The 57,671-nt window shown below is 29.6% G+C and carries 57 protein-coding genes and 1 tRNA gene (2 of these 58 cut by a window edge); 29 read left to right on the forward strand and 29 right to left on the reverse strand.

Annotation, left to right across the window (positions count from 1 at the left end; all coding sequences use genetic code 11):
• From ispE to secF, 5 genes are all read left to right on the forward strand, one after another.
• A protein-coding gene (ispE, locus tag EU96_RS06675) for a 4-(cytidine 5'-diphospho)-2-C-methyl-D-erythritol kinase (RefSeq protein WP_032526142.1) crosses the window boundary here: on the forward strand, positions 1 to 96 show its final stretch. Its footprint begins 840 nt before the window's first position; the window shows 96 of its 936 coding nt (coding positions 841–936); the start codon falls outside the window, past its left edge; it ends in the stop codon at positions 94 to 96.
• A gap of 22 nt (positions 97 to 118) precedes the next feature.
• Positions 119 to 421, forward strand: coding sequence for a DUF3082 domain-containing protein (locus EU96_RS06670; RefSeq protein WP_032526143.1), 303 nt, complete (start codon positions 119 to 121; stop codon positions 419 to 421).
• Positions 422 to 600: 179 nt separating this feature from the next.
• Positions 601 to 1,584 (forward strand): pyruvate dehydrogenase complex E1 component subunit beta, encoded by a 984-nt coding sequence (locus EU96_RS06665; protein WP_032526144.1) that lies wholly within the window; start codon positions 601 to 603, stop codon positions 1,582 to 1,584.
• Positions 1,585 to 1,587: 3 nt separating this feature from the next.
• The gene (secD, locus tag EU96_RS06660; protein ID WP_032526145.1) at positions 1,588 to 3,057 is read left to right on the forward strand and encodes a protein translocase subunit SecD; all 1,470 of its coding nucleotides are present in this window, start codon (positions 1,588 to 1,590) and stop codon (positions 3,055 to 3,057) included.
• Between the two features lie 19 nt (positions 3,058 to 3,076).
• Positions 3,077 to 3,991, forward strand: coding sequence for a protein translocase subunit SecF (secF, locus tag EU96_RS06655; protein ID WP_032526146.1), 915 nt, complete (start codon positions 3,077 to 3,079; stop codon positions 3,989 to 3,991).
• 204 nt (positions 3,992 to 4,195) lie between these two features.
• On the opposite strand, the gene EU96_RS06645 is transcribed toward secF, so the two are convergent.
• The 3 genes from EU96_RS06645 to mnmH are packed head-to-tail and all read right to left on the reverse strand — an operon-like array spanning position 4,196 to position 6,710.
• Positions 4,196 to 5,239, reverse strand: a complete 1,044-nt coding sequence (locus EU96_RS06645) for an AI-2E family transporter (RefSeq protein ID WP_032526148.1) — start codon at positions 5,237 to 5,239, stop codon at positions 4,196 to 4,198.
• Between the two features lie 13 nt (positions 5,240 to 5,252).
• Complete coding sequence (gene psb28, locus EU96_RS06640) at positions 5,253 to 5,606, reverse strand: photosystem II reaction center protein Psb28 (RefSeq protein ID WP_032526149.1); 354 nt, start codon at positions 5,604 to 5,606, stop codon at positions 5,253 to 5,255.
• Between the two features lie 60 nt (positions 5,607 to 5,666).
• Positions 5,667 to 6,710, reverse strand: coding sequence for a tRNA 2-selenouridine(34) synthase MnmH (mnmH, locus tag EU96_RS06635; protein ID WP_032526150.1), 1,044 nt, complete (start codon positions 6,708 to 6,710; stop codon positions 5,667 to 5,669).
• A gap of 34 nt (positions 6,711 to 6,744) precedes the next feature.
• Between mnmH and EU96_RS06630 the strand changes: the two genes are divergently transcribed.
• Entirely contained in the window at positions 6,745 to 7,464 is a 720-nt protein-coding gene (locus EU96_RS06630) for a GUN4 domain-containing protein (RefSeq protein WP_032526151.1), read from the forward strand.
• A 49-nt stretch (positions 7,465 to 7,513) separates the two neighbouring features.
• Positions 7,514 to 7,948: an ATP-binding protein gene (locus tag EU96_RS06625; protein ID WP_032526152.1), complete on the forward strand. Its 435-nt coding sequence runs from the start codon at positions 7,514 to 7,516 to the stop codon at positions 7,946 to 7,948.
• Here the strand turns inward: EU96_RS06625 and EU96_RS06620 are convergent.
• From EU96_RS06620 to glnA, 3 genes are all read right to left on the reverse strand, one after another.
• A complete protein-coding gene (locus EU96_RS06620) occupies positions 7,927 to 8,190 on the reverse strand; it encodes a DUF6439 family protein (RefSeq protein WP_032526153.1) in 264 nt (87 codons plus the stop codon). The genes EU96_RS06625 and EU96_RS06620 overlap by 22 nt on opposite strands.
• Before the next feature lie 12 nt (positions 8,191 to 8,202).
• On the reverse strand, positions 8,203 to 9,258 hold the full coding sequence (locus EU96_RS06615; protein WP_032526155.1) for a class I SAM-dependent methyltransferase: 1,056 nt from the start codon (positions 9,256 to 9,258) through the stop codon (positions 8,203 to 8,205).
• 102 nt (positions 9,259 to 9,360) lie between these two features.
• Positions 9,361 to 10,782, reverse strand: coding sequence for a type I glutamate--ammonia ligase (glnA, locus tag EU96_RS06610; protein ID WP_032526156.1), 1,422 nt, complete (start codon positions 10,780 to 10,782; stop codon positions 9,361 to 9,363).
• A gap of 215 nt (positions 10,783 to 10,997) precedes the next feature.
• Between glnA and EU96_RS06605 the strand changes: the two genes are divergently transcribed.
• Positions 10,998 to 12,182, forward strand: a complete 1,185-nt coding sequence (locus EU96_RS06605) for a pyridoxal-phosphate-dependent aminotransferase family protein (protein WP_032526157.1) — start codon at positions 10,998 to 11,000, stop codon at positions 12,180 to 12,182.
• Here the strand turns inward: EU96_RS06605 and EU96_RS06600 are convergent.
• Positions 12,157 to 12,672 carry a nucleoside deaminase gene (locus EU96_RS06600; protein WP_032526158.1) on the reverse strand — a complete coding sequence of 172 codons (516 nt, stop codon included), beginning with the start codon at positions 12,670 to 12,672 and terminating at the stop codon, positions 12,157 to 12,159. The genes EU96_RS06605 and EU96_RS06600 overlap by 26 nt on opposite strands.
• 43 nt (positions 12,673 to 12,715) lie before the next feature.
• Between EU96_RS06600 and EU96_RS06595 the strand changes: the two genes are divergently transcribed.
• Both EU96_RS06595 and EU96_RS10200 read left to right on the forward strand, forming a co-directional pair.
• Positions 12,716 to 14,101: a pyridoxal phosphate-dependent decarboxylase family protein gene (locus EU96_RS06595; protein WP_032526159.1), complete on the forward strand. Its 1,386-nt coding sequence runs from the start codon at positions 12,716 to 12,718 to the stop codon at positions 14,099 to 14,101.
• Positions 14,102 to 14,103: 2 nt separating this feature from the next.
• Positions 14,104 to 14,241 (forward strand): hypothetical protein, encoded by a 138-nt coding sequence (locus EU96_RS10200; protein WP_193741307.1) that lies wholly within the window; start codon positions 14,104 to 14,106, stop codon positions 14,239 to 14,241.
• Here the strand turns inward: EU96_RS10200 and EU96_RS06590 are convergent.
• Genes EU96_RS06590 through pyk form a run of 5 tightly spaced genes read right to left on the reverse strand, consistent with a single transcriptional unit; the run spans position 14,234 to position 19,802 of the window.
• Positions 14,234 to 15,742, reverse strand: coding sequence for a GTP-binding protein (locus EU96_RS06590; protein ID WP_032526160.1), 1,509 nt, complete (start codon positions 15,740 to 15,742; stop codon positions 14,234 to 14,236). The genes EU96_RS10200 and EU96_RS06590 overlap by 8 nt on opposite strands.
• Before the next feature lies 1 nt (position 15,743).
• Complete coding sequence (gene lspA / locus EU96_RS06585; protein ID WP_032526161.1) at positions 15,744 to 16,199, reverse strand: signal peptidase II; 456 nt, start codon at positions 16,197 to 16,199, stop codon at positions 15,744 to 15,746.
• Positions 16,199 to 16,768 (reverse strand): biotin transporter BioY, encoded by a 570-nt coding sequence (locus EU96_RS06580; RefSeq protein ID WP_032526162.1) that lies wholly within the window; start codon positions 16,766 to 16,768, stop codon positions 16,199 to 16,201. The genes lspA and EU96_RS06580 overlap by 1 nt, the downstream gene beginning before the upstream one ends.
• A gap of 15 nt (positions 16,769 to 16,783) precedes the next feature.
• Positions 16,784 to 18,016: an ABC transporter permease gene (locus tag EU96_RS06575; protein WP_032526163.1), complete on the reverse strand. Its 1,233-nt coding sequence runs from the start codon at positions 18,014 to 18,016 to the stop codon at positions 16,784 to 16,786.
• On the reverse strand, positions 18,009 to 19,802 hold the full coding sequence (pyk, locus tag EU96_RS06570; RefSeq protein ID WP_032526164.1) for a pyruvate kinase: 1,794 nt from the start codon (positions 19,800 to 19,802) through the stop codon (positions 18,009 to 18,011). Before pyk ends, EU96_RS06575 begins: the two co-directional genes overlap by 8 nt.
• Before the next feature lie 61 nt (positions 19,803 to 19,863).
• Here pyk and EU96_RS06565 point away from each other — a divergent pair, with 61 nt between their 5' ends.
• Positions 19,864 to 20,193 (forward strand): nucleoside triphosphate pyrophosphohydrolase family protein, encoded by a 330-nt coding sequence (locus EU96_RS06565; RefSeq protein WP_032526166.1) that lies wholly within the window; start codon positions 19,864 to 19,866, stop codon positions 20,191 to 20,193.
• Between the two features lie 2 nt (positions 20,194 to 20,195).
• Here EU96_RS06565 and EU96_RS06560 read toward each other — a convergent pair whose 3' ends face one another.
• The 3 genes from EU96_RS06560 to ilvA form a co-directional block, all read right to left on the reverse strand.
• Positions 20,196 to 20,474, reverse strand: coding sequence for a YggT family protein (locus EU96_RS06560; protein ID WP_032526167.1), 279 nt, complete (start codon positions 20,472 to 20,474; stop codon positions 20,196 to 20,198).
• A 38-nt stretch (positions 20,475 to 20,512) separates the two neighbouring features.
• Positions 20,513 to 21,010, reverse strand: a complete 498-nt coding sequence (gene scpB, locus EU96_RS0109040) for an SMC-Scp complex subunit ScpB (protein WP_032526168.1) — start codon at positions 21,008 to 21,010, stop codon at positions 20,513 to 20,515.
• 75 nt (positions 21,011 to 21,085) lie between these two features.
• Positions 21,086 to 22,627, reverse strand: a complete 1,542-nt coding sequence (ilvA, locus tag EU96_RS06555; protein WP_032526170.1) for a threonine ammonia-lyase, biosynthetic — start codon at positions 22,625 to 22,627, stop codon at positions 21,086 to 21,088.
• Between the two features lie 117 nt (positions 22,628 to 22,744).
• Here ilvA and dxs point away from each other — a divergent pair, with 117 nt between their 5' ends.
• A complete protein-coding gene (gene dxs, locus EU96_RS06550) occupies positions 22,745 to 24,634 on the forward strand; it encodes a 1-deoxy-D-xylulose-5-phosphate synthase (protein ID WP_032526171.1) in 1,890 nt (629 codons plus the stop codon).
• Between the two features lie 19 nt (positions 24,635 to 24,653).
• Here dxs and psaK read toward each other — a convergent pair whose 3' ends face one another.
• The 9 genes from psaK to EU96_RS06510 all read right to left on the reverse strand — a co-directional run bounded on the left by psaK (position 24,654) and on the right by EU96_RS06510 (position 30,853).
• On the reverse strand, positions 24,654 to 24,914 hold the full coding sequence (psaK, locus tag EU96_RS06545) for a photosystem I reaction center subunit PsaK (protein ID WP_032526172.1): 261 nt from the start codon (positions 24,912 to 24,914) through the stop codon (positions 24,654 to 24,656).
• 66 nt (positions 24,915 to 24,980) lie between these two features.
• A complete protein-coding gene (locus EU96_RS0109045; RefSeq protein ID WP_032526173.1) occupies positions 24,981 to 25,316 on the reverse strand; it encodes a DUF3593 domain-containing protein in 336 nt (111 codons plus the stop codon).
• The gene (locus EU96_RS06540) at positions 25,309 to 25,611 is read right to left on the reverse strand and encodes a DUF2499 domain-containing protein (RefSeq protein ID WP_032526175.1); all 303 of its coding nucleotides are present in this window, start codon (positions 25,609 to 25,611) and stop codon (positions 25,309 to 25,311) included. The genes EU96_RS0109045 and EU96_RS06540 overlap by 8 nt, the downstream gene beginning before the upstream one ends.
• A 4-nt stretch (positions 25,612 to 25,615) precedes the next feature.
• A complete protein-coding gene (locus EU96_RS06535) occupies positions 25,616 to 26,149 on the reverse strand; it encodes a peroxiredoxin (RefSeq protein WP_032526176.1) in 534 nt (177 codons plus the stop codon).
• A 5-nt stretch (positions 26,150 to 26,154) separates the two neighbouring features.
• Complete coding sequence (gene rpmB, locus EU96_RS06530; protein ID WP_032526177.1) at positions 26,155 to 26,391, reverse strand: 50S ribosomal protein L28; 237 nt, start codon at positions 26,389 to 26,391, stop codon at positions 26,155 to 26,157.
• Between the two features lie 39 nt (positions 26,392 to 26,430).
• Positions 26,431 to 28,335 carry a molecular chaperone HtpG gene (htpG, locus tag EU96_RS06525; protein WP_032526178.1) on the reverse strand — a complete coding sequence of 635 codons (1,905 nt, stop codon included), beginning with the start codon at positions 28,333 to 28,335 and terminating at the stop codon, positions 26,431 to 26,433.
• Positions 28,336 to 28,454: 119 nt separating this feature from the next.
• A complete protein-coding gene (locus EU96_RS06520; protein ID WP_032526180.1) occupies positions 28,455 to 29,606 on the reverse strand; it encodes an ATP phosphoribosyltransferase regulatory subunit in 1,152 nt (383 codons plus the stop codon).
• An 18-nt stretch (positions 29,607 to 29,624) separates the two neighbouring features.
• Positions 29,625 to 30,473, reverse strand: coding sequence for an inositol monophosphatase family protein (locus EU96_RS06515; protein WP_032526182.1), 849 nt, complete (start codon positions 30,471 to 30,473; stop codon positions 29,625 to 29,627).
• A 5-nt stretch (positions 30,474 to 30,478) separates the two neighbouring features.
• Entirely contained in the window at positions 30,479 to 30,853 is a 375-nt protein-coding gene (locus EU96_RS06510; protein ID WP_032526184.1) for a 2Fe-2S iron-sulfur cluster-binding protein, read from the reverse strand.
• 49 nt (positions 30,854 to 30,902) lie between these two features.
• On the opposite strand from EU96_RS06510, the gene EU96_RS06505 reads away from it, so the two are divergent.
• The 5 genes from EU96_RS06505 to EU96_RS06485 all read left to right on the forward strand — a co-directional run bounded on the left by EU96_RS06505 (position 30,903) and on the right by EU96_RS06485 (position 35,004).
• Positions 30,903 to 30,989 (forward strand) — tRNA-Ser (locus EU96_RS06505).
• 214 nt (positions 30,990 to 31,203) lie between these two features.
• On the forward strand, positions 31,204 to 33,201 hold the full coding sequence (dnaK, locus tag EU96_RS06500; RefSeq protein WP_032526186.1) for a molecular chaperone DnaK: 1,998 nt from the start codon (positions 31,204 to 31,206) through the stop codon (positions 33,199 to 33,201).
• The gene (locus EU96_RS06495) at positions 33,152 to 34,111 is read left to right on the forward strand and encodes a DnaJ C-terminal domain-containing protein (RefSeq protein ID WP_032526187.1); all 960 of its coding nucleotides are present in this window, start codon (positions 33,152 to 33,154) and stop codon (positions 34,109 to 34,111) included. The genes dnaK and EU96_RS06495 overlap by 50 nt, the downstream gene beginning before the upstream one ends.
• Positions 34,112 to 34,145: 34 nt before the next feature.
• Positions 34,146 to 34,529: a DUF3110 domain-containing protein gene (locus EU96_RS06490; protein WP_032526188.1), complete on the forward strand. Its 384-nt coding sequence runs from the start codon at positions 34,146 to 34,148 to the stop codon at positions 34,527 to 34,529.
• Between the two features lie 37 nt (positions 34,530 to 34,566).
• Positions 34,567 to 35,004, forward strand: coding sequence for a peptidylprolyl isomerase (locus tag EU96_RS06485; RefSeq protein WP_032526189.1), 438 nt, complete (start codon positions 34,567 to 34,569; stop codon positions 35,002 to 35,004).
• 5 nt (positions 35,005 to 35,009) lie between these two features.
• Here EU96_RS06485 and ribBA read toward each other — a convergent pair whose 3' ends face one another.
• Entirely contained in the window at positions 35,010 to 36,734 is a 1,725-nt protein-coding gene (gene ribBA, locus EU96_RS06480) for a bifunctional 3,4-dihydroxy-2-butanone-4-phosphate synthase/GTP cyclohydrolase II (RefSeq protein WP_032526190.1), read from the reverse strand.
• An 88-nt stretch (positions 36,735 to 36,822) separates the two neighbouring features.
• Between ribBA and argC the strand changes: the two genes are divergently transcribed.
• Complete coding sequence (argC, locus tag EU96_RS06475; protein ID WP_032526191.1) at positions 36,823 to 37,878, forward strand: N-acetyl-gamma-glutamyl-phosphate reductase; 1,056 nt, start codon at positions 36,823 to 36,825, stop codon at positions 37,876 to 37,878.
• On the opposite strand, the gene purN is transcribed toward argC, so the two are convergent.
• The gene (gene purN / locus EU96_RS06470) at positions 37,862 to 38,518 is read right to left on the reverse strand and encodes a phosphoribosylglycinamide formyltransferase (RefSeq protein ID WP_032526192.1); all 657 of its coding nucleotides are present in this window, start codon (positions 38,516 to 38,518) and stop codon (positions 37,862 to 37,864) included. The genes argC and purN overlap by 17 nt on opposite strands.
• 176 nt (positions 38,519 to 38,694) lie before the next feature.
• On the opposite strand from purN, the gene EU96_RS06465 reads away from it, so the two are divergent.
• Positions 38,695 to 40,278, forward strand: a complete 1,584-nt coding sequence (locus tag EU96_RS06465) for a glucose-6-phosphate isomerase (protein ID WP_032526193.1) — start codon at positions 38,695 to 38,697, stop codon at positions 40,276 to 40,278.
• Here EU96_RS06465 and leuS read toward each other — a convergent pair.
• Positions 40,275 to 42,845: a leucine--tRNA ligase gene (gene leuS, locus EU96_RS06460; RefSeq protein ID WP_032526195.1), complete on the reverse strand. Its 2,571-nt coding sequence runs from the start codon at positions 42,843 to 42,845 to the stop codon at positions 40,275 to 40,277. The genes EU96_RS06465 and leuS overlap by 4 nt on opposite strands.
• A gap of 107 nt (positions 42,846 to 42,952) precedes the next feature.
• On the opposite strand from leuS, the gene dapF reads away from it, so the two are divergent.
• Genes dapF through EU96_RS06440 form a run of 4 tightly spaced genes read left to right on the forward strand, consistent with a single transcriptional unit; the run spans position 42,953 to position 46,842 of the window.
• Positions 42,953 to 43,813, forward strand: a complete 861-nt coding sequence (gene dapF / locus EU96_RS06455) for a diaminopimelate epimerase (protein WP_032526196.1) — start codon at positions 42,953 to 42,955, stop codon at positions 43,811 to 43,813.
• The gene (locus tag EU96_RS06450; protein WP_032526197.1) at positions 43,813 to 44,985 is read left to right on the forward strand and encodes a cysteine desulfurase family protein; all 1,173 of its coding nucleotides are present in this window, start codon (positions 43,813 to 43,815) and stop codon (positions 44,983 to 44,985) included. The genes dapF and EU96_RS06450 overlap by 1 nt, the downstream gene beginning before the upstream one ends.
• Positions 44,985 to 45,611 carry a DUF1995 family protein gene (locus EU96_RS06445; protein ID WP_032526198.1) on the forward strand — a complete coding sequence of 209 codons (627 nt, stop codon included), beginning with the start codon at positions 44,985 to 44,987 and terminating at the stop codon, positions 45,609 to 45,611. Before EU96_RS06450 ends, EU96_RS06445 begins: the two co-directional genes overlap by 1 nt.
• Before the next feature lie 7 nt (positions 45,612 to 45,618).
• The gene (locus EU96_RS06440) at positions 45,619 to 46,842 is read left to right on the forward strand and encodes a D-alanyl-D-alanine carboxypeptidase (RefSeq protein ID WP_032526238.1); all 1,224 of its coding nucleotides are present in this window, start codon (positions 45,619 to 45,621) and stop codon (positions 46,840 to 46,842) included.
• Positions 46,843 to 46,847: 5 nt separating this feature from the next.
• On the opposite strand, the gene coaD is transcribed toward EU96_RS06440, so the two are convergent.
• Positions 46,848 to 47,321, reverse strand: coding sequence for a pantetheine-phosphate adenylyltransferase (coaD, locus tag EU96_RS06435; RefSeq protein WP_032526199.1), 474 nt, complete (start codon positions 47,319 to 47,321; stop codon positions 46,848 to 46,850).
• A 59-nt stretch (positions 47,322 to 47,380) separates the two neighbouring features.
• Here coaD and EU96_RS06430 point away from each other — a divergent pair, with 59 nt between their 5' ends.
• The 4 genes from EU96_RS06430 (at position 47,381) to EU96_RS06415 (ending at position 51,132) form a co-directional block, all read left to right on the forward strand.
• Positions 47,381 to 47,869, forward strand: coding sequence for a flavin reductase family protein (locus tag EU96_RS06430; protein WP_032526200.1), 489 nt, complete (start codon positions 47,381 to 47,383; stop codon positions 47,867 to 47,869).
• Between the two features lie 9 nt (positions 47,870 to 47,878).
• Positions 47,879 to 49,837 (forward strand): excinuclease ABC subunit UvrC, encoded by a 1,959-nt coding sequence (uvrC, locus tag EU96_RS06425; RefSeq protein ID WP_032526201.1) that lies wholly within the window; start codon positions 47,879 to 47,881, stop codon positions 49,835 to 49,837.
• A gap of 88 nt (positions 49,838 to 49,925) precedes the next feature.
• On the forward strand, positions 49,926 to 50,492 hold the full coding sequence (hemJ, locus tag EU96_RS06420; protein ID WP_032526203.1) for a protoporphyrinogen oxidase HemJ: 567 nt from the start codon (positions 49,926 to 49,928) through the stop codon (positions 50,490 to 50,492).
• The gene (locus tag EU96_RS06415; protein WP_032526204.1) at positions 50,485 to 51,132 is read left to right on the forward strand and encodes a PHP domain-containing protein; all 648 of its coding nucleotides are present in this window, start codon (positions 50,485 to 50,487) and stop codon (positions 51,130 to 51,132) included. The genes hemJ and EU96_RS06415 overlap by 8 nt, the downstream gene beginning before the upstream one ends.
• A gap of 1 nt (position 51,133) precedes the next feature.
• Here EU96_RS06415 and cobN read toward each other — a convergent pair whose 3' ends face one another.
• On the reverse strand, positions 51,134 to 54,871 hold the full coding sequence (gene cobN / locus EU96_RS06410) for a cobaltochelatase subunit CobN (RefSeq protein ID WP_032526205.1): 3,738 nt from the start codon (positions 54,869 to 54,871) through the stop codon (positions 51,134 to 51,136).
• Between the two features lie 72 nt (positions 54,872 to 54,943).
• Here cobN and EU96_RS06405 point away from each other — a divergent pair, with 72 nt between their 5' ends.
• On the forward strand, positions 54,944 to 55,855 hold the full coding sequence (locus EU96_RS06405) for a branched-chain amino acid transaminase (protein WP_032526206.1): 912 nt from the start codon (positions 54,944 to 54,946) through the stop codon (positions 55,853 to 55,855).
• 18 nt (positions 55,856 to 55,873) lie between these two features.
• Positions 55,874 to 57,671: the 5' portion of a methionine synthase gene (gene metH, locus EU96_RS06400; protein ID WP_032526207.1), read on the forward strand. Its footprint extends 1,769 nt past the window's final position; only the first 1,798 of its 3,567 coding nucleotides appear in the window; its start codon is at positions 55,874 to 55,876; its stop codon lies beyond the right edge, outside the window.

Raw genomic sequence — 57,671 nt, forward strand, 5'->3', positions numbered from 1 at the left:
AAAAAAGAATTATCGGCAAATTATAAATTATTTAAAGATAAAGGTTATGATGCATGGGTTTGCACTTTCCTTGAAATGGGAATAGCATTCATGTAAATTTTTTTTACGAAATATTATTTTGGCTGAAAACAATAATGAGAATATTGAAAATAATATTCCAGAAAAAGGACCATTAAATTTTATTGTTGGATCTTTAACCAGTTTCTTATTATTTATATTTTTTTATTTTTTAAGTAATAAAATTGCAATTTATTTTTCAATACATAAACCATCTAATTCTTCTGAAATAGTCCAAAATATTTCTTCTAGTATTAATACCTTAATAATTGGATTATCTTTTTTGCTAACTTTTTCATTTGCTTTTATAGGTATAGGACTTTTTATTGTATTTATACGCAGTTTTTTTCTGAAGAAAAGTTGAATTGCGAATATTATTAAGAAAATACTTTCTTTGAATGTCTTTACATGATCTAGGACTTTTAATACTTTTGCTTTCACCAGGAATGATTTTATCAATTTTACTACTTATAACTTTTGCTGAAGGAGGATAAATTAATCAAAGTGGTAGGATTACATATGTGATTAATTAGGTAATTAATTGTGGCTGGAACATTATTATTTAATGCTTTGAAAGAGGCAATTGATGAAGAAATGGCAAATGATGTAAATGTTTGCGTTATGGGTGAAGATGTTGGTCAATATGGAGGATCTTATAAGGTAACTAAGGATTTATATGATAAATATGGCGAGTTAAGAGTCTTAGATACTCCAATTGCAGAAAATAGTTTTACAGGTATGGCTGTTGGAGCAGCAATGACTGGGTTAAGACCAATAGTAGAAGGAATGAATATGGGTTTTTTGCTTTTAGCGTTTAATCAGATATCAAATAATATGGGTATGCTTAGATATACCAGTGGAGGAAATTATAAGATACCAGCAGTAGTTCGCGGACCTGGAGGAGTTGGTCGTCAACTTGGTGCTGAACACAGTCAAAGACTTGAAGCATATTTTCATGCAGTTCCTGGTATAAAAATTGTTGCATGCAGTACACCCACAAATGCTAAAGGTTTAATGAAAGCGGCTATAAGAGATGATAATCCGGTTCTATTTTTCGAACATGTTCTTCTTTACAACTTGTCTGAAGAATTACCTGATGGTGACTATACTTGTGCTTTAGATCAGGCTGACGTGGTAAAAGAAGGTAAAGATATTACTTTATTGACTTATTCAAGAATGAGACATCACTGCCTTAAAGCTGTTGAAGAATTAGATAATAAAGGAATAGATGTTGAGTTAATTGATTTAATAAGTCTAAAACCATTTGATATGGAAACCATCTCAAAATCAATAAGAAAAACAAATAAAGTAATTATTGTTGAAGAATGTATGAAGACTGGAGGTATTGGTGCAGAATTAATTGCCTTGATAACAGAAGAGTGCTTCGATGAACTTGATGCCCGGCCAATTAGATTATCTAGTCAGGATATTCCAACCCCGTATAATGGAAATCTTGAGAATTTGACAATAATCCAACCACATCAAATAGTTGAAAAAGTTGAAGATTTAATTAGTGGGAGTATATAGACAATGAAAAGAAGGCAAGGCTGGCTTTTTTTTATTTTATTTCTACTTACGTTATCTGTTTATCTATTAATAAATTATCCCTTACAGTTGGGATTGGATTTACAAGGTGGTTCTCAACTTACACTACAAATTATTAAAGAGGAAGGGAAGGTAACAAAGGATGAACTTGAAGCAGTTAATTCGGTTATAGATAGACGCGTTAACAACTTAGGTGTTTCAGAGTCTAACTTGCAAACCCTAGGTGGAGATCAATTGATTTTAGAATTACCTGGAGAACAAAATCCATTAGTTGCTTCAAGAGTTTTAGGTAAGACTGCTTTATTAGAGTTTAGGACTCAAAAAGAAGGAACTTCTACAGATTTAAAAACCTTGCAACTTCAGAGATTAAATATTAAAGAATTAATTGAACAATATTCCTCTTTAGAAAAAAGTCAATATGATGATAATTTTTTAAAGATTATTCAAGATGATCTTAAAGAGATTGAACAAGAATTAAATTACTCCTCTACTAGTAGTGATTTATATGGGAAGTTAATTGAAATTAAAAAGTATGTTGATAAAGAAATTACTAATTTATTTATTAAAACAGATTTATCTGGTAAGGATCTTATTAACGCAGGAAGGAGACAGGAACAAACAAATAGTAATTGGGAAGTTTTATTAACTTTTAGTAATTCAGGAGGTGAAAAGTTTGCAGAAATTACGAAGTCAATTGCGGGCACTAATCAACTATTGGCTATAATTCTTGATGGTGAATCAATAAGTGAAGCCAGTGTTGGTAATCAGTTTGCTAATACTGGGATTACAGGTGGATCAGCAACAATAAGCGGTAATTTTAGTGCTGAAAATGCTAGAGAATTAGAAGTTCAACTTAAAGGAGGTTCTTTGCCATTGCCAATTGAAATAGTAGAAACTAACACTATAGGGGCTCTGTTGGGATCGAAAAATATTTTAAAAAGTCTTTATGCAGCTATTAGTGGATTAATTTTTGTTGGTATATTTATGATTTTTAATTATAGAATTCTAGGTTTTGTTTCGGTTCTTTCTTTAGTACTTTATGGTTTCTTTAATTTAGCCTTATATTCTTTAATTCCTGTAACTTTGACTTTACCTGGAATATCTGGTCTTATACTTAGCATTGGTATGGCTGTTGATGCAAATATTCTAATTTTTGAGAGAATTAGAGAAGAATTATATGATGGTAATACTCTTATAAGATCTATTGATAGTGGTTTTCAAAGAGCTAATTCATCCATAGTTGATGGCCATATTACAACTCTTCTAAGTTGTTTTGTATTGTTTTTATTAGGAACAAATTTTGTTAAAGGTTTTGCTGCAACATTAGGTATTGGAGTCTTAATAAGCTTGTTTACCTCATTAAATTGTTCTAAAACTATTTTGCGATTTTTTACAACATATCAATCTTTTAGACAAAAAAATCTCTATCTACCCAGGAATAATTTTTCAAATTAAATTTTTTTCTTATTTTCCAATGAAATACAATCTTGAACTAATAAAAAATAAAAGAAAGATAATTGGTTTTTCAACATTTCTTATTTTGTTGAGTCTTTTAGGAATTTTATATTCTACTTTTAATACTTCTTATAAGAAACCTATAAATTTAGGGATGGATTTTGTTGGTGGAAATGAACTAAGAATAGAGAGAGTTTGTGAAGAGGAATGTTCTGATTTCTCCCCTGATTCACTTTTAGAAAATTTAAGAGAGATCTCTAAAAATAAAAACGTTTTAAATAATATTAAATTACAATTCCAAAATAATAATAAATTAATTTCAATAAGAACTCCTTATTTGAGTATCGAAGAATCAAATAATCTTATTACTAATCTTGATAATATTATTGGACCTCTAAATTATGAGAGTAAGGATTCAAGATTAATAGGTCCAAAGCTTGGAAAAAGATTACTTACTAATTGTGTTACTTCATTGTTAGTTTCATTATTTGCAATATCTTTATATATAACTATTAGATTTGATAAAAAATATGCACTATTTGCATTATTAGCTTTATTCCATGATTTATTAATTGTTTTCGGTATATTCTCCTGGTTGGGAATTATATTATCTGTTGAGGTAAATAGTTTATTTGCTGTGTCCTTGTTAACTATTGCTGGTTATTCTGTAAATGATACCGTTGTTATTTTTGATAGAATTCGTGAGAACTTAAAAATAAAGAAAGAAGGCTATAACGAAACTATTCAATTATCAGTTAACGAATCATTTAGGAGAACAACGTTTACCAGTATTACAACCCTTATCCCTTTATTAAGCATAATTTTGTTTGGATCTTACTCGCTATTTTGGTTTTCTTTGGCCTTATCATTAGGAATTATAGTTGGAAGTTATTCAAGTATTTTATTGGCTCCATCTTTGTTGCTTAAAGATTGAGCTCAAGCTTCTAATTTTATGAAATTGAATTACTATTTGATAATTTTATTTTCTTTAGTTTTAATAGATCTTTCTACTGAGCTAAGAATATTATTTGATCATTTTACTTTTAATTCATTATATTTTGCTATAGGAAAACATCCCTTAGCTTTCTTTATACTTTTTTCCTACCCATATTTATATAAAAAATTAATTAAGTAGTTTTTAAATATCTTTAAATGATTCTTTAATTAAAACCTGTATTACTACAGCTAATGGAAGAGATAGTATTAAGCCTAATGGACCAAAAATGAAGGTAAATCCAAATTGAGATATTAATGTTAAACCAGGAAGTAAGTTTGCTTTTTTCTTCATTATAGATGGCATTATTATATAGCTTTCAATATTTTGAATGATTACATATGCTCCTAAAACGGCCAGTGGTTTCCAAAAATTATCTAGTAGTGCAACTGAAATTGGAAATATACCGCTAATAACTGGACCTATATTTGGAATTATATTAAGAACCATTGCTATTAAAGCATTCGAGACAACATATTTGACATCTAATATAGACAAAACGATTAATGATAATAGACCTACTGATAATGAGCTTATGACCATAGAAAAGGTCCAATTTGATAATGCAATATTGCATTTTTCAAGAATATTTCTAAATTTGTTGCGATAATTTTTTGGAATTAATAGAAGTATATTTTCTTTATATTGTTTTGGTTCAATAGAAATCATCAAACTCACTGCTAATACGAATATTAATTTCAAAAGACCTGAACCCAGATTCCCAGCTATATTTATTAAATTCTTAAAACTTTCTTGAATAGCTTTTGCAATAGTTGAGGCATCTGGAATGGTAACTACATTATTTATAAGACTGAATATGTCTATAACATTTTCTGATTGTTCGCCATAAAATAGGCTATTAAATTTGTTCAGATTTGTATTAAGTAAAATATTTATTTTGGATAAACCATTTGGAATATCAACTAGTATTTCATTGAATTCTTTTACAAATGGAGGTAAAACTAGAATAAAAATAGTAAACACTGTCACCGATATAACTGTTAGTACAAAAAATAAAGATAGGGGTCTGGGAATGTTCAACCCTTTTTGTATTTGATTACATAAATTACATACAATATTTGAAATTACTAAAGAGCAAATTATTAGAAGTAAGAAGTCTCTTAAAATCCAAATTATTAAAGTAGTGATTAAAATTACTGCTAACTTGAAATATAATGGATTACTCAATTTAGATAATATTCTAATTCTTCTCAGAATATCCTAATCCATTTGATTTGGCATAACTATTTGCAAATCTCATAAATCTATCGAAGTCTGAAGTTTTCTTCCAAATATAAACAGCTTCTAAGAATATGGGTTCTCCATCGACAAACTTAACCTTAACTTCTCTCGTTAATATTTCACCTTCAGCATCAATCATACGCATACCCGTTATTTCTCCGTCTGTAATTGAAGATAATGCCTGAGGTTTCTCGAACAGAAATAATGCTTGGCCAGTTGTACCATCTTTACTCCTAGTAAGCCTTATTTCAGGAACTACAGGTTCATCAGTTCCTTTATAAAATTGTATTTTTGCAGTTTTATTTGCTGTCATAATGTTTCATTGATAATATTTTATTTTAAGAAATATTTTTTACTTTTGTTTGCAAATATTTTATAAAACATTATTTATTAACTCTAAGATCTTTTCATCATAATTTTTATCAGTTAAATCTAATAACGTTATGTTTTCTTTCCCAACCTTTTCATATTCATAACACCTATCGTAATAATCTAAAACTGATCTACATACTAAATCCCATTTCTCCTCATCAATTGATTCAAGAGCTATTTTTGTTCTTTGAGGACCTAATCTTTTTTTAATCCTTTGTACAGAGTTCTTAAGTTCCTCTTTTGTAAATACACTATAAGTATCTATTAACTCATTTAATCTGTTTGATTCGCTCCTTAAAATCTCAATCCTCCTTGATTTTTTCATCTGATTAAAGAATTCATGAGGTATTTTACATTTACCAATATTCGCACTTTCTGCTTCTACAAAAATATTATTATTAGTTTTAAAGGAATATAATTTTTCTGCTATTTCATTTTCAAATTGTTCGTTTGATGGTTGTTCTTTCATTCCTAAACCACCAAATGTGCTACCTCTGTGACAAGCAAATCCTTCAAGATCTATAGTTTGATATTTATATTTCTCTAGTAATGATAATAACCTTGTTTTCCCAGAACCTGTTTTCCCACCAATAATTACAATATTCCACTTTTTTGAGAAACAATCTAATATCCATCTCCTGTATGTTTTGTATCCTCGCTTAAGTATTATTGGATTTAATTTATATTTTTCTAGTAACCATGCAATACTTTGTGAGCGCATTCCTCCTCTAGAGCAATATATTCTTATAAATAATTCATTTTTATTGTTATCAGGAAAATTTTTATAAGAGTCAATACTCATAAATAAATTATCAAGAAAAAATTCTATTTTTTTTTCAAAAAATTTTAATCCCTCTATTACTGCTTTTTTTCTACCCTCTTTTTTATAAATTGTTCCAATAATTATTCTCTCATCATTATCAAATAATGGTATGTTAATAGAATTAGGCATATGTCCTTTATAGTATTCACTCGGGCTCCTAACATCTATAAGTGGTCCTTTAAAACTTCTAAATTTCTCTAGTTCTTTTCTTTTGAAATACATGGATAGTTTTTATTTCTAGGTTAATTTATTGAAAATGACTAACAACGAAAAAGATAACTATAATAATGCTACATTAGATTTGATAAAAAAATTTGTAGATTCTAATCAAAGAAAAAGATTAAATTTATTAACTCAATTAGAATCAGAAGTAGAAAATATTTTTAATATTGGACCTAGATTGTTTGAGATGTTTGATAGAGATGGAGACGACTGGGCTGCAGGCTGGTTATTGCAAGTTTTAAAAAAATATAAGCCAAATTTTTTTGAAAACAATAAATTCAATAATTGGTTTAATACTTATTCAGACGTTGATATTAATTATGATAAATTGCAATTGATATTAGTTGAGCAAGAATTTGAAGAGGCTGATAGATTAACAAGTTCATACCTGCGAAAATTAGCTGGAAAATTAGCTGAAAAACGTGGATATGTTTTTTATAGTGAGGTTAAGAATATTTCAGGTAAAGATTTACAAACAATAGATAGATTATGGACTATTTATTCTACTGGTAGATTTGGATTCTCAATTCAAGCAAAGATATTAAAATCAGTAGGGAAAAAATATGAATTAATGTGGCCGAAAATCGGTTGGAAGAAAAAAGGCCTATGGACTAGATATCCTTCATCTTTTTGTTGGTCATTGGATGCTCCTGATGGACATATGCCTTTAATAAATCAATTAAGAGGAGTAAGACTTATGGACTCAATCCTGCGGCATCCTGCTATAGCAGAGAGACATGACAATATTCTTTGATATTGAGGTATTTAATAAGTTAAAATTAAAATAGTATAAAAATATTATTATGTCCTTATCTCAGGGCAAAAATATTTTAAAAAAACTTTTTAATTGGCCAGGTATTAACTGGTCAAATTACGAATTTGAATCCTCATTACAATTAAATGAATTTGTTGATCAATTATTAGAACCAATTAATAATTCACAATCAACATATCTCATCAAACTTGGATTACATGAAGCTCTTGTTAACGCAGTAAAACATGGAAACAAATTAGATCCAACAAAAAGTATTAGAGTAAGAAGAATTATTACTCCTAATTGGTGTGTTTGGCAAATCCAAGACCAAGGTAATGGTTTAGAAATAAAAAAAAGAAACTATAAACTACCAAAAAAATTAAATAGTGTAAATGGACGTGGGCTGTATATTATTAATGAATGTTTTGATGATATTAGATGGAGTAGTAAAGGTAATAGGCTTCAGTTGGCTTTAAAAAGGTGATTTTTACTCGGACAAGGTTGATCGACGTTGATTTCTTTTAACCATTTAATACTTTCTTCCATATACGCAATAGTTTCTTTCTCATTACAAGAAATAATTAATTGGCATAACCCGGCTGAAATAAGTTCTGCAGATCTTTTGTATTTATTTCCTTTATCTTTATGCCATTTTGAATGATCAATTTTTAACTTGCCATTAAGATTTTGAACAAGCTTAATAGTATCTTTATCCCAATATGTCATAGAAGTTTTAATTTACTTTACAGCAGACCATACTTTGGTCATAAAAAAAGAATTTGACTTCACATTTTTAAAGCCTATTTCCTCAATTTTAGAGTTTATATCCTCATTTATGTAATCACAATAAAAAGGCTCATGAAAAGTTTTATAGAAGTTTTCCATTATGGATATAAAGTCAGGAGAATCACTTATTTGAATGGAATCAGCCAATACTAATATACCTCCTGGTTCAAGAACTCTGAAAAATTCATTCAATACTTTTGCTCTAATTGTTCTTGGTAGTTCATGAAATAAATAAACACAAGAAATGCATTGAAGACTATTATTTTCAAATGGTAATTCTTCAGCGTTACCTTTTATTAATTCTATTAAATCACCATATAAATCTGAAATATATCTGCTTGCTTCCTTTAAGTATGAATCAGATAAATCGATTCCTATAATTTTTTCTTTTGGGAAAGCTACCCTTAATTGTTTTAAAGTCCTACCTGATCCAGTAGCAACATCTAGAATTTTTATAGAACTTTTTTTTCTATCACTAAACTTTTCAAGTCCTTCTTTTATTGGTTTAATTATTCTTCTCCTCATAGAGTCAGCACTTCCATTAAATAGTATCTCTACTTGTAAATCGTAAATACTTGCTGAAAAATCTGATAAATAACCATCTGTTTGATGATGAAAGTTTCTCAAGTAATATTGAGGATAATTATTTTTTTCAACGGAATTTGGAAGATCATCAAAGTTTTGTTTTCGGCGTCTATCCCATGTATAAGGCATATCTAACCAAATTTTAGGATATTGAATTAAATATCTAAGCCAAGGTTCATCAAACAATAATTTTTTTGGATATATATTTTTTTCAGCGTCATTCCAATCTTCTTCTCTTAAGTTATCCATTGAATTTTGGATTTGAATTAAAAGATCCTTATCTATAAGAAAATCTTTAAGTTTCGAATCGGGAAGAATAAAATTCATTATCCTTGAACTTATTTGTTTATGTGCAAATCCCGCTATGCTTTTACTCTGCTGGAGCGTTTTATATGCAATTTTTGAAATAGATTCTCTAGCCATTTTTAAATTTATATATATATATTCCAACAAAAAAAAAATCAATTTGAGAATATTTTGTGATATTTCTCAAATTGATTTATAAGAATAAAAAGATTTTTTTATTTAAGCGTCATAGTACATAAAGAATTCATGTGGATGAGGCCTCTGTCTTAATTGTTGTACCTCTTCGTATTTTATATCGATAAAGTTATCAATAAAATCTTCAGTAAATACTCCACCAGCTAGAAGATAATCCTTGTCAGCTTTTAGTGCGTTAAGTGAATCATTTAGAGATGAAGGTACGGTATCAATTTTTGCCAGTTCATCGGCTGGGAGTTCGAATAAATCAACATCAACTCCATCACCAGGATCAATTTGATTTTTGATTCCATCAATACCAGCTAGCATCATTACAGAGAAAGCTAGATATGGGTTGGCTAGTGCATCACCTGATCTAAATTCTAATCTCTTAGCTTTTGGGCTTGGCCCAGTTAATGGTATTCTGACTGCAGCAGATCTATTACCCTCAGAATAAACTAGATTTACTGGAGCTTCGAATCCTGGAACCAATCTTTTATAACTATTTGTAGTTGGATTAGTAAATGCTAAGAATGATGGAGCATGTTTAAGTATGCCTCCGATGTACCATCTAGCTGTTTGAGATAAATTTGCATAGGCACCTTCACCAAAGAATAGTGGCTGTCCACTCTTCCATAAACTTTGGTGAACATGCATTCCAGTTCCATTATCGTTAAATACAGGTTTAGGCATAAATGTTGCAGTTTTCCCATACTTTTTAGCTACGTTTCTAACCACGTATTTATACGTCATAACGTTATCGGCAGCATTTATTAAAGAATCAAATTTCATTCCAAGCTCATGTTGGCCGGCACCAGCAACTTCATGGTGATGTTTTTCTGTAGGGATACCTAATTCACCCATAAGAAGAAGCATCTCAGATCTGATATCTTGCGCAGTATCATTTGGAGCTACTGGAAAATATCCTTCTTTATACTGTATTTTGTATCCTAAGTTTCCACCTTCTTCTATTCTCCCTGTATTCCATGGAGCTTCAATCGTATCTACACTATAAAAACAACCTCCTTCTTTAGAGTCATATCTAACATCATCAAATAAGAAGAATTCTGGCTCTGGTCCAAAAAATGCAGTATCTGCTATACCAGTAGAGTCTAAATATTTTAAAGCCTTTTGAGCTAAAGCTCTTGGACATCTATCATAAGGCTCCCCGCTTCTTGGCTCTTGAATAGAGCAAATCATACTTAGAGTTTTATGTTTATAAAAAGGATCGATCCAAGCTGTAGTTGCATCAGGAACCATTGACATATCAGATGCATTAATTGCTTTCCAACCTCTTATTGATGAACCATCAAATGCTAGACCTTCAGTAAAAGAATCCTCTTCTATCATGTCTGATGTAAGAGTTAAATGTTGCCATTTACCATGAATATCTGTGAATTTTAAATCAATGAGTTCAATTCCTTCGTCTTTAATTTGACTTAAAACATCTTGTGGAGACTTAGACAAAACTTTTGTAATACCTATATATGAAATTAATAACTTGATGATTCTTATTATGTATCAACCGTAACTTTTTATAAGACTAGATGACTTCTTTCAGTGTTTCAAGTCATAAGTTTAATAATTGTTTACTTAAATATTTAAATTGAATGAATTTCTTTAAATAAATCTCGCTTATGTGGCGAAATTAGTCTAATTTAAAAGTAATTGGATGTAATGCTTTGACAGAAGCAAAACTTATTTCTGCTTTAAATGAAGAGAATTTAACTCATTTCTCAAAGACTTATGTTCCCTCTAGACTTTTATTAGGTCCTGGTCCTTCAAACGCACATCCAGAAGTTTTAAACGCTCTTTCCCTAAATCCAATTGGTCATTTAGATGAAGCATATATTTCATTAATGTCTGATGTTCAACAACTTCTAAGATATACCTGGCAATGCAATAATCGTCTTACTCTCCCAATGAGTGGTACTGGAAGTGCCGCTATGGAAGCTTCAATAGCGAATTTTATAGAGGAAGGAGAAAAAATTCTTATCGCTAAGAAAGGATATTTTGGAGACAGACTTGTTGATATGGCTTCTAGATATAAAGCAGATGTATCTGTTATGGAAAAACCTTGGGGTGAATCTTTTTCTTATGAAGAAATCAAGTATGAAATAGAGACTAAAAAACCAGCTATATTTGCTATTGTTCACGCTGAAACATCTAGTGGGGTTTTACAACCTCTTGATGGAATTGGTGATGTATGTAGAAAAAATAACTGTTTGTTTTTAGTTGACGCAGTTACTTCCCTTGGCGCTTTAGAACTATTGATAGATGAATGGAAAATAGATTTAGCCTATAGTTGTAGCCAGAAAGGTTTAAGTTGCCCGCCTGGATTAAGTCCTTTTACAATGAATAAGAGAGCTGAAGAAAAACTAAGTTCAAGAAAAACAAAAGTTCCTAACTGGTATTTAGATTTATCCCTTTTAAATAAATATTGGGGTTCAGATCGCGTTTACCATCATACCGCCCCTGTAAATATGAACTTTGCTATTCGAGAGGGTTTACGATTAATTGCAAATGAAGGTTTAGAGAATGTTTGGAATAGGCATAATACCAATGCAAGGAAACTGTGGAATGGTTTAGAAAGTCTAGGCATGGAATTACATGTATCAAAGGATTATCGATTGCCAACTCTTACAACAGTTAAGATTCCACCAGCAGTTGACGGAGATGGTTTTAGAAATCATCTTTTAAGAAACTTTGGAATAGAAATAGGAAATGGACTTGGAGAATTGTCTGGTAAGGTATGGCGTATAGGATTAATGGGCTATAACTCAAGTGAAGAGAATGTCGACAGATTATTAAACCTCTTTGATACTGAGTTAAAGAAATATTCTATTTTTGAGTCCTCAACTTTTTAAACCATAATTGTAAAATTTGACTGCATTCTTCTTCTAATATACCCCCTACAATTTCCATCTTGTGATGAGAGCTTTCATGCTTTGATAAGTCAATTGACCCTCCCAATCCACCTCTTTTCTTATCGTAGGCACCAAAAACAACTTTACCCATCCTCGCTTGAATAAGCGCCGATGCACACATGGTACATGGTTCTAAATTTGTGATAGTAATACATTCATTAAATCTCCAATCATTTTTTATTAGAGATGCCTGCCTCAGTGCCATTATCTCAGCATGACCTAATGGGTCTTTATTTACACTTCTCCTGTTGACCCCTCTTCCAATACATCTTCCTCTATCATCTAAAATTATTGATGAGATTGGTAGCTCAACTTTTCCAATTTCTTCTGATCTTCTTAATATGGAATTCATCCATTTAATGTAATTTAAATTATTTGTTATTTTATGTGGATCATTATTTCTATTTCCATTTTCAAAAATATTCCTCATTTAACAATATTGAGAATAGACTTATTAATAGATATCTTATCTGATGACTGAAGATTTAATTAATAAAAAAGATATATACTTTCCTTCGTATTTAGGGACTAACAATAACTCTATTACTCTCCTCAATAGAGCAACTCAAATTCTTTGTGACTGGTTCTCTAATGCCGAAAAATCTGGTCCATTAACCTTTGATGAGAATTTCAAGTGCTTAATGCCTGATGAGTATGGTGATTCTACAGAAGATTTGTTTTCTGAGATTCAATCCCTTCTGAATAATTCATTTAATCCCGTTCATCCGGGCTCTCTAGCTCATCTTGATCCCCCACCTTTGATTTTTTCTATTTTAGGAGATTTAATTGCTGCTGGTTTAAATAATAATCTTCTTGCTTACGAGTTGTCTCCAAGTGTTACTTTACTTGAGGAATCAATATGCAAATGGTTTGCAAAGAAAATAGGGTTTAATGATTCTTCAGGAGGCATAGCAGCCAGCGGAGGCACTTTAAGTAATTTGAATGCACTTATAGCAGCTAGATATAATGCTGGATTAGGTTCAGATCCTGATTCTGTATTACTTGTAAGTGAAGATGCTCATTCTTCCTTCATTAAATGCACAAGAATTATGGGACTTGCTGATACAAATCTAGTAAAGATTAAAACTGATAATAAAGGTTGTATGGATATAGATAATCTAAAAAAATCTTTAGATCAATGTTTAAGAAATAATAAAAAAATTTTTGCTATTGTTGCCACATTAGGAACAACTGTAAGAGGAGCAATTGATCCTATTAAGAATATAAGTGATATATGCAAAGAAAGAAATATTTGGCTACATATCGATGGCTCTATAGGTGGGATTTTTGGAGTAACATCTATTCCAATAGAAGGATTAAATAATATTCATCAGGCTAATTCCATAACAATAAATCCCCAAAAAATAATTGGTATTACAAAGACTTCTTCTCTGTTATTGGTATCAAATATGCGTACTTTGGAAAATACATTTTCAACTGGACTTCCATACATATCATCTAAGGAAAATATTGTAAACAGAGGAGAATTAGGTATTCAAGGTTCTAGACCTGCAGAAGTTATAAAACTTTGGCTTGGATTAAGATCTTTAGGTTTGAAAGGAATGGAAGACATCTTAACCTCATCAATTAATAGAAAAGACTTTTTTATAAAAAATATTAATAAAAATAAGTTTGAAATATATTCAGGGCCTCTACATATTATTTCATTCTTACCAAAGGGACTTACTACAAAAGACACAGATTTCTGGACGCAATCTAAAGTTAATGAACTAATGAAAAATAATTTTATGCTTTCTAGACCAAAATTTAAAGGTAAATATTATTTAAAAGTTGTCATGGGTAATTACAATACTAATGAATCTCATATTGAAGAACTTTTGAAAATTTTACACGCTTAACAATGAATATCGGTAGACCAAAAATTATTGCAATAGTAACAGGGTTTATATCTATAGCTATTTGTATTGCTTACTTACTTTTAATAACTATCTTTGATTTCAGAAATTATCTAAATGATCAATTGTCAAATTTTACATAGGAAATGGAGGCAAACTTTTATTCGATTTAGAATATTTTGTTATCTCAATTTTTGAAATAGCTTCTTTTATGAAGTTATTTAAAATGTCCTCTCTCTTACTTATTCTGTAGATTTTATCTACAACTTCTTGAATTCCTCCATCTCCCCAATCTTGCCCATTTTTAAAATATTCAATCAAACTTAGTCCTACTATTCTTATTAACCAGCCTGCTGTAATTGATTGTATCGATTTTGATATTATTATTTTAGTCAAACTTGTAGCTAAAGCAGGAGAAAGAATGGCGAGCCCACCTTTTAGTATTCCTTGTTTAGCCAATGCGCTTAGCAATGATTTCGATAAATCTTTTGCATCTTTTTTAGTAAGCTTTATTTCATATATTTTTGATAATTCCATTATCATTTGAAGATTAACCGAGGTAGTAGTAAGAAAATCAACCGCTGGAAGTGGATTAACTAGGATTACTCCTCCTGTTACCCACATATATTTATTAATCACTTTATTTGACATTAAGTATCTTTGTTCTTGTACGAAATTTTTACTTTTAATACCTAACTTATTTGAGCGAAAAAGGATATTATCTGCCAATAACTCTTCACCATTATTATCGAGCGTTTCAATTATTTCTTTAAATAAACTTCCTACCTCTGGAACTAAATTTATGGCATCTGATTTTACATAAGGAGATTGTTGAGGTACTGCAATTGTTTTAACAACTGAAATTTTGTTTTTTCTAGCAGAAGTTATAGAAATTATATTTTCTTTGATAAGGTTATTTTCATCTCTAGACCTTAAATCACATTTATTTAGAACTATTATTATTTTTTTTCCTATTTTCAATAATTCATTAATTAAATAGTTTTCGTATTTATTTATGTCCTGATCTAACACAAAGAGAACTAAGTCAGAATTTGATGCTTGTATAATTGTTGCTTTTTCTCTTTCTTCGCCTAACTTAGATGGTTCGAATAATCCTGGAGTATCAATTATATTAATGTTTCTTTTTAATATTGGGATACGAATTTTATAGCTATTAATTTGCTTTGTTGTACCTATTTTCGCTGATGTTTGTCCTACAATATTTTTCAATAAAGATCTTGCTATTGATGTTTTTCCTGAGGAACCTGCTCCAAAAAGAGTAACTTTATAATCTCCTGTTTTTAATTGTGACTCTAGTTTATTTTTTTGGTAATTTAACAATTCAACTTTTAGTTTATCGTTTATTTTTTTATTTATTTTATCGATCCCTTCCAAACTTATCTTGGCAGCACCATATGTATTCTTGAATGAAAGTGTATTCTTTTTATTTATGTATATAACTTTATAAACTATTTTCTTAAATAACTTTTTATCAATCTTATAAAAGATATACATAGTTATTATTAAAGATAAAAGCGTATAAATATTTACTATTCTTATTAAAATCGAAAATAAAATATATAGAATAAATATTAAAATAAAAAATTTAAAATACTTTAAATATTTTAATTTCAAGTAATTCATATTATTTTTTTTTTAAAATTCTAAAGATTATTATGATAAAACCAATATTAATGGAAATATCAGCAATATTAAATACTGGAAAATTTATAAAATTTAAATTAATAAAATCAATTACATAACCTTTTGCAATTCTATCTATTCCATTACCAATTGTTCCTCCAAGAAAAAAACTATATGAAAAAAGATCTATTAAATTTGAGGAGTTCTTCCTTAATATTAAATTAATAAGTATTATTGAAAAAATAATACTTATTATAGATAAAAAAATTCTACTTCCACTAAATATGTTAAATGCTGCACCGTAATTCTTTACGAAGTCCAATCTAAATAATAGAAAATCACTATTTACAAATATTTTGTAGTTAAAAAACATTAAATATTTTGTAAATTGATCAATTAGAATTACAAAAATACTCAAAAATAAAAAATATAATTTTGTTTGTATTTTATTAATCATTATTTATTATTTTTTAAATATTTTATAGGTCTAATTAGTAATATTAGTGGAATAAGCATTATTAAATGATATCCAATTTTACCTAAAGAGTATTTTGATATATTGTATAAAAAAATATTAAAATGATTGTAAAATATCATTTGTAAAAAGTTATATAATATTCCTGTTAAATGCAATGCAATTATTGCTAAGAATCCTTCTTTTAAAAAATTGCCAATATTTATTTTACTTTTTTTATTTAAATTATCAATTATTTTAATTAATGGATAAGTACCTAATAAATAACCAAAATTTGGAGTGAGCAAATATCCAAGTGAACCCCCTTCATAAAAAACTGGGGATAAAAATAAACCTATAATTAAGTAAAGAGAAAATGCTCTGAAAACTACTTTTTTATCAAATATAAGTGTTAATAAAATAATGGTTGGAATTTGCCATGTAATTGGTATCTCATAGCTATTAATAGATTTTTCTATAAATTGAAAAGGAATATAAACAGGAATCATTATTGATATTATTAATAATTGAAGAGTAACTAGTATCTCAATTAATTTATATAAATTGAGCATGATTATAATTTCTATTTATAAACTTCTTAATGCAACAATCGGGTCTAACTTAGAAGCTCTTTTTGCGGGCAAAACTCCAAAGATTAAACCTATTGATCCTGAAATGATCATGGTAGAAAGAGTTGTTGTAATACCTACAGATGCAGGAAGCGGTGTTATCAGAGATAAAACAAATACACCTGATAATCCAGTTGTTGTTCCTATTAATCCTCCAATTGTAGATAAAATCAATGCCTCTATTAAAAATTGAATTAATATATCTGACTGTTTTGCTCCTATTGCTTTTCTAAGACCTATCTCTTCAGTCCTTTCGCTAACAGAAACTAGCATAATATTCATTATTCCTATGCCTCCAACTACTAAAGATACTGCCCCAATACCTGCTAATAGAAATGTTAGCCCACTTGTTATGTTAGTTACTATGTTTAATGCATCTTCTTGTGATCTAACTGCAAAATCATCATCTCTTATTATTTTATGTCTCTGCCTTAATAGATTAGTAATTTGAAATTTTGCTGCACTTGTTGCATTTTTGTTTTTTGCTTCCACACTAATGAAGCTTAAACTTACCCCATATGTAGGATCCTTCCCAGTTATTCTATTAACCATTGTAGTTAAAGGTATATATGCATTTTTATCTTGATTACTTCCAAATACAGCTCCTTTAGGTTTTAATATTCCGATTATTTCATAAGTATGATCTTTAATTCTGATTTTTTCCCCAAGTGAAGAAGATTTATTTATAAAAAATTCCTCTTTAAGATCAGGACCTATTACTACATAACTTCTTGCACTGTTAACATCATTTTTTGATATAAATCTACCCTTGTCTACTTCAAAACTTCTAACATCTAGAAATTCAGGAGTGACTCCTGCAATTGAAATATTTAAGCTCTTAGAATTTGATTGGACAACTTCGTTAGCAGAGATTTGTGGAGCAACTTTTTTAACAGTTGGGACTTGATTACTAATTGCTAATGCATCTTCCAAAACTAGATTTTTAGGAAATGAAATACCTCTTCTTCTTGTGTCATTATTACCAGGAACAATAAATAAAACATTTGCACCTAAATTACTTAATTGGTTTTTTGCTAATGTTTGAGCACCTCTTCCAAGTCCAACAAGTGTAATTACAGATGCATTTCCTATAATGATTCCCAACATTGTCAAAGAACTTCTCAATTTGTTCGATACCAATGTTTTAGTAGCCATGCCTAAGGCTTCTTTTATTGATATGTTTCTAGACATATTTATATTTATCTATAGCTTCTTCATCATCTTCAATTTGTCCCATATAAATTACCCCTTCATTAAGCTGCAAGGTTACTAGGTCACCATTAATAATTTGATGATTATCAATGTTTTCTACATTACAAATTGTAGAGATCTTCTTATTATTTTTATTAAAAAATGCATATACATCATCTACCTTTTGATTGGTAACAATACCTGCAATATTTTTGCTCAATGGTACATTTTCCAATAATTCTTTTGGAACAAATAAAATTTCTCCTGGACATATTAATGACAAATCAAGCATAGTATTAATTTTTCTTGCTTTACCTGTAACTCCAATTTCACCTATCGAAATCCCTCTAGAAAGAATCTTTCTTACTAAACCAACTTTTATTAAATCTGTAGAACCACTTATACCAGTTAGTGTACCTGCAGTTTGAACCACTAAATCACCTTGATTCAAGATCCCCATTTCTTGAGCAATTTGCATAGCTAAACTAAATGTTTTGGCTGTTCTTTCATCATTATTTACTACTATCGGAGTAACGCCCCAAACTAATTGAAGTCTTCTAGCTACACTCCTCTCAGTAGTAGTCGCCAAAATAGGAGTTGGCGGCCTAAATTTACTAACATTTCGAGCAGTTGAGCCTGATTTTGTTAAAGGAATTATTGCTCCTGCATCTAGTTGTCTAGCTATATTACTTACAGCTGCGCTTATAGCATTTGGTATCGTGCTAGGTAAATGACTCTCAATAGCTTTGAGTGGATAATCCCTTTCAATTCTTCTTGCTATGGTGGCCATGGTTTGCACTGCCTCTACAGGATAATCACCAACTGCAGTTTCGTTTGAAAGCATTACGGCATCTGTACCGTCCAGTATTGCATTGGCAACATCGCTAACTTCAGCCCTAGTTGGTCTTGGATTAGAAGCCATTGAATCAAGCATTTGAGTCGCGGTAATTATTGGTATACCTAATGTATTTGCTTTTCTTATTAACTCCTTTTGTAAAAGTGGAACTTCTTCAGCGGGCATTTCTACTCCCAAATCCCCTCTTGCAACCATTACACCATCGCATAAAGGTAATACAGTATCAATTTGATCAATTGCTTCAAATTTTTCAATTTTTGCAACTACTGGTGTTGAATGACCATTTTTGTTAATTAAATCTTTTATTTCGTTAATATCGGATGGATTTCTTACGAAACTTAGGGCAATCCAGTCAACTCCTTCAGATAATCCAAAATTTAAATCCTCTTTGTCTTTGTCTGTTAATGCTTTTACAGATAATTGAACATCTGGGAAATTTACACCTTTATTATTTGATAGAACACCACCAACAGTAACTAAACATTCCAAAAGATTGGCTTTAGTATCTACTTTCTCAACAATCATCTCAATTTTACCATCATCTAATAGTATTCTTTTCCCTTCACTAACTTCTTGAGAAAGTTTCTCGTAAGTTACGTTTGCAATAGTACTTGAACATTCAACTTCATTAGAGGTTAGTGTAAATTTATCCCCTTTTTTTACTTTTACTGGACCATCCTTGAATCTTCCTAATCTAATTTTAGGTCCTTGAAGATCTTGTAGAATTCCAATATCAATATCTAACTTTTTTGATACCTCTCTAATAGTTTTAATTCTCTCTGCGTGATCTTTATGATCTCCATGTGAGAAATTTAATCTGAATGTCGTTACTCCAGCTTTAATTAAATCTGTAATTATCTCTTCCGACTGAGTTGCAGGCCCAATAGTTGCTACAATTTTTGTTCTTCTTTTTAAATCAATATTCGACATATATAAATAATATTGCTAGATATAAATAAATTTACCATACCCAAAGTTAGTTATTTAAGTCATGGATTTTAAAACTTATCAGAAAAAGGCAAGAGAAACAGCACAATACCCAAATTTAGGTTCAAATAATATTTATCCAACTCTCGGTTTAGTTGGCGAAGCTGGTGAGGTTGCAGAAAAAGTTAAAAAAGTAATTAGAGATAAAAATGGAATATTTGATAATGAATCAAAAATAGGTATAAAAAAAGAGTTAGGAGATGTTTTATGGTACATATCAAATCTTTGTACAGAATTAAATTTTAATTTGGAAGATGTTGCTTTACAAAACCTAGAAAAATTAAAATTAAGAGCAGCTAAAGGTAAGATAAAAGGGTCAGGTGATGATAGATAAATTCAGCTATAACTTAAGCTTGCATATTGGAGATTTGTAATTAAGTTTTGAATAACATTTAAAAGTAGAAAAGCTAGTAAAGATGAAATATCAAATCCACCTATTGGAGGGATAATACCTCTAAAAATGTTTAAATAAGGGTCTGTGATAGACGTTAATGCAGATAAGACACCATTACTCCAGTCAATCCCTGGAAACCATGTAAGTAAAATTCTTATGATTAATATGAAAGAATAAATTGATAATGTTTGGCCCAGAACTGCAAAAATCTCAGATAACATTAATATTTCCAAATTTACTTTATTCTAACATTTACTTATTATTGTTGCTTATTGGTCCGGCTTCCTATTTTTGAGAGATATTCATTACTCAAAGCAAAAGTTTGAAAAAACTTTTCGGATAATGATAACCAATATGATCTACCATCTTTTTGCTTCCGTTTAACAATGAACTTCTTTTCTAATAATTCTTTAATATGATCATAAGCTCCTGAGCCTCGAAGAATTATAAGATCTGATTGCAGGATCTTTTTTTTGATGGCAATAGTTGCCAAGGTCCTTAATTCTGATGTTTTCAACTCAGAAGGCAGTAAATCCTCTACAAAATCATTAAGATTAGATTTTAATTCGAGGCAAAAGCTATTATTCAACTCATTTAATGCAATTGCTGAGTTTGGACTAGAATATTTACTTTTTAGATCTTTAATTGCATCATTTATTGAATTGATATCAGAATTAGTAATTTCTGAAAGATCTTTTTTTGATATTGGTCTGCCTTTTAAATAAAGTACAGCCTCAATTCTGGTAACAAGATCTATATCAGATAGTTGCTTAGTAATTGGATCAGATTGATTAATTGTTATTACCGAAATATTCCCTAATTTACCTTATATTTATTCCGGTGCACCAAGGAATAATTTATATGTTTCGTTTTTAGTTTCATCCCAGTATTTGTATCCTAAAATTTTTACAAATTCGTTCCACTCATTAATTTCAGTTCTATCGATTAAAACTCCAATGACAATTTTTCCTACATCAGCACCGTAATTCCGATAGTGAAATACACTTATTGACCAATTAGATTTCATATTATTTAAGAAATTTATTAAAGCTCCAGGCCTTTCAGGAAATTCAAATCTGTATAATAACTCTACAAAATTCCTATTGTTCATTTCTTTAAAATCTTTTGGTAATCTTCCACCTACCATATGTCTAAGATGATTTTTAGATAATTCATCATCACTAATGTCAATGAATGGGTACCGCGAATTTCTAAATTCATCTAGAAGGTTTTTTTTATCAATTAATCCATATACTTGCACTCCTACAAATATCTGCGCACTTAAGGAATTAGACATTCTGTAGCTAAATTCAGTTAAATTTCTATTATTAAGCAACCTACAAAAATCAATTAAACTGCCAGCTTGCTCTGGAATTTGAACAGCCATCATTACCTCTTTACACTCTCCAAGTTCAGCTCTTTCTGCAACAAATCTAAGCCTTTCAAAGTTCATATTTGCACCACATGCTATTGCAACCATTTTTTTATCTAAATGGTTCGAAATCGCAATATCCTTTTTCATTCCTGCAATTGATAATGCACCTGCTGGTTCTAGTATCGATCTAGTATCTTCAAAAACATCTTTTATTGCAGCACATATTTCATCTGTGTTAACCCTAATCATTTTATCTATATATTTTCTTCCAATATCAAAAGTGTTATTACCAACTTTTTTAACTGCCACTCCATCTGCAAATTGCCCTATCGAAGATAATTCAACAATTTTTGATTCTTCCAAGGATTTAGACATAGCATCAGCATCTTCAGGCTCTACTCCAATTATTTTTACATCAGGCCATATTTTTTTAATATATAGAGATATTCCTGATATCAAACCACCACCTCCAACAGCTATATAAATGGCATATGGTCTTTCTTTTAATTGCTGTACAAGTTCAATAGCTATAGTTCCTTGCCCTGCGATTACATCTGGATCATCAAAAGGATGTATGAAACATAAATTTCTTTCTTGGCTTATCCTTATTGCCTCTTTATATGTTTCATCATAATTGTCTCCAAATAATATAACTTTTGCTTTTAAATTTTTAACTGCATTTATTTTTACTATAGGTGTCGTAATGGGCATTAATATAGTTGCTTGGCAATTTAACTTAAGAGCACTCAGTGCAACTCCTTGGGCATGATTACCAGCGCTAGATGTAATTACTCCCTGAGACAGCTCTAATTTACTGAGCTTACTCATTTTGTTATATGCACCTCTTATTTTGAATGAAAATACTTCTTGAAGATCTTCTCGTTTTAAGAAAACTTCATTTTTAAGTGTACTACTTAAATTATGAGCTTTTTCTAGTGGTGTTTTTTTTGCTACTTCATAAACATCAGCTTGAAGTATTTTTTCAAAATAATCATTCATATATATATTTTTAGCACTAATTTATTAATCTAAAAAAACATTATATGATCTATTTCAAAAAAAATACTCATTTTGCACCTCGGCGTTTTAAATTATATAGATAACTATTTTTATGTAATGCTTTTAAGTGAGTTAAGTCATCCTAATGAACTTCTTGGCTTAACTGTTTCACAATTAGAGGAAATTGCTTGTCAAATTAGAGAAAGACATCTTCAAGTGGTTTCTACTAGTGGGGGACACCTTGGTCCTGGATTAGGTGTAGTTGAATTGACATTGGCTTTATATCAAACTCTTGATCTTGATGTTGACAAGGTTGTTTGGGATGTTGGCCATCAAGGATATCCTCACAAATTAATAACAGGTCGTTTCAGTGAATTTGATTCTCTTAGACAACAGAATGGTGTAGCAGGTTATCTTAAAAGAAGTGAAAGTAAATTTGATCATTTTGGTGCAGGTCATGCCAGTACATCTATTTCTGCAGCATTAGGAATGGCAATAGCAAGAGAAAGAAAAGGTGAAAATTATAAATGTGTGGCAGTTATTGGAGATGGAGCATTAACTGGTGGTATGGCTTTAGAAGCTATAAATCATGCAGGACACCTACCAAATACACCTTTGGTTGTAGTACTAAATGATAATGATATGTCTATATCTCCTCCAGTTGGAGCTCTATCATCTTATTTAAATAAGGTTAGACTTAGTCCACCATTACAATTTTTGTCAGATAGTGTACAAGAAAGTGTAAAAAATATTCCGCTAATTGGTAAGGATATTCCAGAGGAATTAAAAAATATTAAAGGAAGCGTGAGACGATTAGCTGTACCTAAAGTTGGTGCTGTTTTTGAAGAACTTGGATTTACATATATGGGTCCTATTGATGGGCATGATATTGGAAATTTAATTAATACATTTAATGCTGCTCATAGACTTAAAAAACCTGTTCTTGTTCATGTTGTTACAACTAAAGGTAAAGGATACCCTTACGCAGAAGCTGATCAAGTTGGTTATCATGCGCAATCTGCATTTGATCTTACGACTGGTAAATCTATTCCATCAAATAAACCAAAGCCTGTTAGTTACAGTAAAATTTTTGGTCAAACCTTATTAAAAATATGTGAACAAGATAGTAAAGTAATTGGTATTACTGCAGCAATGGCTACTGGCACTGGATTAGATATATTGCAAAAAAATATCCCAGATCAATATGTCGATGTAGGAATAGCTGAGCAGCATGCAGTTACTCTTGCAGCAGGAATGGCGTGCGATGGTCTTAAACCAGTTGTAGCTATTTACAGCACTTTCCTTCAACGTGCTTTTGATCAACTAATTCATGATGTGGGGATACAAAATTTACCTGTATCATTTGTACTTGATAGAGCTGGGATTGTTGGAGCTGATGGTCCTACTCATCAAGGTCAGTACGATATTAGCTATATGAGATCTATACCTAATTTTGTGTTAATGGCGCCAAAAGATGAGTCTGAATTGCAGAGAATGTTAATAACATCAATTAACCATAAAGGACCTACTGCTCTAAGAATACCAAGAGGTTCTGGATTGGGCGTAGCTGTAATGGATGAGGGATGGGAACCAATTAATATAGGTGAAGCTGAAATAATAGAAGAGGGTAATGATATTCTAATTATTGCTTATGGTTCAATGGTCGCTTCAGCTATTGAAACAACAAAGATCTTAAAGGATATGAACATTAATGCATGTATTGTAAATGCAAGATTTGTAAAACCTCTCGATCAAAACCTTATTATTCCTTTAGCAAGTAAAATTCAAAAAGTAGTAACTATGGAAGAAGGGACTTTAATTGGTGGATTTGGTTCGGCTATCGTTGAATTATTTAACGATAATGAAGTAAATATTCCTGTATATAGGATTGGAATCCCTGATGTTTTAGTTGATCATGCATCACCTGATCAGAGTAAGGAAAAATTAGGCCTAATGCCTGATCAGATGGCAGATAAAATCATTGAGAAATTTAAATTAAATAATTAAAAATTTAATAAATAAATTTTTATAAAACACCACGAGATGCTAAACCAAGTATTGCTCCAATTCCAAATATGTGACCTAAGCAATTAGCACCAACAACTGACGCGTGACTTAAACCGCCATAAAATTTTGAATTAGGTATTTCAAAACCATCATTAGGTTTTTGAATATTTGCTCTTGCTATTGCATAAGCAATACCATTACATGTAATCATTATCATGGCGCATTTTGGAGACCAAGAAAATGTTGCTGGATCAGCAGCTGCAAATAATGTAGTAAGCATAAAAATTCGTTATTTTCATATATTCTCTAATACTTTTGCCTAAAAAACACAAAATTGTTAAAGGTCTTAAGAGTTGTTTACTTCTAAGTTGTTTAAAATCTTGATGAAACCAAATAATATAACAAAATCGCTTAAGGTTAAGAAAAACTCAGCTGAACCATGTAGATGGTCAACTTCAACAAGAGTTTTGTCGTAATAAGTCAATGATAGAATAGACAATATTATAGTTATAAATACAAAGAAAACTGTCAATGAAAATCCTGCTTTTACTAATCTATTGACAGATTTAATTTTGTATAAGTAATACAAAAAGATTGAATATGGAATAATTGAAGCAGCAAATAATACAGTATTGTCAAAAGTCGCTAATTTTTCTAAAGACTTTAAGAAGAAATTATTCATAAGTCGAAGATGTTCTATATATAACAATAGTTGCTATTGCTAATGTTGAGTTACCTATAAAAGTCAATATTCCTTGAAGCGTAACTAACCCGTACAAAGATTCTTGATTATCGTAAATGTGCCAAGTAATTGCACACATTGCACTTATCAAATTAGGAATCATAGCTAGGCTTAACCAGAAAAAAGTTTTATATTCTTCAAAATTACTTAATTTTTTAATTATAAATATTGCATAAATCCATTCAATTACTGATGAGATATGTATTAACCAAGTTCCAAATGATAATTCGTGCAAAATTTTATATTTTTTTCTTTAATACGTTAAGTACTTCCTTAGCATGATTTATAGGCAATACACTTATCCATCTATAAGAAATTTTTCCATCTGGAGAAATCAAGAAAGTATTTCTATCTGAGAATGGAGGAATCCATGAACCATATTTATCACTAATAATTCCGCCAGGATCTGATAATAAAGTATAATTTATGGATTTTTCGCTGCAGAAAGTTTTATGAGAATCTTGATTGTCAGCACTAATGCCAACTATTTCTGCATTATATCTAGAAAAATCCTTTTTTAATTCCGAAAAACCTTTAGCTTCAAGAGTGCAACCTGCTGTAAAATCCTTTGGATAAAAATAAATAATAAGCCACTTACCTTTAAAATCACTTAATTCCCAAATTGTTTTTGTTTTTATATTTTTATTAAAACCTTCTAGATGAAAGTTTGGAGCTGAGTCACTAACTTCAGGAGCAAAATCAAAAGCTAATGCTGAATTACAATTAATTAAAAGAAAAAACGATATTAATATACTTACAACAAAATTTATCATCAAATCTAGAAATTTTTCAAATCAACCCCATTTGATTTAGCAAATTTATCTAAACCTACTTTTTGTATAGATTTTAGCGCTTTGGTACTAACTTTTATATTTACCCATTTTTTTCCTTCTTCCCACCAAAGTCTTCTTTTTTGAAGATTAACTTGTTGTAATTTTTTTGTACGAATATGTGAGTGGCTTACTGCCATCCCGTTATTAGCTCTTGCACCAGTAAGTTCGCAAACTCTTGACATATCTTTTGAGTTGTATCTTAAGAAATTTTAACACACGACTTATGTTGTTGAATTAAGTAATTCTGAAATTAATTCAGCATTATTATTTTGTAAATTAATTATCTGTTCTTGATCTAATCCACCAACGGATAATTTAGCCATATCATAAACATGATTAGCGATTTTAGATGCCAATGGATTTTCATCAGGATCTTTTTTATCAACAATTATTTTATTTCCTGTAATTTTATTGAGGCCAATAATAAGTGGATGTTCTTTATTAATTAAAAGAACATGATATTCAGGTAAGCCAGGCATCTTTTGTTCCATGTAAGCACCCATATCATTAATTCTTCTCATTTGTTCTGGAAGCAAGATCATTGCAGGGGGAGCACCTTTGCTTGATAGTGACTGAACTTTAACTGTTACTTTTTCATTGTTAAGTGCCTTAACTATTGTATCTCTAAGATTTTCTTTATTTGATTTACCATCCTTATCAACAATTTCTTTTGATTCCTTTTCATCAAGTTCATTGATTTCTGAATCAACTCTTTGGAATTGATAATCTTCGTTTTTACTTTCTAACCATGGGAGAAATTGTGCATCAATTAAGGGATCTGATTTGATAACTTCTTTGTTATCAGATAAACAGATATTTAATGAACTTGACTGAGAAATTAAATCTGAACAATAAATAATTTTCTTAGAGTCATTTATCTTATTTCGTTCTTTGTAATTTGCGAGAGTTGTGAAATACTTATCATTGGATTTTATAAGAGATTTATTTTCAATATCCTTAGTTACGTCTTTATCCGGATTGATTATTGTTTCGAAAATTATACTGTTATGTACTAAATCAGAAAATTTTTCATCTTCGATAGCACCAATTTTAATAAAAGCAGAAATAGAATCCCAAATTTCTGCATAAAATTCTGGAGAATTTTTTATTAAATCCTTCAGTTTATTAGCGATTTTTTTTGAAATAAATGAAGATATAGATCTTACTTTTCTATCAGTTTGTAATGCGCTTCTACTAACATTTAGCGGTATATCTGTAGAGTCAATTACTCCTCTTAGAGGTAAAAGGTATTTTGGTACTATCTCTTTAATCGAATCACTTACAAATACTTGATTACAAAATAGTTTAATTTCTCCCTTTTCCCAGTCAGCTCGACCAGACAACTTAGGAAAATACAATATCCCTTGTATGTCATATGGATAATCTGTATTTAGATGAATCCATAAGAGTGGATCTCCCTGAAAAGGATAAAGGTATTTATACAACTCAATATAATCTTCATCTTTTAATTCACTAGGTTGTTTTCTCCATGGAGGATTTTTCTTATTAATTGTCTCACCATCTAATAAAACATCTATTGGCATGAAATCACAATATTTTTTTATTAATGATTTAATCCTTTCAGGCTCTATAAACTCTTTTTCTTCATCAAGTAGGTGAAGTATCACATCTGTACCAATTGTCTCTCTTTCTGACTCATCTAACGTGAAATTTGGCGATCCATCACAAGACCACTTGAATGCTTTTGATTCTCCAATTGCTGATTTAGTTAATATATCAACTCTATCTGCCACCATGAAACTTGAATAAAAACCAAGTCCAAAATGGCCTATAAATTCATCATTATCTTTTTTGTATTTTGTTAGGAATTCTTCTGCGCTAGAGAATGCTACTTGGTTTATGTACTTCTTAATTTCTTCATCATTCATTCCAATTCCATTATCAGAAATTGTTAGGGTATTATTCTCACGGTCAATAGATATTTTTACTTGAGCTTTTTCAGTATTTTCGCAGTCGCCTGCCATAGATGCCATTCTTCGTTTACTTATTGCGTCAACACTATTACTAACAAGTTCTCTTAAAAAGATTTCATGGTCAGAATATACTGCCTTCTTGATAATTGGGAAAATATTTTCGGTATTAATACGAATTTCGCCTTTTTCCATTTAAAAAAAAATCAATCATTATAAATCCTATTTCCTAAAAACTAGTTAATCAAGTTTAATTAGGAGTATTGTCCGAACAATATATAAATTTAAAAACCTAAATAAATTTTGAAATAGTTTTATATAACCCACAAAATCTCACTACAATTGTTTTCTTTCATTATTTGATTGGCTTTAGCTAGGTCATCACATGGATTTAAATGTAAGACAGCAATATTTCCTCTTTTCTGTTGTTCTTTTTGTTCATTCATACCTTTTTCTAACAAATAAGAATCTTTAAACATTAATAAAATCTTTTTTTTATCTGTCTTTTCTTCCCTAATTAAATTTCGTAAGATGTCTATTGAAATTGTAAATCCAATGCCATTTAAGATTTTCTCATTAGGACTAAAGGATCTTACCAATTCATCATATCTTCCGCCTTTTGCCACAACGCTTTTATTTTTACCATCATCCCCTATAAGTTGAAAAACTATTCCTTCATATAAATTCAAGTGAGGTTGAAACGTGGGATCAAGTTGTAATTTAACACCATATTTATTTGATATTTTTGATAATATTTCAAATAAAAAATTTAAGTCATCTAATGTTTTACTAGTGCCATATTTAGCTTTCAATTTTTTTAATATTGTAATTGGTTCTCCTCTTGTGAATAAGATATCTTTAAGAATAAATTTATCATCTTCATCAATCCGTAAATTAGATAATTTATCTTGATCAAAGTTAACCAGACTTTTCTTAATTTCTTCTAAATTATTATTCTTATATTTATTTAAGATTAAATCCATTATTTTTGTGGTGCTTACTAGTAGAAATAAATTACAACTATCCTTCAAATTAATATTATCGATTGCATCAAACAAAATATTAATAACTTCAATTTCTGGGTATTTTGTATCATATCCAATTAATTCGATTCCACTCTGTAGTTTTTCTTGTAATTTAAAAGAATTTTTATTATTTAATTTCTTATCAAAGACCATTCCATTGGTAAATAATCTTATAGGTCTGTTCTTATTTATTAATCTAGTAGATGACAATTTAACAATAGATGTTGTCATTTCTGGCCTAAGACATAATGAATTATTACTTACTATTCCCACAACCTGATTTTCTTCAATAACTCCACGGCCTTTTATCGTCTCTAAAGTATTTATAAATGACGGTGAAACCTCTTCATAGCCCCATAGTTTATAAATATTATTTAGATTATTTATAATATTAGAGTTATTTTTTACATCGACTAATTTAATTTCTTTTATATCTGTCATTTTAATATTTAACGAATTTTAGGTATAGAGATTTTTTTTAAATGGAGAAACCTTATCTAGTTCATTTTTTAATTCATTTTCAACGCTGGGAGAACAAGCTAAAATTCTTCCAGAATTTAAATTAAATTTACCTGATGGATAATCTGAAATAATTCCACCAGCCTCTTTTACAATGATAGCACCGGCCGCTAGGTCCCATACCTCCAATCCTCTTTCCCAGTATCCATCGACCTTACCTGAAGCAACAAATGCTAAATCTACAGCTGCTGCTCCTCCTCTTCTGACACCTCTAGTTTTATGTGTTAGATAACAAAATTCAGCATAATTATTATCCTCTGTCTCAAATCTGTCATAAGAGAAACCAGTTACAAGTAGACTATCAGAAAGCTTAGAAGGACTCGATACTTTAAGTTCAATATCATTACAGAATGATCCTAAACCGATACAGGCTGAATATAATTCATTTAAATAAGGTACTGATATAGCACCTAAAATTGGGTTGTTTTTATATATAAGACCAATAGAAGTTCCAAAAAAAGGATATCCATGAGAATAATTTGTTGTACCGTCTAATGGGTCTATACACCATGTTAAATTAGAGGATTTATTTAACTTACCCGATTCCTCTGCATTGATAGATATGTTTGGGGTCTTTTCTAATAAATATTCTTTTATTTTATTTTCAACTTCCAAATCTACATTGGTTACTAGATCACCTTTCCTACCCTTTGATGATATTTTCTGAATTTTATTGTAATTAATTTTTAGAATTTCATTACCAATTTGAGCTGAGTTCTTGGCTATTTCATACAAACTGGATATATTTACTTGATTTGCGAGTTTCTCTATTTCACTTAATTCAAACATGATAATTAATCTTCCTCAAATTCCCAAGGTGGCGCTACTCTTGTATTTCCCCTCCCAAAATATTGTCCAAATTGTAATTCGTAAACTTCATCTTCATATGTAGTTTCAACCTCAAGATTTGAAGTTGCTTTAGCGACACAAAGTAGAGCATACCCTTTATCTTTTAAGGCTTGAGAAACACCCATGGCTTCAGGTTGTTGCAACGTACCAGAAATTATTTTAACTGCACAACTTGTACAGCAACCATTTCTACATGAAAATGCAAGTTTGAAACCTTTCTTTTCAAATTCCTTAAGGATGTACTCATCACTATTAACCTGTTCTTGGTAGAACTTTCCGGTTGCCTTATTTTTAATCGTGACTGTGAAAGTCTTTTTCAAATAACTTTCCTCAAAAATGGGATGATCAAGGGTTAAAATGGTTATCTTGGGAGAGGTGGCCGAGTGGTTGAAGGCGCAGCACTGGAAATGCTGTATAGGGGCAACTTTATCGAGGGTTCGAATCCCTCTCTCTCCGTATTATATTAGTTGATTTAGGTTGATAACATCAACAATTTTGTCTGTAGAATATATTTTAAAATAGAAAGCAGTTAGTTTGATAGGTTATAAATAATCTTACTTTATTTAAAATAAGTTGAAAAAATTTGATTTTTACTATTATATGTAAATATCTAAGATAAAAATTAATTAAATTATTAGTAAATTTTGCTTTTATTTAGCGATCTAAAATCATGGGGCAAATAGTTGGAATAGATTTAGGTACTACTAACTCTGTTGTAGGAGTTATAGAAGCTGGTCGTCCAATTGTTATTGCAAATTCTGAAGGTTCTAGAACTACACCATCAATAGTTGGTTTTACAAAAGACAGAGAAATAGTAATAGGTGACCAAGCAAGAAGACAACTTGTATTAAATCCAAAGAATACCTTTTATAACTTAAAAAGATTTATTGGTAGCGACTGGGACGAACTAGATGAAACAAGTATTTCTGTTCCCTACAATGTCAAAGCAAATAATACTGGAAGTGTTAGGGTTCTTAGTCCTAATACAAAAAGAGAGTATGCTCCTGAAGAGTTAGTGAGCTCATTAATTAGAAAGTTAATTAATGATGCTGAAACATATCTTGGAGATACTGTTGACTCTGCTGTTATTACTGTCCCTGCATATTTTAATGAATCTCAAAGGCAGGCTACTAAGGATTCTGCAATATTAGCTGGTATAAAAGTTGATAGAATCCTAAATGAACCTACAGCAGCTGCTCTAGCTTATGGTTTTGAAAAAAGTTCCTCTAATAATGTTTTAGTTTTTGATTTAGGGGGTGGAACTTTTGATGTCTCATTATTAAAAATTTCTAATGGTGTATTTGATGTTAAAGCTACTTGTGGAGATACTCAACTAGGAGGAAACAATTTTGACTCAAAAATAGTAGATTGGCTTGCTGAAAAATTTCTTGCTAAACATGATATTGATTTAAGAAGGGATAGACAAGCATTGCAGAGATTAACTGAAGCTTCTGAAAAAGCTAAATGTGAATTATCAGGATTGTTAAAAACAAAAATATCATTACCTTTTATCACCACAAGTAAAGAGGGTCCATTACACATTGAAGAGACCATAGATAGAAAAATATTTGAATCATTATCTCAAGATCTATTAGACAGATTATTAGAACCTGTGCAAATTGCCTTAGATGACTCTGGATGGATCGCAGAAGATATAGATGAGGTAGTTCTTGTCGGTGGTAGCACTAGAATCCCAATGGTTCAACAATTAGTCAAGACTCTAGTGCCTAATGATCCATGTCAATCTGTTAATCCAGATGAAGTAGTTGCAATTGGCGCTGCAATACAATCCGGAATAATTAGTGGCGATTTGCAAGATTTACTGCTAAACGACGTTACACCTCTATCTTTAGGTTTAGAAACTATTGGAGGTCTTATGAAGGTACTAATACCTCGTAATACACCAATACCAGTAAGACAATCTGATGTTTTTAGTACATCTGAAGCTAATCAATCTTCAGTAGTTGTTCAAGTACGACAGGGAGAAAGGCCTTTAGCCTCTGAAAATAAATCACTTGGTAAATTTAGGTTGTCAGGAATACCACCAGCACCAAGAGGAATACCACAAGTTCAAGTAGCATTTGATATTGATGCTAATGGTCTTCTAGAAGTAAGTGCGACTGATAGAACAACTGGTCGAAAGCAAATAGTTTCAATTTCTGGAGGTTCTAATTTAAATGAACAAGAAATAAATTCGATAATTGAAGAAGCTAAAGCAAAAGCTAATGAAGATAGGAAGAGAAGATCTGTGATTGATAGAAAAAACAGCGCTTTAACTCTTATTGCGCAAGCTGAGAGAAGACTTAGGGATGCTTCATTAGAATTTGGCCCTTATGGGGCCGAAAGGCAACAACGAGCTGTTGAATTAGCCATTCAAGATGTTGAAGAGTATATAGATGACAATGATCCTCAAGAATTAGAAATTTCAGTAAGTGCTCTACAAGAAGCATTATTCGGCTTAAACAGAAAATTTGCGGCAGAAAAGAAAACTGATAATAATCCCTTACAGGGCATTAAAAATACATTTGGATCATTAAAGGATGAACTCTTTTCAGATGATTATTGGGATGATGATCCTTGGGATAATCAAATGAATAGAAATTATAGAAATTCGAGGTATGGTAATTCTAGGGACGATGATCCATGGGACAATGACTACTTCCTCTAAAAAAGATTATTTGTCGATTTTGGGTTTATCCCCTGATTTCGATGATAAAGAACTTAAAAAGGCCTTTCGAAGAGAAGCAAGAAAATGGCATCCAGATTTAAATAAAAATGATCTTAATGCAGAAGAAAGATTTAAATTAATTAATGAAGCATACGAATATCTACGTGATCCTAATATAAGGAAAAATAGTTCGGATGAAAATATCCAGGATGATTACGAAAATAATAATTTCAAGACAGGATTTCCTGATTTTCAAGATTATCTTGATTCATTATTTGGATATGAATACTCACCAAAGAATGACGAGGAATATGACAATGAACCATTTGATGATGAATCGATAAATACAAATAATGATGAATTTAATAATTATGAATACCCTACAACCTCTCCAGAAGAACCGCCTCCAGTTAAACTCCATCAAGATATTGAAACAGTTATTGAATTAACTCCTGATGAGGCATTAAATGGAGCTTCAATTTTAATAGAACTTGAAGATGAAACCGTAGTAGAAGTTGACACACCTCCTTTCGCTGGAGATGGATGGCGATTAAGACTTGAAAATATTGCAAGAGGAGGTAAAGATCATTATCTACAGTTAAAAGTTCAAACGGAAAGTGGTCTAAGAATTGATGGTTTAAGAGTTCTTTATAAATTAGAGTTATTTCCTCATGATGCTCTTCTTGGTTGTGCAGTAGAGGTTCCTACTCTTGATGGAAATGTCACACTTCAAGTTCCACCAAAATCATCTACGGGAAGAATGTTACGTTTGAAAGGTAGGGGTTTAACTTTCGAAGATAATGTAGGTGATCAATATGTTGAAATCTTGGTAGTGATACCAGCTGATATTAATGATGAAGAAATTGCTTTATATACAAGATTACAAGAACTATCACTTTCTGATTCTTAATCAAATACTATAATAAATAGAAAAGTCGATACTTATGAATATATTTGTTCTTTTATATAATTCAGGAACAGATAAGGAAGGAATTCATTCAATCGAACTTAAAGGAAGGACCATTGTTCTTATGTTTGAAGATAAGGATGATGCAACAAGATATTGTGGTCTACTAGAAGCTCAAGATTTTCCTTTGCCAAAAGTTGAAATGATCAACATCCAGGAAATAAAAGATTTCTGCATTAAATTAGATTATGAATGTAAATTAGTAGAAAAAAATTTTGTACCTAAAACCGCAGAAGATAGGTTATTAATTTCACCACCCCAGAAAAACCTAGAAGTTGAAAATTGGGATGAAGAAAAAAATAATAATAAAGATAACATTGATATAAATACCATTAAGGAAAACCTTGAAAAGTTGCTTTAGCTATTAAAATATCAATTAATTATTAAACAAATAAAAAATGACAACTGCATTATTTGAGACAGAAGTTGGAAACATTAATATTGAATTTTTCTCTGACGACGCACCTAATACAGTTAAAAACTTCACTAAGTTGATTGGTGATGGTTTTTATGATGGTCTATCATTTCACAGAGTTATTCCTGGATTTATGGCTCAGGGTGGATGTCCAAATACTCGTGATGGAGCATCTGGTATGCCTGGAACTGGAGGCCCTGGATATAATATTAAATGTGAAATCAATTCCAATAAACATTTAAAAGGTTCACTTTCTATGGCTCATGCAGGAAAGGATACAGGTGGTAGTCAGTTTTTTATAGTTTATGAATCACAGCCTCATCTCGATGGACTTCATACTGTTTTTGGTAAGACAGATGATATGGATGTAGTGCTAAAGCTTACTAACGGATCAAAAATTTTAAAGGCAACTCTTAATTAGTAACTTTAGTCTTCAAAAACTATACTAAATGTCTCTTTATCTAGATTAAATTTTCTTGTAGATGAATATAAAATTTCATTATTAATAGTAAATTTAGTTTTGATAAGTTTGATGCTACTTTTGGGATGTAATGCTTGTTCAATATTTCTAGAAACAATAACCCCAACCTTTGTACTGTTTTCGTATTTAGATAAAAACTGAATAAATAATTCTATATTCTTTATTTCTTCATCAGTAATGTTGGAATTAGTTCTATTTCGATCGTGTAAAATTTTCCAAACTAATTTTGGACGATTCCAAAAAGCCAATAATCTAGGAGTACTTTCGAGTTTAATATTAATGTTTTGAATATTACAGAATTTAATAACTTTATTTTTTATTGAAACTAGATCTATAGATTTATAGTTTCCATCAAGAAAAATAGATATAAATGGATCGATATTCCTAGGATTAGAAATATCTTCATCAAACATGTGGCCAAGCTTTGTTTTCTTAACACTCAAATATTCAGCATTATTATCATTTGGACAAATCACTAATGGAACTCTCTCAATAACTTCAATTCCATAACCGCCTAATCCAGCAATCTTTCTAGGATTGTTCGTAAGTAATTTTAATTTTTTAATACCAAGATCAGTTAATATTTGCGCTCCAACTCCATAATTTCTTAGATCTGCAGGAAATCCTAATTTTTCATTGGCTTCTACTGTGTCTAATCCTCCATCCTGTAAACTATATGCTTTTAGTTTATTTATAAGACCAATCCCTCTCCCTTCTTGCCTCAAATAAACAACAACACCCTCTTCTTCCTTTTCTATCCTTGACAATGCAGCCTCTAACTGAGGTCTACAATCACAACGTAATGATCCAAAAGCGTCACCCGTTAAGCATTCTGAATGCATTCTTACTAATACAGGTTCGCTTAATCTTGATGCTTTTTGTTTAACTAATGCAACGTGCTCTGAACCATCAAGTTCATTAACATATCCATAAGCTTTGAAATTCCCAAAAATACTTGGAAGAACTGCATCAGATTTTCTGAATACAAATCTCTCAGTTTGAAACCGATAACTTATTAAGTCAGCTATGGATATTAATTTCATTCCCCACTGTTTTGCATACTCTTTAAGTTGTGGAAGTCTTGACATGGATCCGTCAGGATTTTGTATTTCACAAATCACTCCAGCGGGATAAAGTCCTGACATTGCGGCAATATCTACTGCTGCTTCAGTATGACCTGCCCTTTTTAAAACTCCACCTTTTTTAGCTCTTAAAGGAAATATGTGTCCTGGCCTCCTTAATTCTTCTGGTTTTGTATTTGGATTTATAGCAACTTGAATGGTCTTAGCTCTGTCTTCAGCTGATATTCCTGTCGAAACGTTATTTTCAGGTCCAGCATCAATTGATATAGTAAACGCGGTTTGATTTTCATCCGTATTTCTATCTACCATTAAAGGTAAATCTAAAGAGTCGAGTTTTTCACCTTGCATAGCTAGACATATAAGACCACGTCCTTCAGTAGCCATGAAATTAATTTGCTGAGGTGTGGCAAACTGAGCCGCACAAATTAAATCACCCTCATTCTCTCTTCTTTCATCATCTACCACAATTATGCATTCACCATTTCTTATTGCTGCTAATGCATCGCTTATAGGATCAAATTCAATTTTAAAAGATTTATTAATATCCAAAATTGTTCCATTATTTGATTTGGGACTTGTTTCTTTCATTATTCCTATCAATATAGAAAAATAGTGTTTTAGTTACCCTTAATTTAACACTTTACAATCCTATCTCAAAGTCTGCCAATTCAAAGAAATGAATGTTGCAATAGTAGGTGCTACTGGTTACGGCGGTATTCAAGCGGTAAATCTTTTAAAGAAAAATAAAAACTACAAAATTTCATTTTTAGGAGGTAATAAAACATCTGGTTTAAAGTGGAATGATAATTTCCCTTTTATTTATCTAGATAATGATCCTTATATAGAAGAAATTTCAGTAGAGAATATTTCAAACAATGCAGATGTTGCTCTGCTTTGCTTACCAAATGGCCTATCTTCAACTTTGACAAGGAAATTATTAGATAGAGGAGTTAAAGTTATTGATTTATCTGCTGATTACAGATATAAATCCTTAGATGAATGGAAAAAAGTATATTCCAAAGAAGCTATTATTTATAAGAGAAATGATGATGATTTATGTAAAGAGGCAGTCTACGGTCTTCCTGAAATAAATAAAGAAGCCATTTCAAAAGGAAGATTAATTGCTTGTCCAGGATGTTATCCAACATCTGCTCTTATTCCACTAGCTCCTTATCTATCACAAGGAATTATTGAAAATGAGGGTATAGTAATTGATTCTAAAAGCGGAACTTCTGGAGGGGGTCGAGAACCAAACCAAAAGCTACTCTTATCAGAATGTGGAGAAACTCTATCAGCATATGGATTGATAAACCATAGACATACCTCAGAGATAGAACAAATAGCATCTATAATTTCTGGAAATAAAATTGAACTGCTTTTTACTCCTCATTTGATTCCAATTTCAAGGGGTATGCATTCGACTATATATGGGAGATTAAGAGATCCAGGATTAACATCTGATGATTGCAGAATTCTCTTGGACAATTATTATAGAAATTTCAAAAATATTAAAGTCTTACCTGTAGATACATTTCCATCAACAAAATGGGTTAAAAATACCAACCAAATATTCCTTTCTGTTAAAGTTGATATTCGAAATGGAAGGATTATTATTTTATCAGTAATTGATAATTTGTTAAAAGGACAGACTGGGCAAGCAATTCAAAATTTAAATATTATGAGTGGATTATCAATGGATGAAGGTCTTGAGTTAACTAATAACTTTCCATAAAATTACTTCTTATCAAAAAACCAGCATGAGAGATTGAGTGAGGTAAAATTTTATGCTCAAGCATATGTATTCTTTTGGAAAGTGATTCAATGTCATCATCATCTCTAATTGACAATGCAGCTTGCATAATCAAAGAACCACTATCTACCTCCTCATCAACAAAATGTACTGAACAACCAGTTATTTTTGAACCATTTAATATAGAGTCCTTTATCGCAGAACCACCCTTATATGCAGGAAGTAATGAAGGGTGAATATTTATAATTTTATTCTTAAATTTCTTAATAAAAAAAGGAGTGACGATTTTCATCCAGCCAGCCATTACAATAAGTTCAACATCGTAATGAATTAAAGTATTTATAATTTCTAATTCAAATAACTCTTTTTGTGAAAAGTCATTACCTCTTATTATTTTATGAGGTATTTCTACATTTTCAGCTCTTTTTATACAACCTGCTTCATCCTTGTTAGTTATAAGAACTTTTATATCAATATCTAATTCTCCTTTTTCTGAGAGATTAATTAACTCCTGAAAGTTTGTTCCTTGCCCAGAAGCAAGTACACCTATTTTTAATTTTGGAGAAAATCTTCTAAATTCAGATATCTCAGGCGAAATTATGTAGTTAAATGATTTTTCCAAATTTTTATTTTATCCAATGATAATTTTATATGAAATAAAAAAAACCTACTTTATTAATTGTGTATATTTAAAAACATATTTATTTAAAATAAATATTTAAACAATTTTAAATGATTTAAATCTTTGTACTATTCCTATAGATATAATTAAATAAATAAAAGAAACAAATATATAAAATGAATGGAGATTTAAACTCATGGGATAAATTTTGTAATTATCTTTGGTTTGATAAAAAATTAAATATATGGTTAGACATAAGCAAAATTAATTTTACAAATGATGAAATAGGCTCTTTAGAAGAGAAATTTATAGATGTTTTTTCATCAATAAAAAAATTAGAAAATGGTGCAATCTCAAATATTGATGAAAATAGACAAGTTGGACATTATTGGCTTAGAAATCCAACAATTTCTCCATCTTCCAAAATAGGAGAGGAGATTAGTTCAGATATTAATGATATTTCTGAATTTGGTAAACAAATATTAAATGGAAATATTAAGAATCAGAATAATCAGAACTACACTGATGTTCTTTGGATAGGAATTGGTGGAAGTGGATTAGGCCCATTACTTATTACAGAGTCACTACAAAAGTACTCAACAGGATTAGAATTTTCTTATATCGATAATGTTGATCCATTTTTAATTAGCGAAAAGTTAGAAGAATTATCTGAAAAACTATCTACAACATTATTTGTAGTAGTAAGCAAATCAGGTGGTACCCCTGAACCTAGAATTGCTATGGAAATTATTAAAAGTCATTGTGAGAACAATTCTCTTGAATGGAATTCAAATGCGATAGCTATAACTATGAAAGATAGTAAGTTATTTAAAAAAGCTACTACTGAAAATTGGTTAAAAATTTTTAATTTACAAGATTGGGTTGGAGGAAGAACTAGTATTACAAGTGCTGTTGGATTACTTCCATTAGCTCTTATTAATGAAAATATATTTGAATTTATTAGAGGTGCATCATTAATGGATGAGGCAACACGTACAAGCGATTTTAAAAATAATCCCGCAGCATTATTGTCATCTGCATGGTATTTAACTGGTGATGGCGTTGGGAAGAGAGATATGGTTGTTTTACCTTATAGAGATAGGTTACAAGTATTTAGTAAATATCTTCAACAATTAGTAATGGAATCATTAGGTAAGAAATTCAATAGGAATGGTGAAGTGGTTAATCAAGGTATTTCAGTTTTTGGTAATAAAGGATCTACAGATCAACATGCTTATGTTCAGCAACTGAGAGATGGTATTGATAACTTCTTTTGTATTTTTATTGAATTATTAGATTCTCCCTCGACTAATATTTTTAATGATAAAGAGAATCCTAAAGAATATCTTTCTGGTTTTTTGCAAGGAACCAGATCCGCACTTTCTAGTGAAAACAGACAAAGTATCACTATCACATTAGAAGAATTAAATTGTTTTTCACTAGGTTCCTTAATCGCTTTATTTGAGAGGGCTGTATCTTTCTATGCTGAATTAGTAAATATAAATGCATATGATCAACCTGGTGTTGAAGCTGGAAAGAAAGCAGCTGCAAATATTATTGATTATCAACAAAAAGTAAGTGATTTGTTAGACAAAGGAGGAGAATATTCTATAAATGATATAACATCATTATTTGATAATTCAGTAAAAGAACCTATATTTTTCATCCTCCGTGAAATGTGTTTCGGTAATGATGATTATTTAGTTAAGGGCGACTGGTCAAATCCAAATTCATTAGTTATTCAAAAAACAAAATTTTAAACAACAATATTCATAATTTTTCCTTTAACAATAATTATTTTTCTAATTTCTTTATCTTTAGTCCACTTTAATATGTTTGGTCTTTTAAGTGTTAATTCCTTTATTTGATCTTCATTGATTTCATTATTAATATTTATTTTGTCTCTAACTTTTCCATTCACTTGTATTACTAGTTCATATGAATCTTCTTTTAGTGCTTCGACATTAAATGAAGGCCAGTGTTCTAAATGAACAGAATTTTTAAATCCTATAAGATGCCATATTTCTTCTGCGATATGAGGAGCAAATGGAGCCAACAAAATACAAAATGTTTTTAAAGCATCATTTTTTAAATTTTTGTTTACGTCATTAATCAAATTTGATAATGAATTATAAAACTTCATTAGTTCTGAAATCGCTGTATTAAATTGGTTATTTATTATGTCATTTGTAATTTCTTTAATTGCAATATTCATTGACTTTATTAAAGCTTTTTCTTTATCTGGATAGGACTTATTTTTACTATTTATATCTTTTTCGCAATTTATATACAGCTTCCAAATCCTGCTTAAAAATCTAAATTGTCCTTCAACATCTGTATCTCCCCATTCCAAATCTTTTTCTGGTGGTGCTTTAAATAATATAAACATTCTTGCTGTATCTGCCCCATATTTTTTAATTACAGATTCAGGATCTATTCCATTATATTTTGATTTGGACATCTTCTCAAAAAGAACTTCAAGTTTAGAATTGTCAATTGGATCTGTTGGATTTGATAGGTCCGAAATATCTGAGGGAGAAACATATTTACCTGTTTTATTGTTTTTATAGGCAGCGGCCTGAACCATTCCTTGAGTTAATAGTTTTTTGAATGGTTCATCAATTTCAAATAGTTTATTATCTCGGAGGGCTTTAGTGAAAAATCTTGCATATAACAAATGCAAAATTGCATGCTCTACTCCTCCAACATATTGATCTACGGGCAACCAATTATTAATTTCAATCTTTTTAAATGGCTTATTCGAACATTTTGACGATGGATATCTTAAAAAATACCAAGATGAACACATGAAAGTGTCCATAGTATCAGTTTCTTTTATAGCAGCTGTTCCACATTTTGGACATGTTGTACTTATCCAATTATTATTATCACCTAGAGAATTAATCTTATTTGCTGAGATTTCTATATCTTTTGGTAAGGAAACAGGTAATTCTGATTGTTTTAAAGGAACAGAACCACATTTTTTACAGTTAACTATTGGTATGGGACATCCCCAATATCTTTGTCTAGATATTAACCAATCTCTTAGACGATATTGAATCTTATTTTCAGCCCATCCATTATTTACTCCGTCCTCTGATATTTTTAATTTAGCAATAGTATTTTCTAAACCATCGTATTGATTTGAATTAATAAGAAATCCATTTTCTACATAAGCATTATCAAGCTCGATACTTGATTCACTTTTTTCTTTTACTATTACCTCTTTAATATCTATATTGTTTTTCTTGGCAAATTCAAAATCTCTTAGATCATGAGCAGGTACACCCATGACAGCACCTGTACCGTATTCATCAAGAACATAACTTGCCACCCAAATAGGTATAGGTTCAGAATTTACTGGATTTATAGCTATTAAGCTAGTTTTTATTCCAATTTTTTCAAGATCATTATTTGTATTTTTTTTCAAATATAGTTTTAGTTTTTCTATTTCTTGTAAAGTTGCGTGATCAGAAATATTTTTAATTAATGAATGATTAATCGAAATTGCCAAATAGGTAACTCCAAATAAAGTATCAGGTCTTGTTGTGAATACAGTTATTCTCTCTTTTGGTTTGTTATTAATATTGAAAATAATATTTGTACCAATTGATTTTCCAATCCAATTATCTTGCATTATTTTTACTCTCTCAGGCCAATTATCTAATTTTTCTAAATCCTTTAATAACTCATCTGCATAGTTAGTAATCCTTAAAAACCATTGCTTTAATAATTTCTTTTCAACTAAAGCTCCAGATCTCCAAGATTTACCCTCTGAGTCAACTTGTTCATTCGCTAAGACCGTATTATCTATAGGATCCCAATTTACTTCTGATTCCTTTTGATAAACAAGACCTGCCTTGTATAACTCTAAAAATAGATATTGTGTCCAAATATAATAATTTTCATCACAGGTGGCAAATTCCCTTTCCCAATCAACTGATAATCCCAAAAGCTTTAATTGTGACTTCATATGAGAAATATTTTTTTTAGTCCAGACATTTGGACTAATTCCCCTTTCAATCGCTGCATTCTCTGCAGGCAAACCAAATGCGTCCCAACCCATTGGATGCAAAACAGTTTTCCCCTTAAACCTTTGAAACCGAGCTATTAAGTCTGTAATGACATAATTCCTAACATGACCCATATGAAGATTACCTGATGGGTATGGGAACATTGATAAGGCATAAAATTTTTCGCTATTCTCAGTTAATACATCGGTTTTATATAAATCGTTTTCTGTCCATATTGACTGCCATTTTTTTTCTATTTCAGATGGATTATATAAATTGGTATCAAATTCATATTGTTTATCAGGAGAAATCACTTAATTCTTATTTATTAAATTATTATTTTAATATCCATTGTATAAAATAGAAATAGATTGTTAAAAGGAATAATTTATAATTAAAATTTAAAATATATTATCTACAAATGAAAAATATAAATTTTGAAAAATATCAAGGAAACGGAAATGATTTTTTAGTAATTGATTCCAGAGGAAATGAACTATATAAAAATTACAAGACAAATAAATTTTTTGATATAAAAAAAATTTGTAACAGACAATTTGGTGTTGGAGCTGATGGTGTAATTTTTATAGAAGAACCTAATGAAGATAATTATGCAAAAATGATAATCTTTAATTCTGATGGTTCTGAGGCACAAATGTGTGGAAACGGAATCAGGTGTTTAGTTGAGTATCTCCATTTAAATGATTCAATTAAGAATAAAAATATTGAATATAAAATTGAGACTAAGGCTGGTTTAAAAATTGCAAAATACATAAATGATGAAATTACAGTAAAAATGGGAGTACCAATTTTAGATAGTCAAAATATTCCAACAAAAATCGAAAAAAAAACTAATTCACTTCCTTCACATGATTTTATTGAGAAAAATTTTAATAATAAAGGTTATGCAGTAGGCATGGGAAATCCTCATTTAATATTCTTTGTGCAAGACTTAGAGTCAATTGCTTTTTCTAGACTTGGTCCTATATTTGAAAAAAATGAATTATTTCCAGAAAAAACTAATGTTCATTTTTGTCAAATCCTAAATAGAGATAATATAAATGTAAAAGTATGGGAAAGAGGCGCAGGTCCAACCTTAGCCTGTGGAACAGGAGCTTGTGCTATTCATGTAGCAGCTTACAAATTAGGCCTTTGTAATTCAGAAACCATAGTAACTTTACCAGGAGGTAATCTTAAGATTGATTGGTCAAAAGACGATAGTGAAGTCATGATGACGGGTAATGCTAAAAAGGTTTTCTCGGGATCAATGTTAGTAAATTAATGGATAATAATTTTATCTATTTAGATAATGCATCTACAACTCCATTATCTGATAATGTTTTAAATATAATAAATTCAACTTATAGGAATTATTGGTGTAATCCATCATCCACATATGAGCAGGGTATAAAATGCTCTACATATCTTGAAAAAATTAGATCTAAAATTGCTTATATATTTGATGCAGAACCAGAGGATATAATTTTTACATCTGGTTCTTCGGAATCGACAAATATTGTATTTAGTAAAATCTATGAGAGCTTTAAAAATGGTAGAGTTGTTATTTCAAATATTGAACATCAGGCAACAACTATATGTGCTAATAAACTAAGAAAACAAAGCTGGGATATATGTGAATGGACTGTAAATAATGATGGAATTTTAAATATTTTAAATATTGAAAAAATTTTAACTAAAGACACTAAGCTTGTATCAATTATTTGGGGACAAAGTGAAATTGGTACAATACAACCTGTTCAATTTATAGGTTCAAAATGTGAAAAATTAAATATAATGTTTCATTTAGATGGAACTCAAATATTAAGTAATGGAATATTCAGTTGGCGAGATCTTAAATGTGACTTTTTAAGTTTATCTGCTCATAAATTTGGAGGTCCAAAAGGTATAGGTATACTTTTAACAAAAGAAAAGTCTAGAATGATTTTAAAAAATAAAGACATATCACTTACCCAGGAATATTCAATTAGACAAGGTACACAAGCTTTGCCATTAATCGCTGGAATGTATGAATCATTAAAGAATATTAAAGGAAAAATAAAATTATATGATTACATAACTGAATTCCCTTCAAATAATATTAATAAACTTAAAAATTATTTTTTTAAAAAAATTGAGGATAATAATCACATAAAGATTACTGGCAGTATTAACCATAGACTTCCTAATCATATTTCATTTCTAATATTAAATAAACTATTTGAGCCTATAAGGGCCTATAAAATTGTTAATTTCATGTCAGAAAATCATATAGCAATAAGTAGTGGAAGTGCATGTTCAAGTTCATCTGGGAAACCTAGTTCAACCCTAAAGAATATTGGTTTTAAAGATGATGAACTATATTCAAATATTCGTGTTACTTTAGGTTCAATAAACAATAAGTCAGAAATAGATAAATTTTTAGAACTTATTCAAATATGCATTGACAAATTTTAATGGCAAGTAAGTACAGACTACCTAAAGATTTAAACGAATCTCTTAAAAATATGGAGGATGCAATCATTCCAACTTTATTAGATTCAGATAAAAGATTTACTATAGAATTTAATTTTGAAGGATTGAAATTTAACAGAATAGGAATAACTATTTATAAAATATTAGCTAAAAATAATAATGTATTCATAACATTTGCTGATCAAGGAGCGGTAGCTTTGGCTCAAAGAGACTATCCAGATATCAAAGATAGAATTTCTACTTTTAAAGCATTTAATGAATCTAATAATATAAATAATATTGATAGTACAATGATATCGATGATACCTCAGCCTTATGATTTTGATTCATTTGAACCTATGTCTAATAATTATCAAGGGACTCATTATTCATTAAATCCAAAATTTGAAGATGCGAATATTGGTATAGGAAGTGTTATTAGAGAGAGACGTAAAAACTTTGTTAAAACATGGAAAAATATTTATTTTCTTCAACCTTTAAATAAAGCAGCTCTTATGCATATTTATCCTAATAACTGGTTGCTTTTCAAAGAAGAAAACAAAAAATATTTTTTAAAAAAAGAATTTGAAATTAAACCCGATAATGAATCTATTTTTGTAAATTTATAGATTGAATGTGAAAAAAAAATTTTATTCTGTTTTCCTGATTGTTATTGCTTTAGTAACATCACCTTACTTAATAAGATATTTACTAATAAATCAAAAAATAAGTATTTTAAATAGTATTTATTTTAATTTCCCTGTAATAATTACTAATAACAAAATATGTCCTAACTATGATGCTTTATTGAATCAAACTCTTGATAATTCATTTAGTGTATCAATTATCAATAATAAAGGGACAATAATTAGTTCCTATAATGATGAAGTTCCAAGGTTGCCAGCATCAAATCAAAAGTTATTCTCATCAGCTTATGTTTTAAGTAAATATAAATTAAATAATAATTTAAAGACTTCGTTATTAAAAAAAAATAAGAAAAATTATTATTTGATTGGTCAAGGTGATCCAGATCTGAATTATGAAAATATAATTGAACTAATTTCGAATGTTAAAGAAAATAAAATTATTAACTTTAATATTGTAGAAATCGATTCAGAATTACATTGGCCTAATGGTTGGACAAATACTGATAAACTTTACGAATATGGATCTCCAATTACTTCTCTTGCAATAGAAAGTAATCACAATAAATATGAAGATATTTATGCTTTAAAAAATTTTATTAAAAACTATTTAAAAAATAAATTTTTAAATTCAAATATAAATATTAATTTTTATGATTCAGAAAAAAAATTCTATTTAAAAGATACTATCGAGATAAAGAAAATATACTCAACTCCAATTCTTTCATTATTAACTCTAATAAATTCTGAAAGCCATAATTTTACTGCAGAATCTCTCTTTAAAAATGCCTCAAATACATGGAACGACAATGATTATATAAAGTTAAAAAATTGGTTAGAAAATAAAGGTCTCCCAGTAAATAATACATACTTTACAGATGCTAGTGGATTGTCTAGAAATAATAAAATTACAACAAAGTTAGTTGTATTGTTTTTAGATAAAATGAGATATTCAAATGATTTTAAAGCTTATCAATCTACACTTTCAATTATGGGATTAAGAGGAACATTAGCTAATCGATTTGTTAATAGTGAATTATCAGGAAAGTTTTTTGGAAAAACTGGTACTCTCTCAAATGTATTTGCATTATCTGGCTATTTATATAAAAATGGAGAGCCAATAATTATTAGCATTATCCAAAATTCTAATAATATTGATAAAGAAAAAGCTTTTAAATTATTACGTGATGTTTATTACATAAAATCATGTAACTAAATATTTTATTTAAAATATTCTTTTAAATCTCTTTCAACGGAGGGAGGTACCATGTGTTTAATTTCTCCACCAAATTTTGCAACTTCTTTTACTAAAGAGCTACTAAGAAAACTAAAATTTGTATTTGTGGATAAAAATATAGTTTCAATATCATTATTTAGAGATTTATTTGTATGTGCAATCTGAAGTTCATACTCAAAATCACTCATTGCTCTTAACCCTCTTAAAATAAGGTTAGCTTTTAAATCTTTTGCACAATCGACAGTTAGGCCTGAATAAGAAATAACTTCAACATTAGGTAAATGGGAAAGAGAATTTTTTATTTGTAATATTCTTTTTTGAAGATTAAATGTTGGTGTTTTAGAAGTATTTTCTAAAACAGCAACAACTAGATTGGCAAATAATTTTTCTGCCCTTTCAATTAAATCAATATGTCCGTTTGTTAGTGGATCAAATGTACCTGGATAAAGAATTTTCATGAATTTATTATGATCAAATAAAAAATTTAGCTAAAATAAGATTATTAGATAAATCAATTATGACATTAAATCTAGAAGCAAAAAAAATCTTATTAAGAAAAATACCGCACGGATTATTTATTTGTGGCGTTAGAGACGAAGATAAAAATGAAGTGAATGGATTTACTGCTAGTTGGGTGACTCAAGGTTCCTTCAACCCCCCATTAGTTGTTATGGCTGTTAGAGCAGAGGGTTCTAGTCATGAAATAATAAAATCTACAAATAAGTTCTCATTAAATGTACTTAAAAGTGATCAAAAGGATCTAGCAGCAATTTTCTTTAAACCACAAAAAGCATTAGGAGGTAGATTTGAATCAGTTGAATTTAATTTAGGAGAGCTTGGTTTGCCTATTTTAGTTGATAGTGTCGGTGGAGTTGAATGTAATGTTGTTGGAAATGTTATTCATGGAGACCATACCGTTTTTGTAGGAGAAGTTCAATCGGCTTATTTGAATAATGATGTTGACTCACTCAATTTATCTTCAACTGGCTGGAATTATGGAGGTTAACCATCTTAAATGATCAATTCCTCTATCAAAACAATAGATAATAAATATAATTTCAAAATTGAATATAAATTAATTAACAATAAGGAGTTATTAAAATCAAGACTATCCGAAATTCCAAAATCATCTGGTTGTTATCTTTTTAAAGACATAGATAACAATTTACTTTATATTGGCAAATCTAAAAAACTACGCAGTAGAGTAAGTAGTTATTTCAATAATTTTTCAGATTTAACTCCAAGATTGAGTTTGATGGTTCGTCAAATAACTGAAATCGAAATTATAGTTACAGATAGCGAATATGAAGCACTAAATTTAGAGTCAAATTTAATAAAAACAAACAAACCATACTTTAATATTCTTTTAAAGGATGATAAGAAATATCCATATCTTTGCATAACTTGGAGTGAGAAATATCCTCGAATATTTATTACAAGAAGAAGAAGAAATAGAAATAATTTAGATAGATATTATGGACCTTATGTTGATGTCGGATTATTAAGGAGAACATTATTTACGATAAAAAAAATTTTTCCACTTAGACAAAGACCAAGGCCAGTCTATAAAGATAGAACTTGTTTGAATTATTCAATAGGAAGATGTCCAGGTGTATGCCAAGAAATAATATCTTCTGACGATTATAAAAAAATAATGAAACAAGTATCTATGATATTTCAGGGAAGAAATGATGACTTAGAAATAGTTTTAAACCAAAAAATGATGCGATTCTCAAATGATTTAGATTATGAGAATGCAGCAAAAATAAGAGACCAAATTTCAGGTTTAAAATTATTAACTGAATCACAAAAAATATCAATTCCAGATTCTTCAATTAATAGAGATATTTTTGGAATAGTTTCAGAAAAAAACGTAGCTAGTATCCAAATCTTTCAAATGAGATCTGGTAAATTAATTGGTAGAATTGGCTATAGTCAAAAATTAAATAATGAAGATGAAAATCTTATACTACAAAGGGTATTAGAAGAGCATTATATGAATGTTGAAGGCGTAGAAATACCATCAGAAATTCTTATGCAATATAACCTTCCAAAACAAACAACAATAGAGGATTGGTTAACGGAGCTAAGAAAAAAGAAAGTAAAAATTATAATCCCAAAAAGAAATAAAAAACATGAAACTGTAGAAATGGTTTTAAAAAATGCAAAATTAGAATTAGATAGGATATTAAATGGGATAAAAGATAATGAATCATCAATTGAGGATCTAGCTCAAATACTTGAATTAAGCGAACAACCTAAAAGAATTGAAGGTTATGATATAAGCCATATTCAAGGTACAGACCCTGTAGCATCACAAGTCGTTTTTATTGATGGTATTCCTTCTAAACAGCATTATAGGAAATATAAGATAAAAGATCCAAACGTTTTTATAGGGCATAGTGATGATTTTGCCTCGATATATGAAGTAATACATAGAAGGTTTAAAAAATGGTCAAGGTTTAAAAATAGCGGAGGAGATTTTTCAATATTAAATGATAAAACGAATAGCAAATTAGATAATCAACTTCTATCAGATTGGCCTGATTTAATAATGATTGACGGAGGGAAAGGGCAGTTAAATGCAGCTATTAAAGCATTAAAAGAATTAAATCTTGAGGAGGAAGTTACTATATGTTCATTGGCAAAAAAAAATGAAGAAATATTTATTCCAGGCTTTACAAAATCTCTTGATACTGATGAAAATCAAAAAGGAGTTCTTCTATTAAGAAGGATAAGAGATGAAGCACATAGATTTGCATTATCATTTCATAGAGACAAAAGATCTAAGAGAATGAATAGATCACAACTATCCCAAATCAGTGGATTGGGGCCATCAAGAATAAGAGAACTGCTTGAACATTTTAAATCAATAGACGCGATAAGAATAGCTAGTAAAGAGGATTTATCAAAAGTTAAAGGACTTGGAAAAAATTCAGTAAATGATATATATGATTATTTTAACGAGTTATAAATATTAATTAATTTTTGAAAAAGAGAATTCTTGTTGTTGTTAAATATAACTATATTAAAAATATATATTTATAAATTAATCTAGTAATTTGGCAGCTGAAGCATATCTCTGGTTTAAATCACTTCACATTATTGGTGTAATCGTTTGGTTTTCGGGACTTTTTTATTTAGTAAGACTTTTTATATATCATGAAGAATCTAAAAATATGGATAATGAATTAAAAATTGCCTTTAATAAACAATACACCTTGATGGAAAAAAGGCTGGCGAATATAATCACAACTCCTGGGATGATATTAGCTTTAAGTATGGCTATATGCATGGTTATTATGCAGCCAAGTTGGTTAAGTGAGAAGTGGTTGCAAATTAAAATTTCTTTTGTTTTGGGATTAGTAATTTATCATTCTTATTGTTATAAAATAATGTATTCATTACAAAATGGCACCTCAACCATTTCAGCAAAAAATCTAAGATTATTAAATGAATTGCCTACTTTATTATTATTTATAATTGTACTTTTAGTTATTTTTAAAAATAATTTCCCAACCAGTGTAGCTACATGGAGTGTAGTTGGACTTGTTATTTTCATGTTGGCTTCAATACAATTATATGCAAAGATTAGAAAGAAAAATGAGAATTCATTAAGTAATGAATAGGGAAGACTTAATTAAATTAACTTCCAATATTAATAAATATAGTTGTCCTAAAAATATTAATTTTCACTGTCATACAAAATTTAGTGATGGAAGTTTAGAACCGTATGAACTTTTAGAACAAGCTTATAAAAATAACTTGAAATTTTTATCAATAACCGATCATCATACAATTAAAGCTCATGAATATATAAAAAAAAATAATATACTCACAAATTATCCTAAAGATTCTTTTAAATTAATTTCGGGAATAGAAATTAATTGTTTGATTCTAGGATGTTTAGTACATGTAATTGGATTGGGAATAGATATAAAAAGTAGATACCTTAATCCCTACATCCTTGGAGAATCACCAATAGGTAATGATTTAAATATTAAATCAGTTACTAATGCAATAAATTTAGCTGGTGGTTTATCATTTCTTGCACATCCGGCAAGGTACAGGATTCCCTTTTATAAATTAATTCCAGAGGCCAAAATACAAGGTATTGATGGAATAGAGGTTTGGTACGATTATGAACTTAATGAAGTATGGAATCCTAGTTTATTTGTCTGTTCAGAAATAGATAAATTAGCAGATAAATATTCAATGCTAAAAACATGCGGAACAGATAGTCATGGACTTTCACTATTAGGCAGATAATTCAGAATTCGTTCTTTTCAATTCTTGAATCAGTATTAATAATTATTTTTTTTAAATTTTCAATAAAATCAGAAGAACAATTATTCCACATTTTTCTATTTACAATTTCAAGAAATCTTTGTGCAATATCTCTTAATGCCCATGGATTATTCTCTAGAAAGAAATTCATAAGATCCCGATCACATAACCATGATTTATAAACTTCCTCATAACACCAATCTGATACTACTTCAGTAGATGCATCAAAAGCATATAAGTAATCTAGTGTCGCTGAAAATTCAAAAGCTCCTTTATATCCATTATCCTTCATTCCATTTATCCATTTAGGGTTAAGAATTCTTGATATAACAACTTTATTAATTTCATCTTGTAATTTTGAAATTTCAGATAATCCAAATTTAGATAAATCACCATGATACATTTCAGGTAATTTACCGCTCAATTTTTTTACTGCTGAAGATAAACCACCCTGAAACTGATAATAGTCATCAGAATCTAAAATATCATGTTCCTTATTATCTTGGTTATGAACAACTAACTGCACATTTTTAAGAGCATTTTCTAATGATTTTATATCCTCTATGGGTTCAAGATTATCACTGTAAATCCACTTACTCCAATTAAGAAAAGATTCTCCAAAATCATCAATATTTTCCCAATTAGAATTTGAAATCAGTTCTTGTAGACCAGCTCCATATGAACCAGGCGCTGAACCAAATATACGATTAATTGGATCACCACCCTTTAATGCGCCAGCAAGAGGGTTAAATTTATCATTTTCATTAAGATTAGAAATAAGATTTATTGCTTTAGAAGTTAATTTAATTAACTGAGGAAATGCATCTCTAAACATTCCCGAAATCCTTAATGTAACATCTACCCTTGGCCTATCGAGAACAGATAAAGGGATGATTTCTAAATCAATTACTCTTCTTGAGGGTCCATCCCAAATAGGTTGTACGCCTAATAAATATAATATTTGACAAATGTCTTCTCCACCATTTCTCATGGTGGATGTTGCCCATACAGATATTGCTATATTTTTTAAATCTTCTCCATTGTCTTGTTTATATAAATCAATTATTTGAGACGCAGATTTACAACCAACACTCCATGCTGATTCAGTTGGCAGTCCTCTAGCATCAACTGAAAAGAAATTTTTACCAGTAGGTAAAGCTTCAGTTTTACCTCTCGTAGGGGCACCAGATGGACCACTTTTTACATATTTACCATTTAATGAATTAATAAATGATAATTTTTCATTATATGAAGAATTAATGATTGGATTAAGAATCTCATTTTTTAATAATAAAAAATAATTATTATGTTTTTTATCATTATAGAAATAGTCTATTATTTTCTGATTTTTATATTTTTCTAGAAATTTTATATTGGTTTTCTTTTTGTAAAAAAACAAATATATTAGATATTTTGCTTGTTGTTCCAAAAAATCGATAGCCATTCTAAAGTTTAGTATTTTATTGTTTGAAAAATTCAAAAATATTTTTTTATCCTTTTCAGTTAACTTTTGATCATATATATTTGTCCAAGGATTCAAATCTAGTTTTAAATTTTTCGCTATATATTGAACAATACCAATTCGTCTTGCATTTGGCACTCTAGCAATACACAAGAATAAATTTATTTCATTAATATCATTCTGCCTATTGCCAAAAACATGCAATCCTGTTCTAATTTGAGATTCTTTAATTTTGCAAAGAAAGGAATCAATTTCTTCTATTTGATTATTTTTATTCTTTAACGTAATTTCACTAAATTCTTTTTTAATTAATTCAAAAATCGATTTTTCTATTATTTCAATACGATTAGAATTTAATAATTTTGCTTCAAAATATTCGTCTAAATAATTTTCTAATATTGAATATTTTCCATATAATTCTGACCTATCCAAAGGGGGGGTTAAATGATCAATAATTGTAGCAGCAGTTCTTCTTTTAGCTTGGGATCCTTCGCCAGGATCATTTACGATAAAGGGATATATATTTGGTATGGCTGGACAAATAACATTTGGGAAACATTTATTGCTGAGACCTATAGATTTGCCAGGTAACCATTCAACAGTCCCATGTTTACCAATATGGCATATAGCATTTGCATTAAAAACTTTTTCAATCCAAAAATATTGTGCTAAGTATCTATGGGGAGGTGGAAGATCAGGTGAATGAATATCTCTATCAGTGTAAGCGTCATAACCTCGTTGAGGTTGAATCAATAATGTTATTTTTCCAAATCTAAGACCATTTATTGAGAAGCCATTATTTTCAAGATCGATCGCATCAGATGGTTTGCCCCAACGATTAACAATAATATTTTTTGGATCAAGTTCTAAATATTTCCAATATTTTAAATATTCACTAAGTGGTAAGTAATCTAAAGGTTTGTTATTTTGAGATTCAATATCATTAGTTCTAGTTTTAATAAGAATTGACATTAATTCCGAAGAATCTTGAGGATAATCAGAAGATCCAAGGTCATAACCTTCTTCTTTTAACCAGTTAAGAATATTTATTATCGAAGATGGTGTATTAAGACCAACGCCATTACCGATTCTTCCGTTCTTTACAGGATAATTACTTATTACTAAACAAATTCTTTTTTCAAAATTATTAAGTTTCTGAAGTTTCACATAATTTTTTGCAAATTTTGAAATCCATTCAATACCTACTTGATCAGCTTTGTAACTAGTTATTTCACTGTAAAGTGTATTTTTTTTTGAAATTATTTCTTTAAATGCAGAAGGACAGGTAGTAATTCTTCCATCAAATTCGGGAATAATTATTTGCATTAATAAATCAGATGAATTCATTCCAATGGATGAATTTAACCAATTTTTTCTTGATTTATTAGAAGAAAGAAGCTGTAATATTGGAATTTTAAGAGAAGTAAAAATATTTGTTGAATTTTCAATTAAATCATTATTTTTAATTTGAGATGAAGAAAATGAAGTTGTGGTAATTATTATTTTAATATCTTCTTTTTTAAAAATTTCTATTAATTTCTTTTGAATAATATGATCTTTTAGAGTTGAAATAAAAAATGTTTTAGGGGATAGTCCGCATTTTCTTAACTGCAAGTTAAGTTTTTCGTTTACTTCAATTTCATTAGCCAAAAAAAGCGATTTATAGGAAATTATTCCTATCTTTTCACCTTTTTCAATTTTCCAATCATACAAATATGGATCTGCATAATAAGAAATTTTCAAAAATTCATTAGGAATTAATGTTTCATCTATTTTTAGATAATTTAAACAATTAAGAAATTTTCTATAATTATCTATTCCTCCAGATCTTAGTAATTTAGAAATATTTAATGCTAAATCTTTATCTATACTACTTATTTCACATAAGGAGACTTCCTGGTCATGTGTACCAGATAGGATTACTAGCTTCCTTTTTTTATCAACTTCTTGCCAATTTAAAAGTTGTTCAATGCCATAACTCCATGTACCTTTATCTCCGAATAATCTTAGGACTACAACTTTTGCATAATTAACTGTTTTTAATAGATAATTATCTATTTGAGCTGAGGAATTTAAACTAGAAATTTCTAAAGCCCGTATATTATTTCTTATTGAAGTTAATTCTTCTTCTAATAATAGACTTGATATTAGATTCAAATCAGCTTTGACACTTGTTATAAAAATAAAATCTGCGACTGGTTGTTCTATTAAATCATCCTTATTCTTTTCATTTCCTGCTATATTTAATATCCTGTGCATTTTTATATATAAATAAGGTTTAGAATAATTAAGTAGGATAAAACAAGTTTACCTCAATTAAATAAATTAAATATGCATGAATTTCTTCCATACGCCTGGTTCGAAGGTAAATGTATTCCATTTAAAGAAGCAAAAATATCAATAGCTACACATGCACTACATTATGGTACTGCTGCATTTGGAGGAATGCGAGCAATACCTAATCCTTCTAATAAAGAAGAATTCCTTTTGTTTAGAACTGATAAACACATAAAAAGATTATCTCAAAGTGCAAAATTGCTCTTAACTGAAATATCTGAAGAATATATTTTTAATGCATTACAAGAAGTTATAAAAAGAAATAAGCCACAAAAACCTATATATATAAGACCATTTGTTTATACAAGCGATTTAGGTATAGCTCCAAGACTACACAATATTGAAACAGATTTCTTTATTTATTGTATTGAACTAGGAGATTATCTGTCCCCAGAGGGCGTTTCTTGCAGAATGAGCAGTTGGACTAGACAAGAAGATAGATCACTACCATTGAGAGGGAAAATAAGTGGAGCATATATTACTAGTTCATTAGCTAAAACAGAAGCCAGTTTATCGGGCTTTGATGAAGCCTTACTATTAAATTCAAGTGGTAAGGTAAGTGAAGCTAGCGGTATGAATTTATTTATTGTTAGAAATGGAGAATTAATCACTCCTGGTGTTGATCAAGATATCCTGGAAGGGATTACTAGAGCTAGCGTAATTGAATTAGCAAAAACATTTGGAATAAATGTAATTGAAAGGCCTGTAGATAAAACAGAATTATTAATAGCAGATGAAGTTTTTCTTACTGGTACAGCAGCAAAAATTACGCCAGTTAAAAATATTGAATCAACTGTATTAAATGTTGAAAGACCAATAATGAATAAGTTAAAAAATAAGCTTATTGAAATAACAGAAGGTCGTTCTCAAGACTATGATAATTGGGTTACAAGAATTTCAATATAAAAATCGATTTTTACCATTATGGAATGTTTCAGAAGCTATTTAAATAGAGATGAAAAGCCATTAATTATTTTTGACGGGGGTACTGGAACATCTTTTCAGAACTTAAATCTTACTTCAGATGACTTTGGAGGAATAGAATTAGAGGGATGTAATGAAAACCTTGTTTTATCATCACCAAAGTTAGTTGAAAAGGTTCATAATTCATTCTTAGAAGCAGGTTGTCATGTTATAGAAACTAATACTTTTGGAGCTTCATCAATAGTTCTTGAAGAATATGATATTGCCGACAAGGCTTATGAGATAAATAAAAATGCGGCATTAATAGCCAAAAAAAGTACTGCTAAATATTCATCAATTGATAAACCAAGGTTTGTTGCTGGTTCAATTGGACCAACAACTAAATTACCCACATTAGGACATATAGATTTTGATGAATTAAAGCAATCATACAAAGAACAAATACATGGTCTTATAGATGGCGGAGTTGATCTTCTTTTAATAGAAACTTGCCAGGATGTTTTGCAAATAAAATCTGCCCTATTAGCATCAAAAGAATTACTTGAAAGTAAAAATATAGATATACCTATAATGGTCTCTATAACAATGGAAACAACAGGTACTATGCTTGTTGGATCAGATATAGCATCAGCATTAACAATATTAGAGCCATTTAATATAGATATCCTTGGTCTTAATTGCGCAACTGGTCCAGAACAAATGAAGGATCATATTAAATATTTATCTGAAAATTCACCCTTCGCTATAAGTTGTATTCCCAATGCAGGCCTACCTGAAAATATTGGTGGTGTTGCTCACTATAAATTAACGCCAATAGAATTAAAAATGCAGTTAATGAATTTTATTTATGACTTTAATGTTCAATTGATTGGTGGATGTTGTGGGACGACACCAGACCATATTAAATATCTTTCTTCAATTATCGATGATATTATTGAAGAAAAAAGGACTAACAATAATTGTAGGAACAATTCAAGAGGTTATATTCCTTCAGCATCATCAATATATAATTCTGTGCCATACAAACAAGACAATTCGATTTTGATTGTAGGAGAAAGATTAAATGCAAGTGGATCTAGAAAGGTAAGGGAGTTATTAAATAACGACGATTGGGATGGTTTAGTTTCAATAGCTAAGCAACAACAAAAAGAAAATGCACACGTTCTAGATGTAAATGTTGATTATGTGGGGAGAGACGGAGTGAAAGATATGAAGGAAATAACGTCAAGACTAGTTACAAATATAAATTTGCCATTAATGATTGATTCTACAGATGCTGACAAAATGGAAAGTGGATTAAAGTCAGCTGGTGGTAAATGTATTATAAATTCAACCAATTACGAAGACGGTGATGAAAGGTTTGATCAAGTTCTAAATTTGGCCTTAGCTTATGGCTCAGGACTTGTAATTGGAACTATTGATGAAGATGGAATGGCAAGGAATTCAGAAAAAAAATATAACATTGTTAAACGAGCGATTAATAGAACCAGAGAATGTGGTTTATCTGATTATGAGCTTTTTTTTGATCCATTAGCTCTTCCAATATCTACTGGGATAGAGGAGGATAGATTAAACGCTAAAGAGACAATTAGCGCTATCTCTAAAATTCGTGATAATTATCCAGATATTCATATTATATTAGGTGTATCGAACATAAGTTTTGGTCTTTCACCATTATCTAGAATTAATTTAAATTCAATATTTTTAGATGAATGCATTAAGGCAGGATTGGATACTGCTATCATCGCACCAAATAAAATTTTACCATTATCAAAAATTTCTCATGAAACTAAAAAGC

This window comes from Prochlorococcus marinus str. MIT 9302, assembly GCF_000759975.1.
GTDB lineage: Bacteria > Cyanobacteriota > Cyanobacteriia > PCC-6307 > Cyanobiaceae > Prochlorococcus_A > Prochlorococcus_A marinus_M.

Coding starts and splice junctions, on each gene's coding strand:
- secD (WP_032526145.1), top strand. CDS start 1,588: ATGAAAAGAAGGCAAGGCTGGCTTTTTTTTATTTTATTTCTACTTACG.
- secF (WP_032526146.1), top strand. CDS start 3,077: ATGAAATACAATCTTGAACTAATAAAAAATAAAAGAAAGATAATTGGT.
- psb28 (WP_032526149.1), bottom strand. CDS start 5,606: ATGACAGCAAATAAAACTGCAAAAATACAATTTTATAAAGGAACTGAT.
- mnmH (WP_032526150.1), bottom strand. CDS start 6,710: ATGTATTTCAAAAGAAAAGAACTAGAGAAATTTAGAAGTTTTAAAGGA.
- EU96_RS06630 (WP_032526151.1), top strand. CDS start 6,745: ATGACTAACAACGAAAAAGATAACTATAATAATGCTACATTAGATTTG.
- EU96_RS06625 (WP_032526152.1), top strand. CDS start 7,514: ATGTCCTTATCTCAGGGCAAAAATATTTTAAAAAAACTTTTTAATTGG.
- EU96_RS06620 (WP_032526153.1), bottom strand. CDS start 8,190: ATGACATATTGGGATAAAGATACTATTAAGCTTGTTCAAAATCTTAAT.
- EU96_RS06615 (WP_032526155.1), bottom strand. CDS start 9,258: ATGGCTAGAGAATCTATTTCAAAAATTGCATATAAAACGCTCCAGCAG.
- EU96_RS06600 (WP_032526158.1), bottom strand. CDS start 12,672: ATGAGGAATATTTTTGAAAATGGAAATAGAAATAATGATCCACATAAA.
- EU96_RS06595 (WP_032526159.1), top strand. CDS start 12,716: ATGACTGAAGATTTAATTAATAAAAAAGATATATACTTTCCTTCGTAT.
- EU96_RS10200 (WP_193741307.1), top strand. CDS start 14,104: ATGAATATCGGTAGACCAAAAATTATTGCAATAGTAACAGGGTTTATA.
- EU96_RS06590 (WP_032526160.1), bottom strand. CDS start 15,742: ATGAATTACTTGAAATTAAAATATTTAAAGTATTTTAAATTTTTTATT.
- lspA (WP_032526161.1), bottom strand. CDS start 16,199: ATGATTAATAAAATACAAACAAAATTATATTTTTTATTTTTGAGTATT.
- EU96_RS06580 (WP_032526162.1), bottom strand. CDS start 16,768: ATGCTCAATTTATATAAATTAATTGAGATACTAGTTACTCTTCAATTA.
- EU96_RS06575 (WP_032526163.1), bottom strand. CDS start 18,016: ATGTCTAGAAACATATCAATAAAAGAAGCCTTAGGCATGGCTACTAAA.
- pyk (WP_032526164.1), bottom strand. CDS start 19,802: ATGTCGAATATTGATTTAAAAAGAAGAACAAAAATTGTAGCAACTATT.
- EU96_RS06565 (WP_032526166.1), top strand. CDS start 19,864: ATGGATTTTAAAACTTATCAGAAAAAGGCAAGAGAAACAGCACAATAC.
- EU96_RS06560 (WP_032526167.1), bottom strand. CDS start 20,474: ATGTTATCTGAGATTTTTGCAGTTCTGGGCCAAACATTATCAATTTAT.
- ilvA (WP_032526170.1), bottom strand. CDS start 22,627: ATGAATGATTATTTTGAAAAAATACTTCAAGCTGATGTTTATGAAGTA.
- dxs (WP_032526171.1), top strand. CDS start 22,745: ATGCTTTTAAGTGAGTTAAGTCATCCTAATGAACTTCTTGGCTTAACT.
- psaK (WP_032526172.1), bottom strand. CDS start 24,914: ATGCTTACTACATTATTTGCAGCTGCTGATCCAGCAACATTTTCTTGG.
- EU96_RS0109045 (WP_032526173.1), bottom strand. CDS start 25,316: ATGAATAATTTCTTCTTAAAGTCTTTAGAAAAATTAGCGACTTTTGAC.
- EU96_RS06535 (WP_032526176.1), bottom strand. CDS start 26,149: ATGATAAATTTTGTTGTAAGTATATTAATATCGTTTTTTCTTTTAATT.
- rpmB (WP_032526177.1), bottom strand. CDS start 26,391: ATGTCAAGAGTTTGCGAACTTACTGGTGCAAGAGCTAATAACGGGATG.
- htpG (WP_032526178.1), bottom strand. CDS start 28,335: ATGGAAAAAGGCGAAATTCGTATTAATACCGAAAATATTTTCCCAATT.
- EU96_RS06520 (WP_032526180.1), bottom strand. CDS start 29,606: ATGACAGATATAAAAGAAATTAAATTAGTCGATGTAAAAAATAACTCT.
- EU96_RS06515 (WP_032526182.1), bottom strand. CDS start 30,473: ATGTTTGAATTAAGTGAAATAGAGAAACTCGCAAATCAAGTAAATATA.
- dnaK (WP_032526186.1), top strand. CDS start 31,204: ATGGGGCAAATAGTTGGAATAGATTTAGGTACTACTAACTCTGTTGTA.
- EU96_RS06495 (WP_032526187.1), top strand. CDS start 33,152: ATGGTAATTCTAGGGACGATGATCCATGGGACAATGACTACTTCCTCT.
- EU96_RS06490 (WP_032526188.1), top strand. CDS start 34,146: ATGAATATATTTGTTCTTTTATATAATTCAGGAACAGATAAGGAAGGA.
- EU96_RS06485 (WP_032526189.1), top strand. CDS start 34,567: ATGACAACTGCATTATTTGAGACAGAAGTTGGAAACATTAATATTGAA.
- ribBA (WP_032526190.1), bottom strand. CDS start 36,734: ATGAAAGAAACAAGTCCCAAATCAAATAATGGAACAATTTTGGATATT.
- argC (WP_032526191.1), top strand. CDS start 36,823: ATGAATGTTGCAATAGTAGGTGCTACTGGTTACGGCGGTATTCAAGCG.
- EU96_RS06465 (WP_032526193.1), top strand. CDS start 38,695: ATGAATGGAGATTTAAACTCATGGGATAAATTTTGTAATTATCTTTGG.
- dapF (WP_032526196.1), top strand. CDS start 42,953: ATGAAAAATATAAATTTTGAAAAATATCAAGGAAACGGAAATGATTTT.
- EU96_RS06450 (WP_032526197.1), top strand. CDS start 43,813: ATGGATAATAATTTTATCTATTTAGATAATGCATCTACAACTCCATTA.
- EU96_RS06445 (WP_032526198.1), top strand. CDS start 44,985: ATGGCAAGTAAGTACAGACTACCTAAAGATTTAAACGAATCTCTTAAA.
- coaD (WP_032526199.1), bottom strand. CDS start 47,321: ATGAAAATTCTTTATCCAGGTACATTTGATCCACTAACAAACGGACAT.
- EU96_RS06430 (WP_032526200.1), top strand. CDS start 47,381: ATGACATTAAATCTAGAAGCAAAAAAAATCTTATTAAGAAAAATACCG.
- uvrC (WP_032526201.1), top strand. CDS start 47,879: ATGATCAATTCCTCTATCAAAACAATAGATAATAAATATAATTTCAAA.
- EU96_RS06415 (WP_032526204.1), top strand. CDS start 50,485: ATGAATAGGGAAGACTTAATTAAATTAACTTCCAATATTAATAAATAT.
- cobN (WP_032526205.1), bottom strand. CDS start 54,871: ATGCACAGGATATTAAATATAGCAGGAAATGAAAAGAATAAGGATGAT.
- EU96_RS06405 (WP_032526206.1), top strand. CDS start 54,944: ATGCATGAATTTCTTCCATACGCCTGGTTCGAAGGTAAATGTATTCCA.